Annotated in this window: 42 protein-coding genes; 17 read left to right on the top strand and 25 right to left on the bottom strand. The window is 71.8% G+C overall.

Annotation, left to right across the window (positions count from 1 at the left end; translation table 11 throughout):
- Positions 1 to 40: 40 nt before the first annotated feature.
- On the bottom strand, positions 41 to 1,756 hold the full coding sequence (locus Dsi01nite_RS45270; protein WP_203852644.1) for an NAD+ synthase: 1,716 nt from the start codon (positions 1,754 to 1,756) through the stop codon (positions 41 to 43).
- A 155-nt stretch (positions 1,757 to 1,911) separates the two neighbouring features.
- Here Dsi01nite_RS45270 and glnA (Dsi01nite_RS45265) point away from each other — a divergent pair, with 155 nt between their 5' ends.
- Complete coding sequence (gene glnA, locus Dsi01nite_RS45265; RefSeq protein WP_203852643.1) at positions 1,912 to 3,264, top strand: type I glutamate--ammonia ligase; 1,353 nt, start codon at positions 1,912 to 1,914, stop codon at positions 3,262 to 3,264.
- 1 nt (position 3,265) lies between these two features.
- Here the strand turns inward: glnA (Dsi01nite_RS45265) and Dsi01nite_RS45260 are convergent, their stop codons facing one another.
- The 3 genes from Dsi01nite_RS45260 to Dsi01nite_RS45250 are packed head-to-tail and all read right to left on the bottom strand — an operon-like array spanning position 3,266 to position 5,441.
- Positions 3,266 to 3,976, bottom strand: coding sequence for a ferredoxin reductase (locus Dsi01nite_RS45260; RefSeq protein ID WP_203852642.1), 711 nt, complete (start codon positions 3,974 to 3,976; stop codon positions 3,266 to 3,268).
- Positions 3,946 to 4,545, bottom strand: a complete 600-nt coding sequence (locus tag Dsi01nite_RS45255) for a sulfite oxidase-like oxidoreductase (protein WP_203852641.1) — start codon at positions 4,543 to 4,545, stop codon at positions 3,946 to 3,948. The genes Dsi01nite_RS45260 and Dsi01nite_RS45255 overlap by 31 nt, the downstream gene beginning before the upstream one ends.
- Entirely contained in the window at positions 4,542 to 5,441 is a 900-nt protein-coding gene (locus tag Dsi01nite_RS45250) for a S66 peptidase family protein (RefSeq protein ID WP_203852649.1), read from the bottom strand. Before Dsi01nite_RS45250 ends, Dsi01nite_RS45255 begins: the two co-directional genes overlap by 4 nt.
- A 48-nt stretch (positions 5,442 to 5,489) precedes the next feature.
- Between Dsi01nite_RS45250 and Dsi01nite_RS45245 the strand changes: the two genes are divergently transcribed.
- Both Dsi01nite_RS45245 and Dsi01nite_RS45240 read left to right on the top strand, forming a co-directional pair.
- Positions 5,490 to 6,290 (top strand): type 1 glutamine amidotransferase, encoded by an 801-nt coding sequence (locus tag Dsi01nite_RS45245; RefSeq protein ID WP_373318939.1) that lies wholly within the window; start codon positions 5,490 to 5,492, stop codon positions 6,288 to 6,290.
- On the top strand, positions 6,290 to 9,184 hold the full coding sequence (locus tag Dsi01nite_RS45240) for a bifunctional [glutamine synthetase] adenylyltransferase/[glutamine synthetase]-adenylyl-L-tyrosine phosphorylase (protein WP_203852640.1): 2,895 nt from the start codon (positions 6,290 to 6,292) through the stop codon (positions 9,182 to 9,184). The genes Dsi01nite_RS45245 and Dsi01nite_RS45240 overlap by 1 nt, the downstream gene beginning before the upstream one ends.
- Before the next feature lie 230 nt (positions 9,185 to 9,414).
- Here Dsi01nite_RS45240 and Dsi01nite_RS45235 read toward each other — a convergent pair whose 3' ends face one another.
- Positions 9,415 to 9,660, bottom strand: coding sequence for a hypothetical protein (locus Dsi01nite_RS45235; RefSeq protein ID WP_203852639.1), 246 nt, complete (start codon positions 9,658 to 9,660; stop codon positions 9,415 to 9,417).
- Positions 9,661 to 9,752: 92 nt separating this feature from the next.
- Complete coding sequence (gene glnA / locus Dsi01nite_RS45230; RefSeq protein ID WP_203852638.1) at positions 9,753 to 11,177, bottom strand: type I glutamate--ammonia ligase; 1,425 nt, start codon at positions 11,175 to 11,177, stop codon at positions 9,753 to 9,755.
- 181 nt (positions 11,178 to 11,358) lie between these two features.
- On the opposite strand from glnA (Dsi01nite_RS45230), the gene Dsi01nite_RS45225 reads away from it, so the two are divergent.
- On the top strand, positions 11,359 to 11,724 hold the full coding sequence (locus Dsi01nite_RS45225) for an RDD family protein (RefSeq protein ID WP_203852637.1): 366 nt from the start codon (positions 11,359 to 11,361) through the stop codon (positions 11,722 to 11,724).
- A gap of 8 nt (positions 11,725 to 11,732) precedes the next feature.
- On the opposite strand, the gene Dsi01nite_RS45220 is transcribed toward Dsi01nite_RS45225, so the two are convergent.
- Entirely contained in the window at positions 11,733 to 12,431 is a 699-nt protein-coding gene (locus Dsi01nite_RS45220) for a DUF4191 domain-containing protein (protein ID WP_203852636.1), read from the bottom strand.
- Positions 12,432 to 12,455: 24 nt separating this feature from the next.
- Complete coding sequence (gene lipA / locus Dsi01nite_RS45215; RefSeq protein WP_203852635.1) at positions 12,456 to 13,391, bottom strand: lipoyl synthase; 936 nt, start codon at positions 13,389 to 13,391, stop codon at positions 12,456 to 12,458.
- A 100-nt stretch (positions 13,392 to 13,491) separates the two neighbouring features.
- Between lipA and Dsi01nite_RS45210 the strand changes: the two genes are divergently transcribed.
- Positions 13,492 to 14,064, top strand: coding sequence for a DUF6928 family protein (locus tag Dsi01nite_RS45210; protein ID WP_203852634.1), 573 nt, complete (start codon positions 13,492 to 13,494; stop codon positions 14,062 to 14,064).
- Here Dsi01nite_RS45210 and lipB read toward each other — a convergent pair.
- The gene (gene lipB, locus Dsi01nite_RS45205; RefSeq protein ID WP_203852633.1) at positions 14,048 to 14,680 is read right to left on the bottom strand and encodes a lipoyl(octanoyl) transferase LipB; all 633 of its coding nucleotides are present in this window, start codon (positions 14,678 to 14,680) and stop codon (positions 14,048 to 14,050) included. The genes Dsi01nite_RS45210 and lipB overlap by 17 nt on opposite strands.
- Before the next feature lie 112 nt (positions 14,681 to 14,792).
- Here lipB and Dsi01nite_RS45200 point away from each other — a divergent pair, with 112 nt between their 5' ends.
- Positions 14,793 to 15,989, top strand: coding sequence for an extracellular catalytic domain type 1 short-chain-length polyhydroxyalkanoate depolymerase (locus tag Dsi01nite_RS45200; protein ID WP_203852632.1), 1,197 nt, complete (start codon positions 14,793 to 14,795; stop codon positions 15,987 to 15,989).
- Here Dsi01nite_RS45200 and Dsi01nite_RS45195 read toward each other — a convergent pair.
- The 3 genes from Dsi01nite_RS45195 to lpdA all read right to left on the bottom strand — a co-directional run bounded on the left by Dsi01nite_RS45195 (position 15,962) and on the right by lpdA (position 20,211).
- On the bottom strand, positions 15,962 to 16,861 hold the full coding sequence (locus tag Dsi01nite_RS45195; protein WP_203852631.1) for a TIGR01777 family oxidoreductase: 900 nt from the start codon (positions 16,859 to 16,861) through the stop codon (positions 15,962 to 15,964). The two genes, Dsi01nite_RS45200 and Dsi01nite_RS45195, sit on opposite strands and share 28 nt — an antisense overlap.
- 90 nt (positions 16,862 to 16,951) lie before the next feature.
- A complete protein-coding gene (sucB, locus tag Dsi01nite_RS45190; protein WP_203852630.1) occupies positions 16,952 to 18,769 on the bottom strand; it encodes a 2-oxoglutarate dehydrogenase, E2 component, dihydrolipoamide succinyltransferase in 1,818 nt (605 codons plus the stop codon).
- Positions 18,770 to 18,828: 59 nt separating this feature from the next.
- Positions 18,829 to 20,211 (bottom strand): dihydrolipoyl dehydrogenase, encoded by a 1,383-nt coding sequence (gene lpdA, locus Dsi01nite_RS45185; RefSeq protein ID WP_203852629.1) that lies wholly within the window; start codon positions 20,209 to 20,211, stop codon positions 18,829 to 18,831.
- A 159-nt stretch (positions 20,212 to 20,370) separates the two neighbouring features.
- Here lpdA and Dsi01nite_RS45180 point away from each other — a divergent pair, with 159 nt between their 5' ends.
- Positions 20,371 to 20,688, top strand: a complete 318-nt coding sequence (locus Dsi01nite_RS45180) for a hypothetical protein (RefSeq protein ID WP_203852628.1) — start codon at positions 20,371 to 20,373, stop codon at positions 20,686 to 20,688.
- Here the strand turns inward: Dsi01nite_RS45180 and Dsi01nite_RS45175 are convergent.
- Positions 20,685 to 22,238, bottom strand: a complete 1,554-nt coding sequence (locus Dsi01nite_RS45175; protein WP_203852627.1) for a leucyl aminopeptidase — start codon at positions 22,236 to 22,238, stop codon at positions 20,685 to 20,687. The genes Dsi01nite_RS45180 and Dsi01nite_RS45175 overlap by 4 nt on opposite strands.
- 137 nt (positions 22,239 to 22,375) lie before the next feature.
- On the opposite strand from Dsi01nite_RS45175, the gene gcvT reads away from it, so the two are divergent.
- Complete coding sequence (gene gcvT / locus Dsi01nite_RS45170) at positions 22,376 to 23,473, top strand: glycine cleavage system aminomethyltransferase GcvT (protein WP_203852626.1); 1,098 nt, start codon at positions 22,376 to 22,378, stop codon at positions 23,471 to 23,473.
- 77 nt (positions 23,474 to 23,550) lie between these two features.
- Here gcvT and cobS read toward each other — a convergent pair whose 3' ends face one another.
- Positions 23,551 to 24,297 (bottom strand): adenosylcobinamide-GDP ribazoletransferase, encoded by a 747-nt coding sequence (gene cobS, locus Dsi01nite_RS45165; RefSeq protein ID WP_203852625.1) that lies wholly within the window; start codon positions 24,295 to 24,297, stop codon positions 23,551 to 23,553.
- Complete coding sequence (locus Dsi01nite_RS45160; RefSeq protein ID WP_203852624.1) at positions 24,285 to 26,060, bottom strand: bifunctional adenosylcobinamide kinase/adenosylcobinamide-phosphate guanylyltransferase; 1,776 nt, start codon at positions 26,058 to 26,060, stop codon at positions 24,285 to 24,287. Before Dsi01nite_RS45160 ends, cobS begins: the two co-directional genes overlap by 13 nt.
- A 106-nt stretch (positions 26,061 to 26,166) precedes the next feature.
- Here Dsi01nite_RS45160 and Dsi01nite_RS45155 point away from each other — a divergent pair, with 106 nt between their 5' ends.
- Together Dsi01nite_RS45155 and Dsi01nite_RS45150 are read left to right on the top strand one after the other, a co-directional pair.
- Positions 26,167 to 26,367 (top strand): hypothetical protein, encoded by a 201-nt coding sequence (locus tag Dsi01nite_RS45155; protein WP_203852623.1) that lies wholly within the window; start codon positions 26,167 to 26,169, stop codon positions 26,365 to 26,367.
- 5 nt (positions 26,368 to 26,372) lie between these two features.
- The gene (locus Dsi01nite_RS45150) at positions 26,373 to 27,161 is read left to right on the top strand and encodes a site-2 protease family protein (protein ID WP_203852622.1); all 789 of its coding nucleotides are present in this window, start codon (positions 26,373 to 26,375) and stop codon (positions 27,159 to 27,161) included.
- Positions 27,162 to 27,198: 37 nt separating this feature from the next.
- Here the strand turns inward: Dsi01nite_RS45150 and Dsi01nite_RS45145 are convergent, their stop codons facing one another.
- From Dsi01nite_RS45145 to nadA, 5 genes are all read right to left on the bottom strand, one after another.
- On the bottom strand, positions 27,199 to 28,197 hold the full coding sequence (locus tag Dsi01nite_RS45145; RefSeq protein ID WP_203852621.1) for an aldo/keto reductase family protein: 999 nt from the start codon (positions 28,195 to 28,197) through the stop codon (positions 27,199 to 27,201).
- Between the two features lie 10 nt (positions 28,198 to 28,207).
- Entirely contained in the window at positions 28,208 to 31,438 is a 3,231-nt protein-coding gene (locus Dsi01nite_RS57865; RefSeq protein WP_239136680.1) for a WG repeat-containing protein, read from the bottom strand.
- Positions 31,439 to 31,628: 190 nt separating this feature from the next.
- Positions 31,629 to 32,261 (bottom strand): DUF3043 domain-containing protein, encoded by a 633-nt coding sequence (locus Dsi01nite_RS45135; RefSeq protein ID WP_203852620.1) that lies wholly within the window; start codon positions 32,259 to 32,261, stop codon positions 31,629 to 31,631.
- A 70-nt stretch (positions 32,262 to 32,331) separates the two neighbouring features.
- Positions 32,332 to 33,675, bottom strand: a complete 1,344-nt coding sequence (gene murA / locus Dsi01nite_RS45130) for a UDP-N-acetylglucosamine 1-carboxyvinyltransferase (protein WP_239136678.1) — start codon at positions 33,673 to 33,675, stop codon at positions 32,332 to 32,334.
- Positions 33,676 to 33,856: 181 nt separating this feature from the next.
- Positions 33,857 to 35,020 carry a quinolinate synthase NadA gene (gene nadA, locus Dsi01nite_RS45125; RefSeq protein WP_203852618.1) on the bottom strand — a complete coding sequence of 388 codons (1,164 nt, stop codon included), beginning with the start codon at positions 35,018 to 35,020 and terminating at the stop codon, positions 33,857 to 33,859.
- A gap of 65 nt (positions 35,021 to 35,085) precedes the next feature.
- On the opposite strand from nadA, the gene Dsi01nite_RS45120 reads away from it, so the two are divergent.
- The 5 genes from Dsi01nite_RS45120 to Dsi01nite_RS45100 all read left to right on the top strand — a co-directional run bounded on the left by Dsi01nite_RS45120 (position 35,086) and on the right by Dsi01nite_RS45100 (position 38,638).
- Entirely contained in the window at positions 35,086 to 36,204 is a 1,119-nt protein-coding gene (locus tag Dsi01nite_RS45120; protein ID WP_203852617.1) for a glycerate kinase family protein, read from the top strand.
- Positions 36,205 to 36,318: 114 nt separating this feature from the next.
- On the top strand, positions 36,319 to 36,687 hold the full coding sequence (locus Dsi01nite_RS45115) for a HesB/IscA family protein (protein ID WP_203852616.1): 369 nt from the start codon (positions 36,319 to 36,321) through the stop codon (positions 36,685 to 36,687).
- 124 nt (positions 36,688 to 36,811) lie between these two features.
- Complete coding sequence (locus Dsi01nite_RS45110) at positions 36,812 to 37,792, top strand: carbohydrate kinase family protein (RefSeq protein WP_203852615.1); 981 nt, start codon at positions 36,812 to 36,814, stop codon at positions 37,790 to 37,792.
- 43 nt (positions 37,793 to 37,835) lie between these two features.
- A complete protein-coding gene (locus tag Dsi01nite_RS45105) occupies positions 37,836 to 38,234 on the top strand; it encodes a TlpA family protein disulfide reductase (RefSeq protein ID WP_239136676.1) in 399 nt (132 codons plus the stop codon).
- Positions 38,231 to 38,638: a DUF4395 domain-containing protein gene (locus Dsi01nite_RS45100; protein WP_203852614.1), complete on the top strand. Its 408-nt coding sequence runs from the start codon at positions 38,231 to 38,233 to the stop codon at positions 38,636 to 38,638. Before Dsi01nite_RS45105 ends, Dsi01nite_RS45100 begins: the two co-directional genes overlap by 4 nt.
- A 285-nt stretch (positions 38,639 to 38,923) precedes the next feature.
- On the opposite strand, the gene Dsi01nite_RS45095 is transcribed toward Dsi01nite_RS45100, so the two are convergent.
- Together Dsi01nite_RS45095 and Dsi01nite_RS45090 are read right to left on the bottom strand one after the other, a co-directional pair.
- Positions 38,924 to 39,139 carry a sulfurtransferase TusA family protein gene (locus Dsi01nite_RS45095; protein ID WP_203852613.1) on the bottom strand — a complete coding sequence of 72 codons (216 nt, stop codon included), beginning with the start codon at positions 39,137 to 39,139 and terminating at the stop codon, positions 38,924 to 38,926.
- Positions 39,136 to 40,272 (bottom strand): cysteine desulfurase family protein, encoded by a 1,137-nt coding sequence (locus tag Dsi01nite_RS45090; protein ID WP_203852612.1) that lies wholly within the window; start codon positions 40,270 to 40,272, stop codon positions 39,136 to 39,138. Before Dsi01nite_RS45090 ends, Dsi01nite_RS45095 begins: the two co-directional genes overlap by 4 nt.
- An 89-nt stretch (positions 40,273 to 40,361) precedes the next feature.
- Between Dsi01nite_RS45090 and ctaC the strand changes: the two genes are divergently transcribed.
- Both ctaC and Dsi01nite_RS45080 read left to right on the top strand, forming a co-directional pair.
- Positions 40,362 to 41,240 (top strand): aa3-type cytochrome oxidase subunit II, encoded by an 879-nt coding sequence (gene ctaC, locus Dsi01nite_RS45085; protein WP_373318938.1) that lies wholly within the window; start codon positions 40,362 to 40,364, stop codon positions 41,238 to 41,240.
- A 16-nt stretch (positions 41,241 to 41,256) separates the two neighbouring features.
- Positions 41,257 to 41,700: a cytochrome c oxidase subunit 4 gene (locus Dsi01nite_RS45080; RefSeq protein ID WP_203852611.1), complete on the top strand. Its 444-nt coding sequence runs from the start codon at positions 41,257 to 41,259 to the stop codon at positions 41,698 to 41,700.
- 86 nt (positions 41,701 to 41,786) lie between these two features.
- On the opposite strand, the gene Dsi01nite_RS45075 is transcribed toward Dsi01nite_RS45080, so the two are convergent.
- The 3 genes from Dsi01nite_RS45075 to Dsi01nite_RS45065 all read right to left on the bottom strand — a co-directional run bounded on the left by Dsi01nite_RS45075 (position 41,787) and on the right by Dsi01nite_RS45065 (position 43,436).
- Positions 41,787 to 42,329, bottom strand: a complete 543-nt coding sequence (locus Dsi01nite_RS45075; RefSeq protein WP_203852610.1) for a phospholipase — start codon at positions 42,327 to 42,329, stop codon at positions 41,787 to 41,789.
- Between the two features lie 77 nt (positions 42,330 to 42,406).
- Positions 42,407 to 42,598: a hypothetical protein gene (locus Dsi01nite_RS45070; protein WP_203852609.1), complete on the bottom strand. Its 192-nt coding sequence runs from the start codon at positions 42,596 to 42,598 to the stop codon at positions 42,407 to 42,409.
- A gap of 58 nt (positions 42,599 to 42,656) precedes the next feature.
- The gene (locus Dsi01nite_RS45065) at positions 42,657 to 43,436 is read right to left on the bottom strand and encodes a hypothetical protein (RefSeq protein WP_203852608.1); all 780 of its coding nucleotides are present in this window, start codon (positions 43,434 to 43,436) and stop codon (positions 42,657 to 42,659) included.
- Positions 43,437 to 43,519: the final 83 nt, after the last annotated feature.

The raw sequence follows: 43,519 nt of genomic DNA, 5'->3' as shown, positions 1-43,519 counted from the left end.
CAGGCCGCCGCGGCAGAAACAGCAGAAACAGCAGAAACAGTTAGTTGCTGAAGCGGTTGGTGATGGGGAGGCGGCGGTCGCGGCCGAAGGCCTTGATGGAGATCTTCGTGCCGGGGGCGGACTGGCGGCGTTTGTATTCGGCGAGGTCGACCATGCGCAGGGTCCGGTCGACCACGGCCGGGTCGTGCCCGGCGGCGACCAGGTCGTCGCGGCCGAGGTCGCCGTCGACGTAGCCGGCGAGGATCGCGTCGAGGACCTCGTAGTCGGGCAGCGAGTCCGCGTCGAGCTGGCCGGGGCGCAGCTCCGCGCTCGGCGGCTTCGTGATCGACCGCTCCGGGATCGGTGGCACGTCGCCGCGGCGTTCGGCCTCCTCGTTGCGCCAGCGGGCGAGCTTCCAGACGAGGGTCTTCGGCACGTCCTTGAGGGGGTTGAAGGCGCCCACCGAGTCGCCGTACAACGTGGAATAGCCGACCGCCAGCTCGCTCTTGTTGCCCGTGGTCAGGACGAGCGGGCCCTCCTGGTTGGAGATCGCCATCATGATCACGCCGCGGACGCGGGCCTGGAGGTTCTCCACGGCGAGGCCGGACAGGGCCATGTTGGCGAGGAAGCTGTCGACCATCGGCTGGATCGGCTCGACCCGGTAGTCCAGGCCGGTCCGGCGGGCCATGTCCTCGGCGTCGTCCTTGGAGTGCTGCGAGGAGTGCCCGCTGGGCAGCGACACCGCGACCACGTTGGCGGGGCCGAGCGCGTCGCAGGCGATGGCGGTGACGACGGCGGAGTCGATGCCGCCGGACAGGGCGATCGCGACGCCGCGGAAGCCGTTCTTGCGCACGTAGTCGCGCAGGCCCAGGACCAGCGCCTGCCAGATCTCGGCCTCGTCGGTGACCCGGGCGGCGATCTCCGGCGCGGGCGCCGGCTGGTCGCTGTCCACCACGCTGTCGGAGATCAGCACGTTGACGACCCGCAGCTCGGCGCCGGCCACGACGGGCGGGACCGGCGCGGCGGCCGGCAGGTCCAGGTCGAGGACCATGAGCTGCTCGGCGAACTGCTGCGCCCGGGCGATCAGCGAGCCGTCGGGGCGCACCACCATCGAGTCGCCGTCGAAGACCAGCTCGTCCTGGGCGCCGACGGTGTTGACGTAGGCGACGGTGGACCGGGCCTCCGCGGCCCGGCGGGCGACGAGGGCGAGCCGGGTGTCGTCCTTGTTCAGCTCATACGGCGAGCCGTTGATGTTCACCACCAGGCCGACCTGGGCGAGGGCGGCGACGGCGAACGGGCCGCCCTCCTGCCACAGGTCCTCACAGATGGTGAGGGCGATGTCGACGCCGCCGACCCGGATGACGGTCAGCGTGTCGCCCGGCTCGAAGTAGCGGTCCTCGTCGAAGACCCCGTAGTTGGGCAGGTGGTGCTTGAAGTAGGTGGCGACCTGCGTGCCGCGGTGCAGCACGGCGAGGGCGTTGCGCGGGCCGACCTCGTCGGCGTCGAGGTAGCCGACGATGACGACGGTGTCGCCGAGACCGTCGGAGGCCAGCTGCGCGGCGAGCTCGTCGACGGCGCGCTTGGACGCGGCCACGAACGACCGGCGGAATACCAGGTCCTCGACCGGGTAGCCGGTCAGCATCATCTCCGGGAACGCGACCACGTGGGCGCCGGCACCGGCGGCCTTGCTGGTCCAACCGTGCACCAGGGACGAGTTGCCGGTGAGGTCTCCGACGGTCGGGTCGATCTGGGCGAGCGCGAGTCGCAACCGGGGCATACCTCAAGTGTGGACCAAGCCCGGCACGGGTGCTCCTGTGACGTTCACTCCAGTGCCGGGTGAGATGGGCAGGTCCGGTAACTTGTGCGTAACACCTTCGGGCAAGACTTGCCCGAATTAGGCCCGTAGACACCGCAGCTCGTGGGGGAACCACCGTGGACCGTCAGCAGGAGTTCGTGCTCCGGACGCTCGAAGAGCGGGACATCCGCTTCGTCCGTCTCTGGTTCACCGACGTCCTTGGCACCTTGAAGAGCGTCTCGGTCGCGCCGGCCGAGCTCGAGTCGGCGTTCGAGGAGGGCATCGGCTTCGACGGTTCGGCGATCGAGGGCTTCGCCCGGGTCTACGAGTCGGACATGGTCGCCATGCCGGACCCGACGACGTTCCAGGTGTTCCCGTTCGAGGGGGGCATGTCGGGGGAGAGCGCGCGCATGTTCTGCGACATCACCCTGCCGGACGGTTCGCCGTCCTGGGCGGACCCGCGCCACGTGCTGCGCCGGGCCCTGTCGCGGGCGGCGGAGAAGGGCTTCACCTTCTACACCCACCCCGAGATCGAGTTCTTCCTGCTCGAGTCGCTGGGTGAGCACGGGTCGCTGCCGACCCCGGTCGACACCGGCGGCTACTTCGACCACACCACCCACGCCGTCGCCCGCGACTTCCGCCGCCAGGCGGTCCTCGCGCTGGAGCGGATCGGCATCTCGGTCGAGTTCAGCCACCACGAGGTCGCGCCCGGCCAGCAGGAGATCGACCTGCGCTACGCGGACGCGCTGACCACCGCCGACAACATCATGACGTTCCGGCACGTCATCAAGGAGGTCGCGCTCTCCCACGGGGTGCACGCCACCTTCATGCCGAAGCCGTTCACCGACCAGCCGGGCAGCGGCATGCACACGCACCTGTCGCTGTTCGAGGGGGAGCGCAACGCGTTCCACGACGCCAGCGACCCGATGAAACTTTCGAAGGTCGGGCAGGCGTTCATCGCCGGTCTGCTGGTCCACGCGCGGGAGTACACCGCGATCACCAACCAGTGGGTCAACTCCTACAAGCGGCTCTTCCCGCAGACCCTGCCGAACCGGATCACCGAGTCCCCGGCGTATGTCTGCTGGGGTCACACCAACCGCTCCGCCCTGGTGCGGGTGCCGGCCTACGGCAAGCCCAACTCGGCCCGCGTCGAGGTCCGGTCGCTGGACTCGGCCACCAACCCCTACCTCGCCTACGCGGTCATGCTCGGCGCCGGCCTGCGGGGCATCGAGCAGGGCTACGAGCTGCCGCCGGGCGCCGAGGACGACGTGTGGGCGCTCACCGACGGCGAGCGGCGCGCCGCCGGTTACGAGTCGCTGCCGGAGAACCTGTCCCAGGCGGTCGACGCGATGGCCGGCTCCGAGCTGGTCGCGGAGATCCTCGGCGAGCACGTCTTCGACTTCTTCCTGAAGAACAAGCGCACCGAGTGGGAAGAGTACCGTCGGGTCGTCACCCCCTTCGAGCGCGAGCGCTACCTGGGGATCATGTAGGTCAGCCGAAGCGCTCGGTCTTGATGCCTCTGGCGTCGTGGCCGAGCGCCACCATGATGTCCGCGACGGTCTCCACGAAGCCGGTCGGCCCGCACACGAACACCGCGGGCTTGAAGTCGGCCGGCCACGCGTGCGTGTTGACGTCGGCGACGCCGATCCGGGAGCCGCGGACCCTGGTGTAGACGTATTCGACGTCGAGCCCGCGGTCGTCGCGGGCCCGCTGCCGCAGCTCGTCGGCGTAGATGACGTCCTGCGGGGTGCGCACCGAGTAGAGCAGCCGGAACGGCGTCCGGACCCCGTGGTCGGCCCGCGACCGGATCATCGCCATCAGCGGCACGATCCCGGAGCCGCCCGCGATGAGCTGGACCGGCGCCGGGTCGGTGGGCCGCCACACGAACCAGCCACCGATCGGCCCGCGCAGCTCCACCGGCTGGCCGATGTCGTAAATATCCGTTAAAAACGGACTCACTTCACCGTCGTCGAGGCGCTGCACGGTGATCGAGAGTCCGGACGCCGACGCGATCGAGTAACTGCGCTGCGCCGTGTAGCCGTCCTCGGCGGTCAGCCGCACGTCCACATGCTGGCCCGGCAGGTGCCCGGGCCAGTCAGGGACGTCGAAAACCAGCGTCCGCGCGGTCGGCGTCTCGAACGACGCCGACTGCAACACGGCCTTCTGCCAGGTCAGTCTCCCTGGTACCGCTGCTCGCGCCATGGGTCTCCGTAGTCGTGGTAGCCGGCCTGCTCCCAGAACCCCGGCTCGTCCTCCAGCATCAGCCGCAGCCCGTGCACCCACTTCGCCGACTTCCAGAAGTACAGGTGCGGCACCAGCAGCCGGGCCGGCCCGCCGTGCTCGGGCGTCAGGGGCTCGTCGTCGTAGCGGTACGCCACCCACGCCTTGCCGTCCAGGAGGTCCTCGAGCGGCAGGTTGGTGGTGTACCCGTCGTAGGAGTGTGCCATCACGAAGTCCGCGGCCGACTCGACGTCCTCCATGAGCGTGTCGATCGCCACGCCCCGCCAGCCGGTCTGCAGCTTCGACCACTTGGTGACGCAGTGGATGTCGACGGTCACGTCCTCGTGCGGCAGCGCGGTGAACTCCGCCCACGTCCACTTCGTCTGCGCGCCCGCCTCGGTGGTGATCACGAACTCCCACCGGTCCGTGTGCAGGCGAGGCGTCGGCCCGGCGGACAGGACGGGGAAGTCGTGCGCGAGATACTGCCCGGGCGGCAGGTCCGGCTCCTGTTGCCGCCGCCGCCCGCCGAACCCGGTGGTCACGAAACTCATGGGCTCAATCCTGCCGCAGTCCTGTTTCCGATCTCATCCGTCAGACGACTGGTGAGGCAGCCCACGTGCACGTCCAGGACGGCCGGCGCCCCCAGCACGACGGTCTCCTGCCCGACCCCGTGCCCGATCCGCAGCCCGCCCAGCACCGGCACCCCGAGGGCCCCGAGGTGCTCCCGCAGCACGTCCACGACCGTCGTGGGCCCCACGCCGCCGCACTCGGTGAACTGCCCGACCGCGACCCCCGCCACCCCGTCGAGGGTGCCGGCCCGCCGCAGGTGCGTGAGCATCCGGTCCACCCGGTAGGGCGCCTCACCCACATCCTCGATGAGCAGAATTTTTCCGGATAGGTCTGGCATGTCCGGGGTTCCCACCGTGCTGGCGAGCATCGAAAGGTTCCCGCCCAGCAGCACTCCCCGCACGGCCGGCCCGGGCACCGTCACCGCACTCGTCTCCTCATTTTCGGTGGTGTACGACCTCAGCGGGCCCGACGAGAACAACGCCTCCCGCAACGACGCCGCCGACGCCGCCGGCAGCCGGTCGTCGAACCATGCCGCGCCCGGCCCGTGCACACTCGGCCACCCGGCCCGCCGCCACACCGCCAGCTGTAGCGCCGTGATGTCGGAGAACCCCACGAGGTGCTTCGGGGCACCCAGCCGGATCCGGTCGACGATGCGCTGCGCGCCGTAGCCTCCTCTCGTACACACGACCGCCCTTGTCTCTGGATCTTCGAGGGCGGCGTTGAGGTCGCGGAGCCGGTCCTCGTCGTGACCCGCCAGGTAGCCGGCCCGGTCGAACACGTGCCGCCCCACCCGCACCTCGAGGCCCCAGCTCGACAGCAGTTCGACGCCACGGGCCACCCGCTCGGGCACGGTCGGCCCCGACGGCGACACGAGCATGACGGCATCCCCGGCCTTCAACGCTTCCACGGTCGTTATTGTCGGGTCGTGACGATCGAAGGGTCCCCGCGGGGACGGGTGGCGCTCGTGGTGGAGAACGACCCCAGCGACGGACCGGGCCGCCTCGCCGGCTGGCTCACCGGCGGCGGCCTCGAACTGGCCGTGGTGCGCCCTCACGCCGGCGACCCGCTGCCCGCCGACCTGGACGGCTACGCCGCGCTCGTCGTCCTCGGCGGCGAGCAGGACGCGTTCGCCGGCGCCGACGGGCAGCGGGCCGCGCCGTGGTTCGCCCAGCTCGACGGCCTGCTGCGCAAGGCCGTCCGGCACAAGGTGCCGACCCTCGCGATCTGCCTCGGCGCGCAACTGCTCGCCCAGGCGCACGGCGGCACCGTCGAACGCAGCGCCGCCGGCCCCGAGATCGGGGTGCGCCTCGTCGCCCGCCGCGACGTCGCCGACAACGACCCGGTCTTCGCCGCGGTGCCGTTCGCCCCCGACGTGCTGCACTGGCACCACGACGAGATCGTCGAGCTGCCGGTCACCGCGACCCTCCTCGCCGCCTCCACGCACTACCCGGTGCAGGCGTTCCGGATCGGCGCCGTCGCCTGGGGCCTGCAGTTCCACATCGAATGCGACCTGCCGATGTTCGCGCAGTGGGCCATGGAGGGCGTCGGCACCCTCGGCGACCTGGGCATCGACCCGATCGAGCTGCTCGAGAGCGTCGAGGCGGCCCTGGACGACGTGGCCGAGGTGTGGCAGCCGTTCGCGGAGCGGTTCGCCGCGGTCGCGCTCGGCCGAGTGCCGCGCGGCGACGGCGGCCTGCGGTCCCTGCCGCTGCTGGGGCCCGCCTGATGCCCCCCGCCGGCCACCTCGCTCGGTTCGGGTTCACCGACGACACCCGATCCTCCGCCCTCGCCGGGCCCGACGGCCTGCGCCTGTGGGACCCGGAGGCCCGCCGCCCCGCCGACGACGACGCCGCGACGCTGCTCGAGACGCTGTACTTCGCCGCCGACCCCGACCTGGCGCTGTTCCAGCTGCACCGGCTGGTCGAGGTCGCCGGTGACGAGGTCCGCGCGGCCGTCCTCACCGACCGCCTGGTGCGGCGGCGGCTCATCGGGGTGCTCGGCGTGTCCGCGACCCTCGGCGACCTGCTCGTGGCCAACCCGGCGGACTGGAAGGAACTGCAGGGCGAGCAGAACAAGCGCCCCGCCGGCTACAGCACCCGCGACGTGACCACGGTGCCGTTGCTGCGCGACGGGTACCGGCGGGAACTGCTGCGCATCGTCGCGGCCGACCTGACCGGCGCCGCCGACGTCGACGTCACGATGCGCCGCCTGACCGAGCTCGCCGACGCGACCCTCGACGCGGCCCTGGCGATCGCCTCCGCCGAGCATCCGCTGCTGGCCGGCAGCTGCACCCTGGCCGTCGTCGCGATGGGCAAGTGCGGCGGCCTCGAACTCAACTACGTCAGCGACGTCGACGTCGTGTACGTCGCCGAGCCGCTCGACGGCATCGACGTCGAGGTCGCGATGCGGTCCGGCAGCACCCTCGCCGCCCGGCTCATGGAGATCTGCGGCTTCGTCGCCTGGCCCGTCGACGCCGCCCTGCGCCCCGAGGGCAGCCGCGGTGCCCTCGTGCGGACCGTCGCCTCGCACCTCGCGTACTACCGCAAATGGGCCAAGACCTGGGAGTTCCAGGCCCTGCTGAAGGCCCGGCCCGCCGCCGGTGACCTGGCCCTCGGCGCCCGCTGGCTGCAGGAGCTGCAGCCGCTCATCTGGTCCGCCGCCGAACGCCCCGAGGCCGTCGACGAGGTCCGCGCGATGCGCCGGCGCATCATCGAGCAGATCCCGCGCACCGAGGTCGACCGCGAGATCAAACGCGGCCCCGGCGGCCTGCGCGACATCGAGTTCGCGGTGCAGCTGCTGCAGCTGGTGCACGGCCGCGCCGACGAGTCGCTGCGCACCCCGACCACCATCGCCGGCCTTCGCGGCCTCATCGAGGGCGGGTACGTCGGCCTCGCCGACGGCGAGGCGCTGCTGCGGGCGTACCGCTTCCTGCGCACCGTCGAACACCGCCTCCAGCTGCAGCGCCTGCGCCGCACCCACACCGTGCCCGACGACCCCGCCGCCCTGCGCTGGCTCGCGCACGCCCTGAACTACCGGCCCAACGCCGCTCGCGACGCCGTCGAGTCCTTCCGCGCCGACTGGGTCCGCCACGCCCAGGAGGTCCGCCGGCTGCACGCGAAGCTGCTGTACCGGCCGCTGCTCGAAGCCGTCGCCCGCGTCCCCAGCGAGCAGCTGCGGCTCACCGCCACCGCCGCCAAGGCCCGCCTGGAGCTGCTCGGGTTCGCCGACCCGGCCGGCGCCCTGCGCCACATCGAGGCCCTGACCGGCGGCGTGTCCCGGACCGCCGCGATCCAGCGGCAGCTGCTACCGGTCCTGCTCAGCGAGTTCGCCGACGCCCCCGAACCCGACCGCGGGCTGCTGGCCTACCGGCAGGTGTCCGACAAGCTCGGCAACACCCCGTGGTACCTGCGCCTCCTGCGCGACGAGGGCCCGGTGGCGCTGCGGCTGGCCCGGCTCCTCGCCCTGTCCCGATACGTCACCGAGCTCCTCGTGCACGACCCGGAGGCGCTGCGGCTCCTCGCCGACGACGCCGAACTCGTCCCCCGCACCGCCACGCAGCTCGCCGCCCAGTTCGCGGCTGCCGCCGCCCGCCACGACGACCCCGAGACCGCGATCAACGCCGTGCGCGCCTCCCGCCGCCGCGAGCTGTTCCGGATCGCCTGCGCCGACCTGCTCGGCTTCCTCGACGTCTCCGCCGTCGGCGTCGCCCTGTCCGCCGTCATCGACGCGACGCTGCGCGCCACCCTCGGCGTCACCGCCGCCCCCGGTCTCGACCTCGCCATCGTGGGCATGGGCCGCCTCGGCGGCGAGGAGACCAGCTACCCCTCCGACGCCGACGTCCTCTTCGTCTACGAACCCCCGCCCGGCATGGCCGACGACGCCGCGAGCGGGCTCGCCCTCACCGTCGCCGAGGACCTCCGCCGCCTGCTCGCCCGCCCCGCCCCCGACCCACCGCTCGGCGTCGACGCCGACCTGCGCCCCGAGGGCCGCCAGGGCCCCCTGGTGCGCAGCCTCGGCGCCTACCAGCAGTACTACGCCCGCTGGTCGAAGGTCTGGGAGGCGCAGGCCCTGCTCCGGGCCCGCCACGTCGCCGGCTCCTCGTCGCTCGGCGAGCGGTTTCTCGCCCTCGCCGACACGATGCGCTACCCCGAGGGCGGCCTCACCCGCGACCAGATCCACGAGATCCGCCGCCTCAAGGCCCGCGTCGACAGCGAACGCCTGCCCCGCGGCGCCGACCCCGCCACCCACACGAAACTCGGCCGCGGCGGCCTCGCCGACGTCGAGTGGACCGTCCAGCTGCTGCAGCTCCTGCACGGCCGCACCGTCCCCGCGCTGCGCACGACCCGCACCCTGGAGGCCCTGTCCGCGGCCACCGCAGCCGGCCTGCTCGACCCCGCCGACGAGGCCGGCCTGCGGGCCGCCTGGGAGCAGGCGTCCCGGGTCCGCAATCTGCTGACACTGGTCCGCGGCCGCGCCACCGACCAGCTACCGCGTCAGGGGCCGGACCTGGCCGCGGTGGCGAGGATCCTGGGCGGCGTCGAGCCGCAGGAGTTCCTGGACGAGTACCTCCGCGTCGCCCGCCGCGCCCGCCAGGCCGTCGAGCGCATCTTCAGCTCCTGACCGCCCCACTTCCCTGATCCGGAAGACCTTGCGCACCCCTGGCTACGCGAGGTCTTCCGGATCACGGGCGGGATCGCGGCGGGGTGGTGGGCTCGGAGCGCACCGCCGGGCTTCCAGGGTCGCCGAGGTCCACGGGCGGGCGGCCCTGTCCGCCGGAGGCGGAGCTCGTGTGCCCGGCCCGGCCTGGGTCCGCCGGGGCTCGAAGTGAGCAGCGCTACATGCGGCAAGGGCTACTGTCCGGGGTCCGCATCACCGAGGATGTCGCTCGTGGAGACACCCCGCGACAGCCGGTCAACGGTCATGAAATGGCTGCTGGTTCCGGTGGCTGTCGTTCTGGCGATGCTGTGCTGTTTGGGCGGCTGTGTCCTGCTTTTGATCGCTCCCGACCAGATGGCCGCGTTCAGCCCCTTCAACTGGTGGTAACGGGCCACACCGCCGCCCCGCCCCACTTCCGTGATCCGGAAGACCTTGCGCACCCCTGGCTACGCGAGGTCTTCCGGATCATGGGGCGTACACACGGCAACGGCGGCCGCTTGGAGCAAGCGGCCGCCGTTGCCAACAGGTCAGATCACACGTCGTAGTACATGGCGAACTCGTGCGGGGTCGGGCGCAGGCGCACCGGGTCGACCTCGTTGGTGCGCTTGTAGGAGATCCAGGTGTCGATCAGGTCCTGGGTGAACACGCCGCCCTCGAGGAGGAAGCCGTGGTCGCCTTCGAGGGAGTTGAGGACCTCGTCGAGCGAGCCGGGGACCTGCTTGACGTTGGCGACCTCCTCCGGCGGAAGGTCGTAGAGGTCCTTGTCGATCGGCGCCGGGGGCTCGATCTTGTTCTTGATGCCGTCCAGGCCGGCCATCAGCATGGAGGCGAAGGCCAGGTAGACGTTGGCCGACGGGTCCGGCACGCGGAACTCGACGCGCTTGGCCTTGGCGTTGGTGCCCGTCACCGGGATACGGGTGCAGGCGGACCGGTTGCGCTGCGAGTAGACCAGGTTGACCGGGGCCTCGTAGCCGGGGACCAGGCGGCGGTAGGAGTTCACCGTCGGGTTGGTGAAGGCCAGCAGCGAGGGCGCGTGGTGCAGCAGGCCGCCGATGTACCAGCGGGCCGTGTCGGACAGGCCGCCGTAGCCGGCCTCGTCGTAGAACAGCGGCTCGCCACCCAGCCAGAGGGACTGGTGGGTGTGCATGCCGGAGCCGTTGTCGCCGAAGAGCGGCTTCGGCATGAAGGTCGCGGTCTTGCCGGCGTGCCAGGCGACGTTCTTCACGATGTACTTGAAGAGCTGCAGCTGGTCGCCGGACTGCAGCAGGGTGCCGAACCGGTAGTTGATCTCGGCCTGGCCGGCGGTGCCGACCTCGTGGTGCGAGCGCTCCACGATGAAGCCGGCGCCGATCAGGCGCTGGACGATCTGGTCACGCAGGTCGGCGTAGTGGTCGACCGGCGGGACCGGGAAGTAGCCACCCTTGTAGGCGGTCTTGTAGCCGCGGTTGCCGCCCGGCTCGTCCTTGCCGGAGTTCCACCAGCCCTCGACCGAGTCGATGTAGTAGTAGGCCTGGTTGGCCGACGTCTCGTGCCGGATCGAGTCGAAGATGTAGAACTCGGCCTCGGGACCGAAGTAGGCGGTGTCGGCGATGCCGCTCGACGCGAGGTACGCCTCGGCCTTCTTCGCCACGTTGCGCGGGTCACGGGAGTAGGCCTCACGCGTGAACGGGTCGTGGATGAAGAAGTTGAGCGCGAGGGTCTTCTCGATCCGGAACGGGTCGATGAACGCCGACGTCACGTCGGGCAGCAGCATCATGTCCGACTCGTGGATCGCCTGGAAGCCACGGATGGACGAACCGTCGAAGGCGAGGCCGTCGGTGAACACGCTCTCGTCGAACGACTCGGCGGGGACATTGAAGTGCTGCATGACGCCCGGCAGGTCACAGAAGCGAACGTCGACGAAGCGGACGCCCTCGTCCTTCACGTATCGCAGCAGCTCGTCAGAATTGGCGAACACTCGTCCTCCAGGTCGCAGGCAATGCCAGTCGTGGTGATCACTTCAGTGTGAAGGTGGCTGGTTGGTCGCGACCGTAGAACTGTGCGATTGCCCGGGCATGTCTCGATTGTTTCCACTGTGTTTCGGCGCCACCAGTCCGGCCAGATCACCGAGGTGTGGTCGGCCGGTAGGCTGACCCGCCGTGGAACTCACCGCGGCATCGCTGTCCAGACGGTTCGGTGCGCTGCTCGTCGACTGGCTGCTGTGCCTGCTCATCAGCAGGGCGTTCGCCGATCCGGTGGAGGCGCCATGGCTCGCGCCCGGCCTCCTGCTGGTGGTGTACGGGCTGTTCGTCGGCTTTTTCGCCCAGACCCTCGGGATGCGCATCTTCAGCATCCGGTGTGTGTCAATGGCCACAGGCGGGCCGATCGGCGTGCCCAGGGCCATCCTGCGGGGTGCGTTGCTGCTGCTGGCCGTACCGGCGCTGATCATGGACAAGGACGGCCGCGGGTGGCACGACAAAGCCGCCGGCTCGTGGGTCGTGACCACGGCACCGGCGGCCTCGTAGGGGCGGGCTCAGCGCCCGCGCATCGCCTTGAACGCGCCCTTCGGCGGCTTCATGTTCTTGGGCATCGCGCCGCGGGGCATCTGCGGCCGCGCCGACAGGGCGGTGAGCCGCTTGTCGAGCGCGTTGACGTCCTTGCCGGTGATCGTGCGCGGCAGCCGGACGAGCGTGTTGCGCAGCTTCGCGAGCGGCAGCTGGCCCTCCTCGTTGCCGATCACGAAGTCGCGCAGGTCGGCGTTGCCGATGACCTTCACCAGGCGGCGGCGCTCCTGGTTGATCAGGCCGCGGACCCGGGTCGGGTTGCCCTCGCCGAGCAGGATCACGCCGGGCCGGCCGATGACCAGGTGCACCATGTCGAACTGCGTCGTGGAGACGATGGCCGGGGTGACCCGCCAGTCGCCGCGCATGTTCTCGATGATGGAGGCGGCCGCGCCGGGCTGCCCCTCGGCCTCGCGCATCATGGCCTTCTGCGAGCGCAGGTTGAGCACGATGACCGTGCCCAGCAGTGCGGCCAGGACCCCGATCGGCGCCCACACCCAGGACACGCCCAGCGCGACGGCGACGCCGACGGCGATGAGCGGCACGAGGATCACCACCAGGACAAGCGGGACGAACAGCTTGTCGCGCTTGGCGGTGAAGGAGAACACCATGCCGATCTGCTTGAGCCGAGTGAAGAAGGAGACCTTCTCCGGCTCCTGGGCCTTTGCCATACCTCCCACTCTAGTGGGAGGTCCTCACGCCTTCAGCGCCCGGCTGTCCAGGGCCTGACGGTAGAGCCGGCCCGCCCGGTACGACGAGCGCACCAGAGGCCCGCTGAGCACGCCGGCGAAGCCGATCTGCTCGGCCTCCTGCGCCAGCTCGACGAACTCCTCCGGCTTCACCCAGCGCTCCACCGGGTGGTGCCGCGGCGTCGGGCGCAGATACTGCGTGACGGTCACCAGCTCGCAGCCCGCCTCGTGCAGGTCGCGCAGCGCCTGGGAGACCTCGGCACGCTCCTCGCCCATGCCCAGGATCAGGTTGGACTTCGTGACCAGGCCGGCCGTGCGGGCCTGGGTGATCACGTCGAGGGAGCGCTCGTAGCGGAACGCGGGACGGATCCGCTTGAAGATCCGCGGCACCGTCTCCACGTTGTGCGCCAGGACCTCGGGCCGTGCCTCGAAGACCTCGGCGAGCAGCTTCGGCTCGCCGTTGAAGTCGGGGATGAGCAGCTCCACGCCGCAGCCGTCGACCAGGCCGTGGATCTGCCGGACGGTCTCCGCGTAGAGCCAGGCACCGCCGTCGGGCAGGTCGTCGCGGGCGACCCCGGTCACCGTCGCGTAGCGCAGGCCCATCGTCGCCACCGACTCCGCGACCCGGCGCGGCTCGTCGGCGTCGAACTCGGCCGGCTTGCCGGTGTCGATCTGGCAGAAGTCGCACCGCCGGGTGCACTGGTCGCCGCCGATGAGGAACGTCGCCTCGCGGTCTTCCCAGCACTCGTAGATGTTGGGACAGCCGGCCTCCTGGCACACTGTGTGGAGGCCCTCGCGTTGCACGAGGCCTCGCAGGTGCGTGTATTCAGGCCCCATCTTCGCGGAGACCTTGATCCACGGCGGCTTGCGCTCAATCGGCGTCTCCGCGTTACGCGCTTCGATGCGCAGCAGACGACGGCCTTCCGGAACAACGGCGGTCACACGGGAAAGCCTACGCCCGAGGCCTGCCCAGCCGCCGGGAACGCGATTGACGTCACGTCTGCGAGGTTTCCCCGTCCGGGCGCCTGGCAATGACGCAACTGTGGCGTTCAACGACACGTTGGTGGTCTGGTCCGACGGTAATCCCATCGATGTCCTGCGGGCCTGTCCCGTGCTGGACAAGCCCGCGACCCGGGTGCTCGCCGGACGGCTCTTCCCGGGCGCGGCCGTGCGGGAGATCGGCGACGAGCTGCTCGCCGACGCGCTCAACCCGCCGCAGCACGTGGTGTACGTCGGCTGCTTCGCCGGCCTGGACCTGGTGTGCAGCTGGACGCTCACGCCGCAGCGGCCCTCCGAGCTGCACCCGGCGGTGCTCGCGGCCACCGGCCGCCGGCAGGTGCTGCTGCACGCCGCGCACGGCGACGCCGAGTGGTGCGCGTTCGGCGTGTGGCGCGACGGCGCGCTGCTGCGGTCGCTGAGCGTCTGCGCCAACCCCGGTGTCCTGGAGGACCTCGGCGAGCCGCTGCCGTTCGAGACGGCGGACCGCCCGGCCGAGCTCGGCGACCGGGCGCTCCAGGCGTTGATCGGCTTCAGCCGCGCCGGGCACGACCGCCTCGACGACGTCGACCCGGAGCTGATCCCGGTCGTCGCCTACCGGGTCAGTACAGGGTCTTGAGGTGCCGCTCGACCACGGGCAGGAGCTCCTCGACGGTCACGTCGCGGCCCAGCTCCGCGGCCAGTGACGTCACGCCCGCGTCGCGGATGCCGCACGGGACGAAGATGTCGTAGCGGGACAGGTCACAGTCGGCGTTGATGGCGAACCCGTGCAGCGTCACGCCCCGGGCGACCCGGATGCCGATCGCGGCGACCTTGCGGTCCGGGCCCCGCTCGTCGGCGGCGACCCACACCCCGCTGCGTCCCTCGACCCGCACCGTGGCCAGGCCGAACTCGGCGCACACGTCGATCAGGACCTGCTCCATGCGACGCACGTAGGCCACCACGTCGATCGGCTCGGGCAGCTTGACGATGGGGTAGCCGACCAGCTGCCCCGGGCCGTGCCAGGTGATCTTGCCGCCGCGGTCGACGTCGACGACCGGGGTGCCGTCGAACGGCCGGTCCGCCGGCTCGGTCCGCTTGCCGGCGGTGTAGACGCTCGGGTGCTCCAGCAGCAACACCGTGTCAGGCGCCGTGCCGTCCGCGACGGCCTCGTGGATCCGCCGCTGCTCAGCCAGGGCCGTCTCGTAGTCGACGAGGCCGGCCCGCTTCACCTCAAAACCCAGAATGCTGGTCACGCCTCAGCCTAACCCTCACGCAGCGGGGTCAAGAATGTGTGGACAAGGGACATAGTGGTGCGTGAAGCGTCACACCTAGCGTGGGCATCCCCCGAGAGGAAAGGGCACCGCCATGCCCCGTTGGTTGCGCTTCATCCTGCCCGCGATCGCCGTGTTCGCGACCGCCGTCGGCCTGACCGTCGTGTCCACGCCCGCCTATGCCGCGTCGCTGACCACCGTGTCCAGCTTCGGTTCGAACCCCGGCAACCTCACCATGTACAGCTACCGCCCGGACGGGCTGCCGGCCAACGCGCCGCTGGTCGTCGCCATGCACGGCTGCACCCAGAACGCGACCGACTACTTCACCAACGCGGGCTGGCGCAAGTACGCCGACCTGTGGCGCTTCGCCCTCGTCCTGCCGGAGCAGAAGTCCGCCAACAACAGCTCCAGCTGCTTCAACTGGTTCGAGACCGGCGACACGGCCCGCGGTGCCGGCGAGGCACTGTCGGTGAAGCAGATGGTGGACTACGCCGCCACCAACTACCAGGTCGACCGCGGCCGGGTGTACGTGACGGGCCTGTCCGCCGGTGCCGCCATGACCGCCGTGATGCTCGCCACGTATCCGGACGTGTTCGCCGGCGGCGCGATCATGGCGGGCCTGCCGTACCGCTGCGCGACCTCGACCACGAGCGCCTTCAGCTGCATGAACCCGGGCGTCGACAAGACCCCCGCGGCCTGGGGTGACCTGGTCCGCTCCGCGTACAGCGGCTACAGCGGCACCCGCCCCCGGGTGTCGATCTGGCACGGCACGTCGGACACCACCGTCGCCCCGGCCAACGCGACCGAGCTGCGGGACCAGTGGACCAACGTGCTCGGCGTGTCCCAGACCCCGACCGCCACGTCGTCGCTGCCCGGCGGGACGTCCCTGGCGAACTACGGCGACAAGGTCAAGGTGTACCTGGTGTCGGGCATGACGCACGCCACGCCGGTCGACCCCGGCTCCGCCACCGAACAGTGCGGCACCGCCGGCACGTACTACAAGGACACCATCTGCTCGTCGTACTACCAGGCCCTGGACTGGGGTCTGAACGGCGGCGTGGTGACGCCCACCGGTTCCCCGACCGCGTCGCCGAGCCCGACACCCACCGCCGGTCCGTGCGTCCGGGCGTCGAACTACGCGCACGTCACCGCCGGCCGGGCGCACCAGAGCGGCGGCTACGTCTACGCGAACGGCTCCAACCAGGCGATGGGCCTCTACAACGTGTTCACCACGCACGGCCTGCAGCAGACCGGCGCGAACTACTACGTCGTGGCCGACACGGCCTGCTGAAGCGCCGCCTCGACGGTCCGGTGCGCGAACGGGAAACCTTCGCGCACCAGGACCCCGGGCAGCACCCGCTGGCTGACCAGGGCCTCTGCGCCGAACTCGCCGACCGCCGCCTTCAGGGCGAACCCCGGCACCGGCAGCAGGTTCGGCCGGTGCAGCACCTTCGCCAGGGCCGCGGAGAACTCGGCGTTGGTCACCGGCTCGGGCCCGGTCAGGTTCACCGGGCCGGTGATCTCCCGCTCGAGCGTGAACGTGACGGCGGCCAGCCAGTCCGGCAGCGACATCCACGGCAGGTACTGCGTGCCGCCGCCCATCCGGCCGCCGGCGAACAGCTTGAACTGCAGGTACAGCGGCTTCAGCAGCCCGCCGTCCTTCGCCAGGGGGAAGCCGGTGCGCAGCAGCGCCACTCTCGTCCCGGCGTCCTCCGCGGGGCGGGTCGCGGCCTCCCACACCTTGCACAGGTCGGCGAGGAACCCCTCACCCGGGGGTGACTGCTCGTCGACGGGCCGGTCGCCGGTGTCGCCGTAGAACCCCACCGCGGACGAGTTGAGCAGCACCCGGGGCCGTTCGGCGCCGGCCGCCGCGATGGCCCGGGCCAGGGTCGCCGTGGTGTCGACGCGGCTGGTCCGCAGCGTCCGCTTGTACTGGGCGGTCCAGCGCCGGTCGCCGACGCCGGCGCCGGCCAGGTTGATCACCGCGTCCCTACCGGCCACGGCGGTCGCGTCGAGCAGCCCGCCGGCCGGGTCCCAGCGCAGCTCACCCGGGTTGCGAGCGGGCCGGCGGACCAGCTGGGTGACGTCGTGCCCGGCGGCGCGCAGGTGCGGCACCAGCCGCCCGCCGAGGAACCCGGACGCGCCCGCGATGAGGATCTGCATGCGGTCATCTTGCCCAGTCGCCGACCCGCTACCACAATTCGACGCAGAAAGGGGCGCCCCGAGGGGCGCCCCTTCCGGGTGATCCGGGTGTTACACGCCGAGGTCGGCCTCGAAGTTGCCGCCCTCGAGCCGCTCCTTGACCGTGGTGAGGAAGCGGGCGGCGTCGGCGCCGTCCACGATCCGGTGGTCGTAGGACAGCGCCAGGTAGACCATCGAGCGCGGCGCGATGATCTCGCCGAGCTCCGGGTCGTTGACCACGACGGCCCGCTTGACCACGGCGCCGGTGCCGAGGATCGCCACCTGCGGCTGGTTGATGATCGGCGTGTCGAACAGGGCGCCGCGGCTGCCGGTGTTGGTCAGCGTGAACGTGCCGCCGGCGATGTCGTCCGGGTTGAGCTTGTTGGACCGGGTCCGCTCGGCCACGTCCGCGATCCGCTTCGCCAGGCCGCCGAGGTTGAGGTCGCCCGCGTTGCGGATGACCGGGACGATGAGCCCCTTCTCGGAGTCGACGGCCATGCCGAGGTGCTCGGCGTCGTGATACGTGACGGTGCCGGCCTCCAGGTCGATCGAGGAGTTCACCGACGGGTGCACCCGCAGCGCCTCGACCGCCGCGAGGGCGAAGAACGGCAGGAACGACAGCTTCACGCCGTGCGTGTCGAGGAACTGCTGCTTGGCCCTCGCCCGCAGCTTCGCCACCTTGGTGACGTCGACCTCGACGACCGTGGTCAGCTGCGCCGACACCTGCAGCGACTCGACCATGCGCCGGGCGATCAGCGCACGCATCCGGGTCAGCTTCTGCGTCTGGCCGCGCAGCGGGCTCGGCGACGCCTTCGCCGCGGGGGCCGTCTCGGCCTTTGCCGGCGCGGCCGGCGCGGCCTGCTTCGCGGCGGCGGCCTCCTTGGCCTTCGCGGCCGCGTCGAGGACGTCCTGCTTGCGGATGCGGCCGCCGACACCGGTGCCGGACAGCGACGACAGGTCGACCCCGTGCTCGGTGGCGAGCTTGCGCACCAGCGGCGTGACGTATCCCGCCTCGTCGCCCTCAACCTTGCCGTTGGCGCTGGCGCTGGTGCCGGGACCGGCGGCGACCGGAGCGGCGGCGGCCGGCTTGGTCTGGGCCGGCTGCGCGGGCGCCGGGGCGGCCGCCTGCGCCGGGGCCGCGGCCTGCTTCGGCTCGGGCTTTGGCTCGGGCTTGGGTTCGGGCTTGGCCTCAGCCTTGGGTTCGGGCTTGGGCGCGGCCTTCGGCTCGGCCGGGGCGGGCTGGGACGCGGCCGGCGCGGCACCGGCGGCGCCGATCACGGCCAGCTCGGCGCCGACCTCGACGGTCTCGTCCTCGGCGACCTTGATCTCCAGCAGCGTGCCGGCGACCGGCGACGGGATCTCCGTGTCGACCTTGTCGGTGGAGACCTCCAGGAGCGGCTCGTCGGCCTCGACGGCGTCGCCGACCTGCTTGAGCCAGCGGGTGACGGTGCCCTCGGTCACGGACTCGCCCAGCGCGGGCATCTTCAGCGACGTGGTCTCGCCCGAGGCCGCGGCGGCCGGGGCGGGCGCCTCCTCGGCGGCGGGCGCGGGCTCCTCGGCGGCAGCGGCGGGCTCCTCGGCGGCGGGCGCGGGCTCCTCGGCGGCGGGCTCCTCGGCGGCGGGCTCCTCGGCCGGCGCGGCACCGGAGTCGCCCGCGTCGCCGATCACGGCCAGCTCGGCGCCGACCTCGACGGTCTCGTCCTCCTGCACGACGATGCGCGTGAGCACGCCGGCCGCCGGGGACGGGATCTCCGTGTCGACCTTGTCGGTGGAGACCTCGAGCAACGGCTCGTCGGCCTCGACCTGGTCACCCTCCTGCTTCAACCAGCGAGTGACGGTGCCCTCAGTGACGCTCTCGCCCAACCGGGGCATGGTGACCGATACCGGCATATGAACAGTCTCCTTGAAACAGCGCTGGACAGTGCTTGTGGCGGTCGGGTCCCAGATGATCAGTGGACGTGCAGCGGCTTGCCGGCGAGCGCCAGGAACGCCTCACCGATCGCCTCGTTCTGCGTGGGGTGCATGTGCACGAGCGGGGCGACGTCACCAGGGAACGCCTCCCAGTTGTAGATCAACTGTCCCTCGCCGATCAGCTCGCTCACGCGCGCGCCCACCATGTGGACGCCGACGACCGGGCCGTCTTTGACGCGCACCAGCTTCACGAAACCGGCGGTCTTCAGGATCTGGCTCTTGCCGTTGCCGGACAGGTCGTACTGCACCGTCTCGATCTTGTCGCCGTGCAGCTCGCGGGCCTTCGACTCGTTGAGTCCCACGGAGGCGATCTCGGGCTCGGAATACGTCACGCGCGGGATGCCGGCCTCGTCGATCACCTGCGGGTGCTGCCCGGCGATCTCCTCGGCGACGAAGATGCCCTGCTGGAAACCGCGGTGCGCGAGCTGCACGCCCGGCACGATGTCGCCGACGGCGTAGACCCCGGAGACGCTGGTGCGCAGGCGCTCGTCGGTGAGGACGAATCCGCGCTCCATCTTCACGCCCTGCTCCTCGTAGCCGAGGCCGGCGGTCGTCGGGCCGCGGCCGACGGCGACGAGCAGCAGCTCTGCCTCGATCGTCTCGCCGCCCTGGATCTTCACCCGGACGCCGGCGTCGGTGCGCTCGACACCCTCGAACGGCTTGCCGACCTTGAACTTGATGCCGCGCTTGCGGAACGCCCGCTCCAGGGCCTTGGAGCTCGCCTCGTCCTCGACCGCGACGAGCCGCGGGAGGGCCTCGACGATCGTCACGTCGACCCCGAACGACTTCCACGCGCTGGCGAACTCGCAGCCGATGACGCCGCCACCGAGGATCACCGCGGACGTGGGCACGTGGTCCAGTGTCAGGGCGTGCTCGCTGGTGATCACCCGCTCGCCGTCGACCTCCAGGCCGGGCAGGCTCTTGCTGTAGGAGCCCGTCGCCAGGATGACGTTCTTGCCCTTGTACCGGGTGCCGGCCACCTCGACCGTGTCGGCGGCGACGAGCTTGCCCTCGCCCTCGATCAACGTCACCTTGCGGGCCTTCGCCAGCCCCTGCAGCCCCTTGTAGAGCTTGCTGATGACGCCGTCCTTGTAGGCGTTGACCGCCTTCATGTCGACGCCGTTGAACGTCGCCTGGACGCCGAACTGCTCCGCCTCGCGGGCCGCGTCGGCGACCTCACCGGCGTGCAGCAGCGCCTTGGTCGGGATGCAGCCGCGGTGCAGGCAGGTGCCGCCGAGCTTGTCCTTCTCGACCAGGCCGACGGACAGCCCGAGCTGCGCCGCGCGGAACGCCGCCGCGTAGCCGCCGCTGCCGCCGCCCAGGATCAGGACGTCGAAGGAGTTGGCGTGTGGGTCGCTCACGAATTCTCCCAGGTGATGCACGGACCTGTTGGGCCCGTGATGGCATGACGATCCTTGGCCATCTTGTCACCACCGCTGTCCGCCTGCGACGGTAGGTGCCCCGACGTCGTACGCTGAGCGCCCCTTCGTCGGGGATCGTCACGGGGAGGGAAACGGATCGTGGCCTGGTTCAGCCGCCGCAAGCCCGCCGCAGGTGGGCGCACCGCGAGCCGTGACGACCTGCGGCATCTGGAGGAGTTCATCCGGTCCCGCCGGGGCGTGGAGGGCTTCATCGAGCCCCGCACGACAGTGACAGAAACGACACTGTTGTTGATCGCACACGACGGCGAGTGGACCCGCCGCCGCGTGGACAACCCACAGGTGGCGCGGCAGTTCGCGCACAAGCTCAGCATGCCGATCTACGACGTGGCCCTGGTCGGGTACCCGCAGCGGATGCGCGACTACAACGCCCGCAACAAGAACAACGGCGGCGGCTAGCGCTCCTCGGCGATCTCCTCGAGGAGGCTGATCAGGGTGCGCACCGGCACGCCGGTGCCGCCCTTGGCCCAGTAACCGAACGCCTCGCCGGAGTGGTAGCTCGGACCGGCGATGTCGATGTGCGCCCACTGGACGCCCTCGGCCACGAACTCGGACAGGAACACGCCGCCCTGCAACATGTGCCCGGCCCGGTCCATGCCCGCGTTGACCTGCGAGATGTCGGCCACCTCGGAGTCCATGCCCTTGCGCACGTCCTCCGGCAGCGGCATCGGCCACGCCGGCTCGCCGGCCCGGTCACCGGCGTCGCGGACCCGGTCGCACAGCTCCGGCGTGCCCATCACGCCGGCGATCCGCTTGCCGAGCGCGATGACCTGCCCGCCGGTCAGCGTGGACACCTCGAACAGGTAGTCCGGCTCGTCCTCGCAGGCCCGCGCGATCGCGTCGCCGAGGATCATGCGGCCCTCGGCGTCGGTGTTGAGCACCTCGACCTTGTGCCCGTTGTACATCGTCACGACGTCGCCCGGCCGGTACGCGCTGCCGGAGGCCATGTTCTCGGCCATCGGCGCGTACGCCACCACCGCGACCTTCGGCTTCAGCGCCGCGATCGCGATCATCGTCGACACCACCGCCGCCGCGCCCGACATGTCGGACTTCATCTCCCACATGCCCTGCGCCGGCTTGATCGACACGCCACCGGTGTCGAACGTGATGCCCTTGCCGACCAGCGCCACCCGGCGGGTCGCGCCCGCCGGCTCGTATGCGATGCGCACCATCCGCGGCGCCGCCGCCGAGCCCAGGCCGACCGCGAGGATGCCGCCATACCCCTGCTTGGCCAGGGCCTTCTCGTCCAGGACGCTGACGTCCAGCTGCGCGGCCCGCGCGGCCTCGGCGGCCTGCTCGGCGAACTGCGGCGGCCGCAGGTCGTTGGGGGCGGTGTTGATCCAGTCACGGGTGCGGGTCACCGCCGCGGTGACGGTCCCGGAGCGCTTCACCGCCGCCTTGGCCGGACGGGCCGCGGCGTCCGGCACGTGCAGCACCACCTTGCGGACCGGGTCCGGCCGCGTCCCCTTCGTCTTGTACCCGGCGAAGCGGTACGCCCCCAGCACCGCGCCCTCCGCCACGGCCCGCACGCCGGCGGTCAGCTCGTCGTCGGTGGGCGTGTCCCGGTCCGACAGCGGCAGCACCAGGGCCACGGACGCCGACCCGGCCAGGGCCCGCGTCGCGGCACCGGCGGCCCGCCGCAGCGTCTCCGCCGCCGGCGCGGCACCGGCCGGCTCCGGCCCGAGCCCGACGGCCACCACCAGCGGCGCCGTCACGGCACCGAACGCGGCGACCTTCGTCACCTCGCCGACCGCACCGGTCGCACCGAGCGTCCGCAACGTCTCGGCCAGCCCGCCACCCGGCCGGTCGCTGAACGCCGCCGCGACGCTCTCCGCCCCGGAGGCGAGCAGCAGCTTGGTGTCACCGCCGTCGTGCGCGTAGACACCGACGACGACGGCGTCGACGGTGAGCTCGGCGGGGTCGGTGTCGACCAGGTTCAGGGCGGTCACTCGGGCTCCAGATCACTGGTGATGTTCTGCGTCAGCGTTCACTGCGGCTGCACCGCAGCTTCGACGGTGGCACCGCATCTTCAGCATGCCGCCGATTCGGGTGCTGGACACGATAACCAACGCGATAGGTTGCGGGCATGACGCAACCCTTGCGGCACCCCGCGTTGTATCACCGCCATGCGGCGCTCGGTGCCAAGTTCGCGGCGTTCGGTGGCTGGGACATGCCGCTGGAATACGCCGGCGGCGGCGTGCTCAAGGAGCATACGGCCGTCCGCGAGGACGCCGGCGTGTTCGACGTGTCGCACCTGGGCAAGGCCCGGGTGCGCGGCCGCGGCGCGGCCGACTTCGTCAACCGCTGCCTCAGCAACGACCTCAATCGTATCGCCGCAGGTCAGGCGCAGTACACCCTGTGCCTCGACGAGAACGGTGGCGTGGTGGACGACCTCATCGCGTACCGGTTCGGCGACGACGACGTCTTCCTCATCCCCAACGCGGCCAACACGGCCGAGGTCGTGCGGCGCCTCGTCGCGGCGGCCCCGACCGGCATCAGCGTGGTCGATCAGCACGAGCTGTTCGCCGTCCTCGCCGTGCAGGGCCCCCGCGCCGCGGAGCTGCTGGACGGCATCGGGCTGCCGACCGACCACGACTACATGAGCTTCACCGTGTCCGCGTTCCAGGGCACCGACGTGGTGGTGTGCCGCACCGGGTACACCGGCGAGCACGGCTACGAGCTGGTGGTGCCGTCCCACGACGCGCACACCCTGTGGGACGCCGTCGTCGCCGCCGGTGCCCGCCCGTGCGGCCTGGCCGCCCGTGACACGCTGCGCACCGAGATGGGGTACCCGCTGCACGGACAGGACCTGTCGCCGCAGATCAGCCCCGTCCAGGCCCGCTCCGGCTGGGCCGTCGGGTGGGGCAAGGAACAGTTCTGGGGCCGCGACGCGCTCCTGGCGGAGAAGGCCGCCGGCCCGCGCCGCCTGCTCTGGGGCGTCGAGGCGGTGGACCGGGGCATCCCGCGGGCGCACATGACGGTCCTGCCGGCCGAGGGTGAAACCCCCATCGGCGAGGTGACCAGCGGCACCTTCTCCCCGACCCGCAAGGTGGGCATCGGGCTCGCGTTGATCGACACCGCGGCGGGCGTGTCCGAGGGCGACGAGATCGCGCTGGACGTGCGCGGCCGCCGGTCGAAGGTCCGCGTGGTGAAGCCGCCGTTCGTGAAGTCCAACGTGCGCTGACCCCTTTTTTCCGTGATCCGGAAGACCTCGTGCACCCCTGGCTGCACGAGGTCTTCCGGATCACGGCGCGGTCGGGGTCAGGGGGTGGTGGCGAGGACCAGCCAGGCGGTCATCGTCGCGAGCTCGACCGCGGCGCCGATCACGTCGCCGGTGACGCCGCCGAGACGGCGCCCCGCGTGGCGGGTCAGGGTCCACGCCACGCCCGCCGCCAGGAGCACGGCGAGCGGGCCCCGGACCGGGTCGGCGAGGACCGCCGCCGCGGCGACCAGGATCGTGATTCCGGTCACCACGGTGCGGGGGAGGGTCTCCGCGACGAGGGCCCCGAGGCCCTCGGGGCGGGCGGCGGGCAGGCCGGCCCGGCAGGCGACGGTCGCGCCCAGCCGTCCGGCGGCCGCGCCCGCCGCGACCAGGCCGAGCGCCGACGGCCACGGGCGGGAGAAGACGCTGGTCAGGGCGCTGGTGTCGAGCAGCAGGACGGCCGCGATCGCGACCACGCCGAACGGCCCGATGTCGGACTTTTTCATGATTGCGAGTGCTTTTTCCGGACCTTGGTACGAGCCGAGTCCGTCCGCCGTGTCGGCCAGGCCGTCGAGGTGCAGCGCCCGGGTGCACAGCGCGAACAGCGCGACCGTCACCGCGGCCGCCATGAGCGGCGAGCCACCGGCGCCGCGGAGGCCGAGGGCCGCGCCGCCCAGTACACCTCCCAGCAGCAAGCCGACCAGGGGAGCGCACGCCATGGCCGTCCGCGCCGTCTGCCGGTCGACCCGGGACACGCCCAGCGGGGCGACCGTGAACAGGGTCAGGGCGAGTCTCAGTCCTCCCACGACGGTTTCACGTAGGGCATCTCGGCGGTCGGGGAGTCCGCGACGACCCGCTGGATCTCCGCCTCGATCCGCTCCTGCTCGGTCAGCCCGTCGGCGGGCTCGGTGACCGGCGCACGCGGCGGGGTCGCCGCCGCGAGGGTCAGCGCGGTGTTGACCAGCGGCAGCGCCACCAGGGACGTGCCGCCCTCGCCGAGGCCCAACTTGAGCTGCAGGAACGGGGTGACCCCGAGCACGTCGGCGCCGAGCTTCACGGTCGGGTTGTCGCCGTGGTCGGCCATCAGGAGCCAGTGGCGGGTCTGCGCGCCGTAGTCGCGGGCGACCAGACCCGCGGCGATGCCGACCGGGCCGTCGACCATGACCGGCAGCCGCCGGGACGCGGCGCCGAGCAGGATGCCGGTCGCGACCGCGATGTCGCCGCCGCCGAGCATCGACAGCACCGTGTGCGGCTCGCGGCTGCGGGCCCGGATGCGGTGCCGGGCGTCGCGGATCGCGCCGACCTTGCGGATCCAGGCGGCGTCGTCGACGAACCCGGACGCGTCGACGACCCGCCCGAGCAGCGCGGCCGGCTCACCGCCGGTGAGCACCGCCACGATCGCCGCGGCGGCCGCGTCGGAGCCGGCCCCGCAGGCGGCCAGGACCAGCAGGTCGACGCCCTCGTTCGCGGCGGCGTCGGCGAGGCGCCAGCCGAGGGTGAGCGCCGCGTCAACGCTGCCGTCGTCCAGCGCGTCGTGCAGCTCGGCCGGGCCCGCCTCGGGGCAGTCGATCGCCTGCACGCTGGCGCCGGCGTTCGCGGCGAGCATCGCCAGGGTGCCGGTGCCCTCCACGACGTCCTCAAGCCGCCGGTCGGCGGCGGCGGCCGAGTCACCGGCGGCGAACGCGCCGGTCCGGTCGCCGCGCAGCACGAGGACCCGCGGCTGCTGCCACGGGCGCGGGTCGGGCCGGCCCTGGGTGCCGCCGGCGAAGCGGACGACCGGGACGAGGCCACCCAGGCCGGCGCCGTTGAGCTTCAGGGTCAGCAGGCGCTCGGCGGCCTCGGCCGCGGTCGACTCGTCGGGCAGCGGCAGCTCCATGCCCGGCTGGAACGACAGGGTCTCGCCGCTGTCGGCGGTCGACAGGACCGCGCCCGCGACGGCTCCGCTGAACACGAACGGCGCCGTGTCGCGCGGAGCGAAGGACGGCGCCCCGACGGTGCGCCCGCCCGCGTAGTTGACGGCGTCGCCGCCGCGCAGCCAGGTGACCTCACCGGCGACGACCATGGCGACCCCGTCGCTGGCCGCCGCGACCCGCTGGTTGAGCAGCCCGTTGGCGTCGGCGAACGTGCGACCCGCCTGGGTCGACGGCATGACCGCGAGGCCCACCTCGGGCGCGACCATGACCACCAGCGCCGCCGGGCAGGCCCGCACCGCGTCGCCGAGGGCGTTGATGCGGCCGTCCAGCGCGTGCGGGTCGGACCAGTCGCCGGTCGAGTCGAACAGCGCGGTGAGCCACCCGCCGAGGTCGTCGACGAGCAGCACGTCCTCGGGTTTCGCGCCGTGCAGCAGGTCGGCGAGGCGCTCCGGGTCGGTGCCGATCTCCTCGGTGCTCCACCCGGCGGGCCGTCGCTCCCGGTGTCTGGCCAGCCGCGCCGACCACGCCTCGTCGGTCAGACCGCCGGGCAGCTCGGGCGCGGTCGCGACATAGCGCACCCGCTCCGCGTCCGCGACGAGCGACTCCGCCACTTCCGACTTCCCGGACCGGATTCCACCGAGCACCAGCAACCGCATGCCCCGTACTTTATGGCCAGCCGCTCACTTTCCGGTGGGCGGCATCGGCACATCGCCTCCAGCCCGATACGCTCGAAACTACCTACCTGGGACGGGAGCGTGACTGATGGCGTGGACATGGCAGTTCGAAGACGCTGAGAGCCGGGCGGTCGACGGCCCGAACGAGGCGTTTTCCAGCCAGTCCGACGCGGAGTCCTGGCTCGGCCAGAGCTGGCGTGAGCTGGTCGCCAAGGGCGCGACGACGGCGATCCTGGCCGAGGACGAACGCACGGAATACAAGATGAGCCTGCTGCCGGCGGGGGGCTGAGGGACATGGCGTTCGGCCGGTCGCCGGGTCACGTCGCGGGCCTGCCCCGTGAGGCGTTCCGGCCGAGCCCGATCTTCCTCGGGATCGTTGCGCTGTTCATCGTCTCCGGCTGGATGACGTGGACCGGCTTCGGCAACGTCCAGATCGACGTATTTCTGTTCGTCGCGGCCGGCTGGACCGTCTCGCTGTGCCTGCACGAATACGCGCACGCCCTCGTCGCGTACAAGGGCGGCGATCATGACGTGGCGCACCGCGGCTACCTGACGCTCGACCCGATGAAGTACGCCCACCCGCTGCTGTCCTTCGTGCTGCCGGTGGTGTTCCTGCTGATCGGCGGCATCGGCCTGCCCGGTGGTGCGGTCTGGGTCAACCACGGCGCGATCCGCAACCGGTTCACGGACAGCCTGATCAGTTTCGTCGGCCCGGCCACCAACATGGTCCTCGCGGTGGTGCTGGTCGTGCCGTTCGCGCTGGGGCTGGACACCGGCGGCGACCCGGCGTTCTGGGCGGCCCTGGCGTTCCTGGCGTTCCTGCAGCTGACCGCGAGCATCCTCAACTTCGTGCCGATGCCGGGGGTGGACGGCGGCAACCTGCTGTTCCCGTGGCTCAGCCCGCAGTGGCAGCGCGGCTTCAACCACGTCGCGCCCTACGGGATGCTGCTGCTCATCGCGCTGCTGTGGTCACCGGTCATCAACGCCTGGTTCTTCGAGGTCGTCTTCGCCTTCGGCGACGTGATCGGCCTGCCGTCGTCCCTGGTCGGCGACGGCCTGGACCTGTTCCGCTTCTGGTCGTGACCGAGGGGACCCCGCGAAGGGCCCCCTCACACCACGATCAGGGACGCTTCGCCGGGCTCTGCGTCCGCGCCGGGTCACGCTCGACGACCGGGTCGAGGATCTCGTCGATCCGCTTCAGCAGCTCCGCGTCCAGCTTCACGCCCGCCGCCTTCACGTTGTCCTGCAGCTGCTCCGGCCGGGTCGCGCCGACGATCGCCGAGGACACGTTCGGGTTCTGCAGCACCCAGGCCACGCCCAGCTGGGCCATGGTCAGCCCGGCCTGCTCGGCGAGGGGCTTGAGCTGCTGCACCGCGGTCAGGACCTCGTCGCGCAGCAGCCCGGAGATGAACCCGGCGCCCGACTTCTCGTCGGTCGCCCGCGACCCCGCCGGCGGCGGCTGACCCGGCAGGTACTTGCCGGTGAGGACGCCCTGGGCGAGCGGCGACCACACGATCTGCCCGATCCCGAGCTCCTCGGAGGCGGGGACGACCTCGGCCTCGATGACCCGGTACAGCGCCGAGTACTGCGGCTGGTTCGACACCAGCTGGATCCGGAGCTCCTTTGCGAGAGAAGCGGCGGCGCGGATCTGCTCCGCCCGCCACTCCGAGACGCCGATGTAGTGCGCCTTGCCGCTGTGCACGACGTCCGCGAACGCCTGCATCGTCTCCTCGAGCGGCGTCTCGGAGTCGTAGCGGTGCGCCTGGTACAGGTCGACGTAGTCGGTCTGCAGGCGGCGCAGCGAGCCGTTGATCGACTCGGCGATGTGCTTGCGGGACAGGCCCCGGTCGTTGCGGCCCGGCCCGGTCGGCCAGTAGACCTTGGTGAAGATCTCCAGGCCCTCGCGGCGCTGACCCTTCAGCGCCTCACCGAGCACGACCTCCGCCCGGGTGCCGGCGTAGACGTCGGCGGTGTCGAACGTGGTGATGCCGAGGTCGAGGGCGGCGTGGACGCAGGCGGTCGCCTGGTCCGCCTCGACCTGTGAGCCATGGGTGATCCAGTTGCCGTACGAGATCTCGCTGACGAGCATCCCGGACCGGCCGAGGTGACGAAACTCCATGACTAACTGCTTACATGACGGGACGCGTATCGGCGAGCAGACGGTCGATCTCGTCCGTCACCCCGGTGCGGCTCGGGAATGTGGCCTCGATCACCGTCCGGCCGCGCCGGTCCAGGGCACCCCAGCGCTGCGCGTCGTCCGCGTACAGGAACGCGACCGGGTGGATCATCAGCGTGTGGTGCACCGGCGGCACCAGCACCCGCCCGGAGCGGTCCACGACACCCTTGCGCCCGTCGAGGGAAACGACGGCGAGACCTTCGTCACTGAAGCCGTCGATGTACCGACCGTCGAGCAGCGCGGTGGCGAACCCGTCGTACTGGAACGACACGACGACCCGGCCGACGCTGTCGACGGCGCCCCAGTGCTCGCCGCGCCGCACGGCCGCGACCCCCCGCCGGAACGGCCGGACGTCGTCGAACCCGGTCGAGATGAGCACCGCGTTGGTCTTGTCGATCGCGATCCACCGGTTGGTGCCGTCCCGCGACACCCAGGCCACCCCGTCGGAGAAGCTCCCGACGCCCAGGTAGCCGACGGCGGGCTCGATGAGCACCTTGCCGGTGTCGTCGATGAGCTCCCAGTTCTGCGACCCCTGCCGCTGCACCCACGCCACCCCGTCCCGGAACGGCTGGACGTCGAGGTATCCGGGGCCGATGCAGAAGTTGCCGTCCGGCTCGATGTACCCCCAGCGCTGGGTCTGCTCGTCGAACGCGGGCGCCGGCGACTTGCGGATCTGCAGGATCTCGTCGCGGCTGCGCGGGTAGGGCCCCCAGCCCTTCTCCGCGACCCGCCGGAACACCGCGTCCAGGGCCAGCTCCGTTTGCGCGATGAGCTCCGGGTCCTCCTCCTTGCGCAGGTCCAGGGCCCGTTCGAAGTGGTTGCACGCCTCCATGTAGCGGCCCTGGTCGTAGGCGCACTTGCCGGCGTGCTGGTGCATGGTGGCCCGAAGCCGGTCCGGCAGCTCGCTGCTGTTGGCGAGCGTGAACAGCCGGTCGGCCTCGTCGAACTCCTCCCGCCACTGCAGCACGTGCGCGAGCCGGGCCTGCGCGATCGCGATGCGGCGCAGCTCACCGGTCGCCTCGGCGTGCGCGAGGGCGAGCTTGCCGTCGGCGAACGCCTTCGGCATGTCGTTGAGGATCCGCGACACCACCGCGCGCAGGCTCAGCAGCCGCGCCCGGGTCGGGTTGTCGGCGACGCCGTTGAGCTTCGCGGTCAGCAGGTCCCGGATCTCGGTGAGCTCCGCGACCTCGTCGCCCTCGATCTGCTCGCGCAGCGTGTCCGGGTCGAAACGCCACACGTAGCCGGCGAGGACCTGCTCCGGGTCCGGCCCGGCGGCGTCCTCGGACTTCGCCTCGGGTCGCGGCGCCGGCGAGGTCGGCAGCAGCGCCGCCAGCTCGGCCGGGAAGCCTTCCGCGCCGGGCCGCACGATCGGCAGATAGCCCGTGGCCTGCAACCCGTCGACGCCGGCGCCGGTCAGCGACGCCGAACGGTAGGCGTCCATCGCCGACTGCTGCACCGCTGCGGACCCTTCGGTTTCCGGCTGCTGCTCTGGCACGTCCACCGCCGGCTCGCCCGGTTCGCCGCCGCCGGCGGGCCCGAACGCGTTGAACGGCACGTCCGGCGTGACGAGGGGCGGCGCGCTCATCGGCGCCACCGCCACGGCCGGCGGTTCGGCGGGCGGCGGCTCGGGCGCCACCGGGACGGGCGCCGGCTCGGGCACCGTGACGGCCGGCTGCTGCGGCGCCGCGGAGACGGGCACCGCCGAGACGGGTGCCGCCGACACCGGCGCGGCCGAGACTGGCCGGTTGCCGGGGTCGGCGTTCCAGCCCGGCGCCGGGGCGGCCGAGACCGGGCGGTTGCCGGGGTCGGCGCTCCAGCCCGGTCCGGGGGCCGCGGACACCGGCTGGTTGCCGGGGCCGGCGCTCCAGCCGGGGCCGGGTGCGGCCGAGACGGGCCGGTTGTTCGGGTCGGCGTTCCAGCCGGGGCCGGGAGCGGCGGACACCGGCCGGTCGGCGAGGTCGTCCTGCCATCCGTGGCCGGGCGCCGGGGACTGCGGTGCCGCCGAGACGGGCGCGGAGGACACCGGCGCCGAGGACACCGGCCGGTCGTCACCCGCCTGGTCGTCGCGGACCGGCGCCCCGTACGTCCGTGGCGTCGGAGCACCCTGCGGCGGGGCGCCGTACGTGCGACCCTGCGGCGGCGCGCCGTGCTGGGCGGGCGCGCCGTAGACCGTGGCGCGGCCCTGACCGCCGTACGTCGTCCCGGCCGGCGGTGCGCTCATCGGCGCGTCCACCGGCGGCGCGCCGTAGACGGTGGCCCGGCCGGTGGTGCCGGGCGGGGCCGCGCCCGCGGCGCCGCGGCGCACCCGGGGGACCTCGTCCGTCGGCTCGTCCAGCGCCGGGTTGCGCGGGCGGCCGTGTCCCTGCTGCGGGCGGCCGTACCCGGGCGGCGGCCCGTCATAGCCGCGCCGGTCGTCGTACCCGCGCGGCTCGTCGTATCCCCGCCGGTCGTCGTAGCCGCGCCGGTCGTCGTATCCGCGTGGCTCGTCGTAGCCCCGCCGGTCGTCGCGGCCGCGCCCGTCGTAGCCGCGCCCGTCGTCGCGCCGGCCGTCGTCGTAGGGCTGCTCGTAGCCGCGGCGGTCGTCGTACCCCTGCTGCGGGTGCCTGCCGGGTCCCGGGTGCCCCTGCTGCGGGTGCGGAGGTCCCTGATAGCCACCCTGCTGCGGGCGGCCCTGCTGGGGGACCTGGCCCGGATGCCCGGGATGCTGCTGCGGGTGACCGCCCGGCTGCGGCTGCCCCTGCGCCCACCGCTGCTGCGGCGCGCCGTGCGGCCGGCCGCGCTCGTCGCCGGGCCCGCGCGGGTCGCCGGCGCGGGGGTCTACCGCACGAGGGTCAGCGGCACGAGGGTCAACGGGGCGGTGGTCGGCCCGGCGGGGGTCGCCGGCGAACCGGGGGTCCGCGAGTCGCGGATCGGCCAGGCGCGGGTCGCCCTGCCGCGGGTCGCTCAGGCGTGGGTCGCCCTGCTGGCGGGGGTCACCGTACTGCCGGCCCGGCGGGCGGCGGCCGGGGTCGTCGGCCCACGGCTCGGCGCCTTGGGAGTCGGAGCGGTGTTCGGGGCCGCCGCGACCCGACGGTGTCTGCTCGTCACGTCGCTGCTCCGGCACCCTGGTCCACGGCATGGTCGGCACTGCCGCCCAGGTGGGCGCGGCGGTTCCCGGCTCTTCCCCCGGGTACTCGTCGCTCACAGCTTCGCTCTCCTCGCCCCGATCCGGCACCAATCATGCACCGGCGCACGCCACGCGCCTACCCGGTGAAATCGTGGTCCGGTCGCGAAGGGAGGGTACGGCTTGGGAGCCGTCCAACGCCACCGTCGGGCGGGCCGCCGCCGCCGAATCGTTGTCGCCCGACGGGCCGGATCCGGGCGCCGTCCGGTCGTCAGACCGTGGCGCCGACCTTCACCTGCGGTTTCGGGTTGCGGATGAAGCGGAACGAGATGGCGCGCATGATCGCGTAGAAGTACAGCCGGCCGAGCTTCTCCGTGGACGCGGGGAAGCGCTCCTTGACGAGCCGCTTGATCGTCCGCGAGATCAGGAAGCTGTCGATCGCGGTCGCGACGGCCATGACGCCGAAGAGGGCGTTGGCGGCGAAGTAGATGCTCGGGTTCAGGTTGCGGTTGAAGCCCACCAGCATCACCAGGAACGTGGTGCCGAAGAAGAAGGTGCCGATGGTGCGCCGCGAGTCGACGATGTCGCGGACCAGCCGGCGCTCGGGGCCCTTGTCGCGGGCGAGCAGGTAGCGCTCCTCGCCGTTGGCCATGCCCTCGCGGGCCTCGAGCCGTTCGGCGCGCTGCCGCTCCCGCATCTTCTTGCTGGCCTCGCGGCGGTTCGCCGCGGGCGGCTCGGCGACCCGACGGCCGGCCACGGTCCGCTTCGGCGTGGTCTTGCCCAGGTCGCGCTTGCTCAGGGTCTGGCGCTTACCGGACGCGCCCTCGGGCCCGGAACTCTCCGTGGGCTCGGGGGTGGCGGCCACGGCGGGCTCGGCTGACTTGCGGGAGAACAACGACGGCACGCCGTGAAGGGTAGCGGACAGTAGGCGGGCGACCCAACGCTCGGTGCCGCCCGCCGTACCAACTCCGCCTTTAACCGAGCTCGACGTGCGCGCCGAGGCCGTTCAGCTTGCCCTCGAAGTCCTCGTAACCGCGCTGGATGAGCTTGACGCCATACACCCGGGAGGTGCCCTCGGCGGCGAGCGCCGCGATCAGGTGGCTGAACCCGGCCCGCAGGTCCGGGATCACCAGGTCGGCGGCGTGCAGCTTGGACGGGCCGGCGATGACCGCGGAGTGCATGAAGTTGCGGCGGCCGAACCGGCACGGCGTGCCACCGAGGCACTCACGGTACGTCTGGATGGTGGCGCCCATCTGGTTGAGCGCGGCCGTGTAGCCGAGGCGCCGCTCGTAGACCGTCTCGTGCACGATCGACAGCCCGCGGGCCTGCGTGAGCGCCACGACCATCGGCTGCTGCCAGTCGGTCATGAAGCCGGGGTGCACGTCGGTCTCCATCGCCACGGCGTTGAGCTCGCCGCCCGGGTGCCAGAAGCGGATGCCGCCCTCGCCGGGGGTGTCGTCGATCTCGAACGCGCCACCGACGGACGTGAACAGGTTGAGGAACGTCATCATGTCGGCCTGCCGGGCGCCGCGGACGAAGACGTCGCCGCGGGTCGCGAGGGCGGCCGCGCCCCAGCTGGCCGCCTCGATGCGGTCCGGGATGGGACGGTGCTTGTAGCCGGTGAGGCGCGGCACACCCTGGATCTCGATGACCCGGTCGGTGTGGACCTTGATGATCGCGCCCATCTTCTGCAGCACGCAGATCAGGTCGATGATCTCCGGCTCGACGGCGGCGTTGCGCAGCTCGGTGACGCCCTCGGCGCGCACGGCGGTGAGCAGGATCTGCTCGGTCGCGCCGACGCTCGGGTACGGCAGCTCCAGCTTCGCGCCGTGCAGCCCGTTGGGCGCGGTGATGTCCATGCCCTTCTCGGACTTCTCCACGACCGCGCCGAACTCGCGCAGCGCCTGGATGTGGAAGTCGATGGGCCGCCCGCCGATGTTGCAGCCGCCGAGGTCGGGGATGAACGCGTGACCGAGCCGGTGCAGCAGCGGCCCGCAGAACAGGATCGGGATGCGGCTGGAGCCGGCGTGCACGTTGATCTCGTCGACGTTGGCCGACTCGACGTCGGAGGTGTCGAAGTGCAGCTCGCCGTCGAGCGGGCCGCGGGTGACCTTGACCCCGTGCAGCTCGAGCAGGCCGGTGACCACTTCGACGTCGCGGATCGCCGGCACGTCGAAGAGCGTGCTCGGGGTTTCGCCCAGCACCGCCGCGACCATCGCCTTGGAGACGAGGTTCTTGGCACCGCGCACCCGCAGCTCGCCGTTGAGCGGCGCGCCGCCGTGCACGGTGAGGACGTCACCGGCGTCGTAGTTGGTCACGGAAAACCCTCCTGCAGGCAGGAATTGAAGAGGAGACGTGCTGACGGAGCGTGAACCCGCGCAGCAGCATAACCACATCTACTGCATGCGAGCGCCGACCGCACGTCCGTCGTGGCACGAAGACGTGACTCCGACAGCGATCATCCTTCGGGCATCACGGAGGGTGATGGAAAGGTCCTCTTTAGGGGAGCGCCAGCATCCGGTCGAGCGCCACCCGGGCGTAATGCGCGGTGTCGGCGTCGACGGTGATCTCGTTCGGCACGCGGCCGGCGACGAGCTCCTCCAGGGCCCACACGAGGTGCGGCAGGTCGATCCGGTTCATCGTCGAGCAGTAGCAGACGTTCTTGTCCAGGAACATGATCTGCTTGTCCGGGTGCGCCAGCGCGAGCCGGCGGACCAGGTTGAGCTCGGTCCCGACCGCCCACGCCGAGCCGGCCGGCGCCGCCTCGATCATCCTGATGATGTATTCGGTGGAGCCCACGTGGTCCGCGGCGGTGACCACCTCGTGCTTGCACTCCGGGTGGACCAGCACGTTGACCCCGGGCACCCGGGCGCGCACGTCCTCGACGCTGTCGAGGGTGAAGCGGCCGTGCACCGAGCAGTGCCCACGCCACAGGATCATCTTCGCGTCGAGCAGCTGCTGGTCGGTCAGGCCGCCACCGGGCTTGTGCGGGTCGTAGAGCACGCAGTCCTGCAGCGTCAGACCCATCTTCAGCACCGCCGTGTTGCGGCCCAGGTGCTGGTCGGGCAGGAAGAACACCTTCGAGCCGCGCTCGAACGACCACTTCAGCGCCGTCTCCGCGTTGGACGACGTGCACACCACGCCGTCGTTGCGCCCGACGAAGCCCTTGATGTCGGCGGTCGAGTTCATGTATGTGACCGGCACCACGTCACCGGCGATGCCGAGCCGGGTGAAGTGCTCCCAGGCCTTCTCGACCTGCACGAGGGCGGCCATGTCGGCCATCGAACAGCCGGCGGCCAGGTCGGGCAGCACGACCCGCTGTGTCGCGGAGGTCAGGATGTCGGCGCTCTCCGCCATGAAGTGCACACCGCAGAACACGATGTACTCCGCGTCGGGGCGGGCGGCGGCCTCCCGGGCCAGCTTGAACGAGTCGCCGGTCACGTCGGCGAACTGGATCACCTCGTCGCGCTGGTAGTGGTGGCCGAGCACGAAGACCCGGTCGCCGAGGGCGGCCTTGGCCGCTCTGGCCCGCTCGACGAGGCCGGGGTCGGACGGTGCGGGCAGGTCGCCGGGGCACTCGACCCCCTTCTCGGTGTCGGGGTCGGTGCCGCGGCCCAGCAGCAGGAGCGCGGTGGCGGTTGACGACGGTTCAGCCCAGGTCACCCTTCGATCGTCGCACGCGTGCGGTAGTGCGGAACTGTGACCTACGAGACGTGCACAATGTCCGGATGCGTGTCCTGGTGTGCCCCGACAAGTTCGCCGGGACGATCTCGGCCGTCGACGCCGCCGAGGCCCTCGCGGCGGGCTGGCGGGGCGTCCGGCCCGGTGACGAGCTGACCCTGCGACCGCTGTCCGACGGCGGTCCCGGTTTCGCGGGGGTACTGGCAGCGGCGCTGCCGCACGCCCGCGTCCTGACGGTGCCGACGACCGACCCCCTGGGCCGCCCGGCTGTGGGACACGTCGTGCTCGACGGCACCACGGCCTACGTGGAGAGCGCCGAGGCGTGCGGGCTGCACCTGCTCACCCCTGCTGAACGTGACCCTCGGCACACCACGACCTTCGGCCTCGGGACCCTGCTGCTCGCCGCGGTCGAGGCGGGGGCCACCACGCTCGTCGTCGGGCTCGGCGGCAGCGGCACCAACGACGGCGGCGCGGGCCTGCTCGCCGCCCTGGGCGCCGCCCCGCTCGGCGCGTCCGGCTACGCCCTGCCGTACGGGGGAGCGGCCCTGGTCGACTGCGTCGCGCTGGGTGGCGTACCGAGGCTGAGAGAGGCGACCCTGATCGCCGCCACCGACGTGGACAGCCCCCTGCTCGGGCTGCGGGGCGCGAGCGCTGTCTACGGCCCGCAGAAGGGCGCGACCAGGGAAGACGTCTTCCTGCTCGACGCCGCGCTGACCCGGTTCGCCGAGGTGCTGCAGACGCTGCCGGCCGCGCCGTCCGGGCTCGTGGACCTGCCCGGGTCGGGCGCCGCCGGCGGGCTCGGCGCCGCGCTCCTCGCGCTCGGCGCCCGGGTCGAGTCGGGCATCGGCCTGGTCCGCCGGCTGACCCTCCTGGACGCCGAACTGGACGAGGTCTCCCTGGTCGTGACCGGTGAGGGCGCCTTCGACGAGCAGTCACTGCGGGGCAAGGTCGTGGCCGGTGTGGCGAACGCCGCACGTGATCTCGGCGTCCCCTGCGTGGTCGTCGCCGGCCGGGTCGACGCGGGCCGGCGGGAGGCCGCCAGCATCGGCGTCACCGAGACCCACTCCCTGGTCCAGCACTTCGGCAGCGTCGCCGAGGCCCTGGCCAGGCCCGCCGAAGGGCTGCGGGAACTGGGCGAACGGCTAGCTCTCCAATGGAGCCGCTAGCTCTCCATCGGAGCCGCTAGCACGAAAGCGTGTCACTATGAGAGGGAATGCCATCGGACGCTGCCGCGTTGAGCTCCGGTGGAACTGTAGACATCACCGCAGGGAGCCTTGATCGTGACCGCTTCGAAGTTTGCCGAGCCTGTTCAGACGGACAACCCGGCCGGCATCGGCCTCACCGCGGATGCCGCTGTCAAGGTGAAGGGCCTGCTCGAGCAGGAAGGCCGGGACGACCTGCGGCTGCGCGTCGCGGTCCAGCCCGGCGGCTGCTCCGGCCTGCGCTACCAGCTCTTCTTCGACGAGCGCTCGCTCGACGGGGACAAGGTCAGCACCTACGACGGCTTCGAGGTCGTCGTCGACCGCATGAGCGTGCCCTACCTCACCGGCGCGACGATCGACTTCGCGGACCGGATCGACGCGCAGGGCTTCACCATCGACAACCCCAACGCCCAGGGCTCGTGCGCCTGCGGCGACTCCTTCCACTAAGCCACCTCACAGAGCCGCTCTCCGCACCCCGGAGGGCGGCTTTGCGCTGTCCCGGGTGTTTGCCGGGGCGCCATCCGGGTGTCCTAGTCTGTTCAGGCCCTGCCGTCTTGAGACCGAGGTTTCCATGAAGATCGTCGTCACCGGCTCGATCGCGACCGACCACCTGATGCACTTCCCGGGCCGCTTCGCCGAGCAGCTCCTGCCCGACCAGCTGCACAAGGTCTCGCTGTCGTTCCTCGTCGACGACCTCACGGTCCGCCGCGGTGGGATCGCCCCCAACATCGCGTACGGCATGGCGCTGCTCGGCCTCGAACCGATCCTCGTGGGCGCCGTCGGCGCCGACTTCGGCGACTACCGCAGCTGGCTCACCCGGCACGGGGTCGACTGCGACTCGGTCTACGTGAGCGATATCGCGCACACCGCCCGGTTCGTCTGCACCACCGACGACGACCTGTGCCAGATCGCCTCGTTCTACGCGGGCGCCATGTCGGAGGCCCGCAACATCGAGCTGTCCCCGGTCAACACCCGGGTGGGCGGCATCGACCTGATCCTGATCAGCGCCAACGACCCGGTCGCGATGGTCCGGCACACCGAGGAGGCCCGGGCGCTCGGCGTCCCGTTCGCCGCCGACTGCTCGCAGCAGCTGGCCCGGATGTCGGCCGACGAGATCCGCAAGCTGATCGACGGCGCCGCGTACCTGCTGACCAACGACTACGAGAAGGAGCTGCTCGAGTCGAAGACCGGCCTCGACACCGAGCAGCTGCTCGACAAGGTCGGCGTGCTCGTCACCACCCTCGGCAAGGACGGCGCGCTCATCCGCGGCCGTGGCCTGCCCGGCGAGATCCACGTCCCGGTCGCCAAGGGCGTCGTGGCCAACGACCCGACCGGCGTCGGCGACGGCTTCCGCGCCGGCTTCTTCGCCGCGCTGTCGTGGGGCCTGGGCCTGGAGCGGTCCGCGCAGGTCGGCTCGATGGTCGCCGCGCTGGTCCTGGAGACCGTCGGCCCCCAGGAGTACGAGATCCTGCCCGCCGAGTTCACCAAGCGCATCGCCGAGTCCTACGGCGACACCGCCGCCGACGAGATCCGGGCCTTCCTGCCCGTCTGACTATCCCTATCGGTGTAGTAGGAACCGGCGTACAGTTGCCGCTGTGACGATCGTGGTCGTGGCGCTGCTCGCCTTCGCCACCGTGGTCGGGCTCGTCTACCGGGCCCGCTACGGTCGCCTCCACGCGGCCGGCGGCGACCTGCCGCCGGGCCTGCTCGCCCCGGCCCGTGACACGGTCACCCTGCTGCACTTCTCGTCCGCGACGTGCGCGCCGTGCCGCCAGGTCCGGGCCGTCTGCGCCGACCTGGCCGGCGGCCTGGACGGCGTCCGGCACGTCGAGCTCGACGCCGACGAGCACCTCGACGCCGTCCGTGACCTCGGCATCTGGCGCCTGCCGACCCTGCTGGTCGTCGACCGGCGCGGCAACATCGCCCAGCGCACCGTCGGCGTCCCGGACCGTGCGTCCCTGCGCGCCACCGTCACGGAGGTCCTCGCCGCATGATGCTCGACCCTCGCGGCCCGCGGTTCTCCGCCGGCCTCACCACCATCCTCTTCGTCGTCGTCCTGCTCACCGGCAACGGCTGGCTCGCCCTGGCCCAGGCGGCCGTGTTCGCCGTCGGCGCGTACGACCCGCGGCTGACCCCGTACGGCCTGCTCTACCGCTATCTCGTCGCACCTCGGCTCGGCCCGCCGGCGGAGCGCGAGGACGGCGCCCCGGTCCGCTTCGCCCAGGCGGTCGGGTTCGTCTTCGCCACTCTCACCGTCGTCGGCTACCTGTCCGGCGCCACCGTCGTCGGCGCCGTCGGGGCGTCGTTCGCCCTGGTCGCCGCGTTCCTGAACGCGGTCTTCGGCCTGTGCCTCGGCTGCGAGGCCTACCTGCTGATCAAGCGCCTGCGCACAGCCTGACCCCTGGCCTTCGACGGCGGGCGTGCCCACGGACGGCCTGACCCTGGCCTCCGACGGCGGGCGTGCCCACGGACGGCCTGACCCTGGCCTCCGACGGCGGGCGTGCCCACGCACGGACCGGCACCTCAGCACTCCCCGTGCACCGGTCCGCATGCCGGGGTCGCTTGACCGATCTGGCCACCCGACCGGCGCCGGGCTTCCGTTCTACCTGGACGCTACCCCGACCGTACTAATCGATCTTCGGAGTCGCTACCGTCCGTAGTAACCGGACGTCAGCGTAGCCCATCAGCGGAGTTCGACCGTGTGGCGGTCGCCGTCGGTGGAGATGAAGGTGTGGCCCCGCAGCCGGCACCAGGCGGGGATGTCGACCGCGGCGGCCGGGTCGTCGGCGAGGACCTCGATCCGGGTGCCGGGGGAGTGGCCGGCGGCCAGCTTCGCCAGCATGATCACCGGCAGTGGGCAGCGCCGGCCGAGAGCGTCGACGACCAGGGGCCCGCTCACATCCCCACCTCCGCGCGCACGTCCGCGACCAGGCCGGGCAGCACCGCGAGGAACCGCCGCACGTCCTCGGTGGACACTGCACTGTGGAGCGAGACGCGGACGTTGCCGTGGGTGAGCACGCCCATCGCGGCCAGGACGTGCGAGGGCCGCAGGGTGTCGGCGGTGCAGGCCGAGCCCGACGACACCGCGAAGCCGGCCCGGTCCAGGGCGTGCAGGAGGACCTCGCCGTCGACGTACAGGCAGGAGAACGTCACGATGTGCGGCAGCCGCTCGACGGGCTCGCCGACCACCTCGACGTCGGGCACGGTGGCGGCGACCGTGGCCCGGATCTCCTCGACGAGCGCGCTCAGCCGGGCCGCCTCCGTCGCGGCCTCGGCCTGCACGGCCCGCAACGCCGCCGCGGCGGCCACCACCGCCGGGACGTCCACCGGCGACTCCCACGGCTGCTCCCAGCGGGTGCCCTTGCGCACGGCGAGGACGCCGACACCGGCCGGGCCGCCCCACTTGCGGGCGCTGCCGGCGAGCAGGGACCAGCCGGTGGGCAGCGCCACACGACCGATCGACTGGGCGGCGTCGACCAGCAGCGGCACCCCGGCCGAACGGCACAACGCGGCGGCGCCGGCGACCGGTTGGACCGTCCCCACCTCATGATTCGCGCTCTGGACGGCCGCCATGGCCACTTCCGGCGAATCCAGCGCCGTTTCCAGGGCGCCGAGGTCGACCCGTCCGGTCAGTGACACCGGCACCTGCACAGCAAGGTCGCCGGCGGCCTTGATCACCGCGGAGTGCTCGACCGCGGTGTGGACCACCAGCCGGCGGTCGCGGGCCCGCCTGACCCCGGCCACGGCCTGCCGGATCGCGTCGGTGCCACCGGCCGTGAAGTGCAGTTCGTCGGGGCGCGCGCCGAGGACCTCGGCGACCGCGGCCCGGGCGGCGTCCAGCAGCTGGCGGGCGCGCCGGGCGGGGGTGTAGAGCTTGCCCGGGTCGGCCCAGCCGTCGTCCAGTGCGGCCAGAAACGCTTGCCGCGCAACGGGATGCGGCGGCATCGCGGTGGCGGCGTCGAAGTAGACACCCACCCGCGCAACGCTATCGCGACCCGGACACGACCACCCCAAGCCGGGCGGACCGCGCATGGTCGAGTACGCTCGCCAGCGTTGGTGAGGCTTGCCGTGCGAGGGACCTTCACAAGGACCGCACGGCGCTGCTAAGGAGGCAGGAGCAGGTGGTCTCAAGAGGTTTGAGCCCCGCGCGCGCCGTCGGGCTCGCCGTCTCGGCCGTCGCGGTGACGACCCTGCTCGCCGGGTGCTCCGTCGACAGCGCGTTCGCCGGGTTCGGTTGGCCGAAGGGCATCACCCAGCAGGGCGATCGCATGTATGACCTGTGGATCGGGTCGGTGGTCGCGGCGCTCGTGGTCGGTGTCTTCGTGTGGGGCCTGATCTTCTGGTGCGTGGTGCGCTACCGCAAGCGGGGCGACGAGCTGCCGCCCCAGACGCGCTACAACATGCCGTTCGAGATCCTGTACACGGTCGCGCCGTTCGTGGTCATCGCCGTGCTGTTCTTCTACACCGCGGTCATCCAGACCGACGTGGACCGGCTGTCCAAGAACCCCGACGTCAACGTCGAGGTCATCGCCTCGAAGTGGAACTGGCAGTTCGTCTACAGCGACTCCAAGGGCCCGGACGGCAAGCCGATCACGACGGTCGGCGCCGACGACTACATCCCGGTGCTGGTGCTGCCGGCGGGCAAGTCGGTGCAGTTCAAGGAGACCTCGCGGGACGTCATCCACTCGTTCTGGGTGCCGGACATCCTGTTCAAGCGGGACGTCATCCCCGGCGTGGAGAACAGGTTCGAGATCAAGCTCAAGGACAACGCCGCCGGTGCGTACGTCGGCCGGTGCGCGGAGCTGTGCGGCACCTACCACTCGATGATGAACTTCGAGCTGCGGGTCGTCTCCGCCGAGCAGTACCAGCAGTACCTGGACCTGCGGGGTGCCGGTAAGAGCACTCCGGAGGCCCTGGCGCAGCTGGGCTTCCCGAACCAGGGGTACGCGACGACGACGCACCCGTTCGACACCGACCGCACGCAGCGGTCCTCGAGCTGAGAAGGGGCGCACGGCGATGAAGTCAGAAGGACGCTTGTTCTTCGTGCTCGCGTTGTTCGTGTTCGCGATGGCCGCGCTCTACGGCTGGTGGACGAACGTCGCGCCGCACGAGCAGACCGGGCACCGGGGCGTCGAGTGGATCGGCGTGGTCGCGCTGATCCTGTCGGGCCTGCTGCTCACGATGATCGGCAGCGCGCTGTGGTTGATCTCGCGCCGCATCGAGCCGCGTCCCGAGGACCGGCCCGAGGCCGAGATCCACGAGGGCGCGGGTGACCTGGGCTTCTTCAGCCCGGGCAGCTACTGGCCGATCGGTATCGCCCTGTCGGCGGCGATCGCGTGCCTGGGCCTCGCGTTCGACCAGTGGTGGCTCGTCGCGGTCGGCCTGATCTCGGTCCTCGTCGCGACGTGTGGCCTGATGTTCGAGTACTACACCGGCACGCGGCGCGGCGCCGAGCACTGAGCCGTACAAGAACGAGCACTGAGCTGTTTAAGAAAGAGCACTGAGCTGTACAAGAAAAGGGGGGCCTCCGCGGAGGCCCCCCTTGCTCATGCGTTCGCTTGTGCTTTGGCGGCGGCGAGCTCGCCGCGTTCCTTGAGGTCCGCGGCGCGCTGCAGGTCGGCGTCGCGCACGACCAGGTTTCCGAACGCGGCCACGGCCTGGTAGTACGTCCAGGCGAGGCTGGTGCAGGCCGGTCTGACGAAGGCGTTGTACGTGGCGCACTTCGCCTTCAGGTCCCGGTAGAACGCGTCGTCGATGCGGGACTTGTTGGCAGGGAACTGCCCGACCGACTTGTAGTTGCGGTAACCGAAGTCGTGCCGCTGGCACGACAGCCGGAAGTCGAAGCCGAGCGGCTGGTCCGGGCTGCTCGAGCAGTAGTCGGTGGACCAGTCGAAGGCGTAGGACGCCCAGTCGGACTGGTGCTGGCGGGCGGCGTTCCAGGCGTTGTAACTGGCGGCGGTCGGCTGTGACCAGGTCGACATGACGGCCAGCTTCTCGTCGATGCCGGCCGCGGCGGCGGGGGATGCGGTGCTGACGATGCCGGCCATCGCGCATGCGAGCGCGAGGACGGCGGCGCGCCGGAGATTCATGAACAGATTGTCCAGCCTCAATGTGTACCGGCACGGAACCTGCGCCGAACGGTACCTACGGAGAGCTGAACGGCCGTTCAGGCCGCCTTGCGCCCCTGCCGCAGGATCACCCGCGAGCGCCGGTCCATCAGCAGGATGACCGGCGCCACCACGATCGCCGCGCCGCAGGCCGTGCAGGCCCGGTCGGGGCAGGTCGCCCGGGGATGGTCGGTGCAGGCCGGTCGCTCGAAGATCCGCTGCCGGGCGCAGGTGTCGCAGTGCAGCTCCATGCCCGTCACCGTCCCACCGCCCATCGCACCGGCCCGGGACGGCGGGCGGCGTGTCGCATCACTTTTCGGTACCACTCGGCTTCGGGCTCCGCACCGGCGTCCTGGCCGGCGTCTTCGGCTTGGCCGTCGGCGGCAGGAACGCCTCGTCACTCACGCTCGGCGTCGTGTACTGCAGCGTGAGCTGCGTGTACCTGCCGGCGTCGGTGGTCCCGTCGAAGTACGCCAGCAGCCCGCCCGGGTTCACGCAGGCCGTCTCGGTCCGGACCCCCTTCGCGGTCACCGACACGCACTGCGCGTCGCCGCGCTTCGACGTGCCGGTCCGCACGTCCTCGCCCTGCGCGATGGTCGCGAGCCGCCCCATCGCCGCCTCGGGCGCCATGAAATCGCCCCCGAACGCGTCGCTGATCGCCTTCGCCTGCGACGGGGACATGGCGTCCACCCCGGGCCCTTCGTCGCACTGTACGACCGGCTGAGGGGTCTTCTTGACCTTCGTCGAGCTCGGCGCGGGGGACGGCGCCACGGCCCGGCACAGGTACGTGCCGTCCGGCGTCGAGATGTACGTGACACCCGCGCCCCGGTACGCCCGCCGCGGCATGGACTGCGACACGATCACGGTCGCCCCGGCGGCGGTCGTGTACTGGATCGTCGCGTCCGACTGCAACCCGAGCACCAGCCGCGAGGCGAGACTGTCGACCAGTTCGAGGGCCGGGTTGGCGGCCTCCGCCTGCTCCTTGACCGGCGCGCCGCACGACTTCGCCATCATGCCGGCGAAGCCGAGGGTCAACGCGCCCGCGACGACCGCCGACAGCAGCGCCTTCTTCTGAGAGTTGTTCGCCACGTTTCGTCAACGGCGGTCAGTGCCCGGAGGGCACGGACCGCCGTTGACGAAACGTGGCTTGCTGTTTCTTCCGCGGCGGCCTT

Source organism: Dactylosporangium siamense (genome assembly GCF_016862795.1).
Taxonomy (GTDB): Bacteria; Actinomycetota; Actinomycetes; order Mycobacteriales; family Micromonosporaceae; genus Dactylosporangium; species Dactylosporangium siamense.
The sequence above is the reverse complement of the archived record's forward strand: the minus strand, read 5'-3'. Positions and strand labels throughout refer to the sequence as shown.

Coding starts and splice junctions, on each gene's coding strand:
- Dsi01nite_RS45090 (WP_203852612.1), bottom strand. CDS start 40,272: ATGCGCGGTCCGCCCGGCTTGGGGTGGTCGTGTCCGGGTCGCGATAGC.
- gcvT (WP_203852626.1), top strand. CDS start 22,376: ATGACGCAACCCTTGCGGCACCCCGCGTTGTATCACCGCCATGCGGCG.
- Dsi01nite_RS45220 (WP_203852636.1), bottom strand. CDS start 12,431: ATGGCAAAGGCCCAGGAGCCGGAGAAGGTCTCCTTCTTCACTCGGCTC.
- Dsi01nite_RS45070 (WP_203852609.1), bottom strand. CDS start 42,598: ATGGAGCTGCACTGCGACACCTGCGCCCGGCAGCGGATCTTCGAGCGA.
- Dsi01nite_RS45145 (WP_203852621.1), bottom strand. CDS start 28,197: ATGGAGTTTCGTCACCTCGGCCGGTCCGGGATGCTCGTCAGCGAGATC.
- Dsi01nite_RS45110 (WP_203852615.1), top strand. CDS start 36,812: ATGAAGATCGTCGTCACCGGCTCGATCGCGACCGACCACCTGATGCAC.
- Dsi01nite_RS45270 (WP_203852644.1), bottom strand. CDS start 1,756: ATGCCCCGGTTGCGACTCGCGCTCGCCCAGATCGACCCGACCGTCGGA.
- Dsi01nite_RS45120 (WP_203852617.1), top strand. CDS start 35,086: ATGCGTGTCCTGGTGTGCCCCGACAAGTTCGCCGGGACGATCTCGGCC.
- Dsi01nite_RS45080 (WP_203852611.1), top strand. CDS start 41,257: ATGAAGTCAGAAGGACGCTTGTTCTTCGTGCTCGCGTTGTTCGTGTTC.
- Dsi01nite_RS45240 (WP_203852640.1), top strand. CDS start 6,290: ATGCCCCCCGCCGGCCACCTCGCTCGGTTCGGGTTCACCGACGACACC.
- Dsi01nite_RS45260 (WP_203852642.1), bottom strand. CDS start 3,976: ATGGCGCGAGCAGCGGTACCAGGGAGACTGACCTGGCAGAAGGCCGTG.
- Dsi01nite_RS45160 (WP_203852624.1), bottom strand. CDS start 26,060: ATGCGGTTGCTGGTGCTCGGTGGAATCCGGTCCGGGAAGTCGGAAGTG.
- Dsi01nite_RS45200 (WP_203852632.1), top strand. CDS start 14,793: ATGCCCCGTTGGTTGCGCTTCATCCTGCCCGCGATCGCCGTGTTCGCG.
- Dsi01nite_RS45075 (WP_203852610.1), bottom strand. CDS start 42,329: ATGAATCTCCGGCGCGCCGCCGTCCTCGCGCTCGCATGCGCGATGGCC.
- Dsi01nite_RS45195 (WP_203852631.1), bottom strand. CDS start 16,861: ATGCAGATCCTCATCGCGGGCGCGTCCGGGTTCCTCGGCGGGCGGCTG.
- Dsi01nite_RS45250 (WP_203852649.1), bottom strand. CDS start 5,441: ATGCTCGTGTCGCCGTCGGGGCCGACCGTGCCCGAGCGGGTGGCCCGT.
- Dsi01nite_RS45150 (WP_203852622.1), top strand. CDS start 26,373: ATGGCGTTCGGCCGGTCGCCGGGTCACGTCGCGGGCCTGCCCCGTGAG.
- Dsi01nite_RS45100 (WP_203852614.1), top strand. CDS start 38,231: ATGATGCTCGACCCTCGCGGCCCGCGGTTCTCCGCCGGCCTCACCACC.
- Dsi01nite_RS45255 (WP_203852641.1), bottom strand. CDS start 4,545: ATGAGTTTCGTGACCACCGGGTTCGGCGGGCGGCGGCGGCAACAGGAG.
- Dsi01nite_RS45155 (WP_203852623.1), top strand. CDS start 26,167: ATGGCGTGGACATGGCAGTTCGAAGACGCTGAGAGCCGGGCGGTCGAC.
- sucB (WP_203852630.1), bottom strand. CDS start 18,769: ATGCCGGTATCGGTCACCATGCCCCGGTTGGGCGAGAGCGTCACTGAG.